Here is a 49,320-nt window from a genome sequence, read left to right on the forward strand (position 1 = left end):
TAAAAAAGCCAAAGCAAAGAAAGGCTTTGAAGAAACATTATGGGATACCGCAAACCAACTTCGCGGTAGCGTTGAGTCCTCCGAATACAAGCACGTGGTGTTAAGCCTCGTGTTCCTGAAATTCATCAGCGATAAGTTTGAAGCACGCCGCAAAAAAATGATTGCCGATGGGCAAGCTGACTTCCTTGAGATGGAAGTGTTCTACCAGCAGGACAACATTTTCTACCTGCCGGAAGAGGCGCGCTGGTCGTTTATCAAACAAAATGCCAAACAGGACGATATTGCGGTCCGTATTGACACCGCCCTCTCGACCATAGAGAAACGTAACCCAACCCTGAAAGGCGCGCTGCCAGATAACTACTTCAGCCGTCAGAATCTGGAAACCAAAAAACTGGCGTCACTCATTGATACCATCGACAACATCGAAACGCTGGCACACGAAACTGACGTTGAAACATTATCGAAAGAAGACCTGGTCGGACGCGTTTACGAATACTTCCTCGGTAAGTTTGCCGCTACCGAAGGCAAAGGCGGTGGTGAGTTCTACACGCCCAAATGTGTGGTTACGCTGTTAACTGAAATGCTCGAACCCTTCCAGGGCAAAATTTATGACCCGTGCTGCGGCTCGGCAGGGATGTTCGTGCAGTCGGTGAAGTTTGTCGAGAGCCATCAGGGTAAAAGCCGTGATATCGCGCTGTATGGTCAGGAACTGACAGCCACGACGTATAAACTGGCAAAAATGAACCTCGCCATTCGCGGTCTTTCAGCTAACCTCGGCGAACGCCCGGCAGACACTTTCTTTAGCGACCAGCACCCGGATCTGAAAGCCGACTACATTCTGGCAAACCCGCCGTTCAACCTGAAAGACTGGCGTAATGAAGCCGAATTAACCAAAGACCCACGTTTTGCCGGTTATCGTATGCCGCCAACCGGTAACGCCAACTACGGCTGGATTTTGCATATGCTCTCCAAGCTGTCGGCTAACGGCACAGCAGGTTTTGTGCTGGCAAACGGTTCGATGAGTTCTAACACCAGCGGTGAAGGCGAGATCCGTGCACAGATGATCGAAAATGATCTGATTGACTGCATGATCGCCCTACCTGGACAGTTGTTTTACACCACGCAGATCCCGGTGTGTTTATGGTTTATGACCAAATCGAAGGCTGCCGATCCGGCCAAAGGTTATCGTGATCGTCAGGGCGAGACGCTGTTTATTGATGCGCGTAACCTCGGCACCATGATTAGCCGCACAACTAAAGAGTTAACGACGGAAGATATTGCCACCATCGCCGATACCTATCATGCCTGGCGCAGCACGCCGGAAGAACTGGCTGCACGGATTGCGCGTGGTGACAGCAAGCTGGAAAAATATGAAGACCAGGCAGGCTTTTGCAAAGTTGCGACCCTGCAAGATATTAAAGATAACGACTACGTACTGACACCGGGCCGCTATGTGGGTGCAGCCGAGCAGGAAGAGGACGGCGTGGCATTTGAGACGAAAATGCGTGAATTGTCGAAGACGTTGTTTGAGCAGATGAAGCAGGCGGAAGAACTGGATCGTGCGATTCGCAAGAATTTGGAGGCGCTGGGTTATGGGGAATAAGTGGCCAGAATTCCGTTTGGATGAAATTACGACTTTAATTGTTGATTGTCCTCATTCAACGCCAGAATGGACAGACTCAGGAGTTATTGTTCTCAGAAGTAATAATATCCGCAATGGTGCTTTAGATTTAGCAACCCCTAGTTTTACAACAGAAGAAGGTTATCTAGAACGTATCAAGAGAGCCATTCCCTCTGAAGAAGATATAGTTCTAACCAGAGAAGCGCCAATGGGTGAAGTATGTATAATTCCAAAAGGGATAAAATGCTGCCTGGGACAAAGAATGGTATTAATACGTGCGGATAAATCTCAAGTCATCCCAGAATATCTACTATATGTAATGCAGAGTTCATATATTCAACATCAAATTAGCTGGAATGAAGGTACTGGAACAACCGTAAGCAATATCAGAATACCTAATATTAAAGCATTAAAAATACCTTTACCAAAAATCACTATTCAACGGACAATTGTTTCTAATTTATTAGTGATTGACAAAAAAATAGCAATAAATACTGGGATCAACCAAACCTTGGAACAAATGTCCCAAACCCTTTTCAAATCCTGGTTTGTGGATTTTGATCCAGTGATTGATAACGCTCTGGATGCGGGAAACCCCATCCCGGAAGCCCTGCAAACTCGCGTCGAATTGCGTAAAAAAGTACGTAATAGTGTAGATTTCAAACCACTTTCGGCGGATATCCGCTCGCTTTTCCCAAGTGAATTTGAAGAAACGGAGTTGGGTTGGGTGCCAAAGGGCTGGCATTATAAAAATGCAGAAGAAATAGCAACGATCTCCATAGGAAAAAACGCCGCCTCGTACTCAAAAAGAATGTTTTTGCGACAAAAAAGACAGTAACTATGCATGGGTCTCGATTAAGGATCTAGGAAATTGTAGTGTATTCATTAAAGATAGTAGTGAGTATTTAACTTCTGACGCAGTTAATAGTTATAATGTAAAAATTGTCCCTAAAGATGCTGTATTATTAAGTTTCAAGTTGACAATCGGTAGAATAGCGATAGCCGAAAACATATTAACTACCAATGAAGCAATTGCTCATTTTTATAATATGAAGCATGACGTTAACAAAGAATATTTATATTCATATCTAAAAAAGTTTTGATTATAATTCTTTAGGAAGTACATCTTCTATTGCTACAGCAATAAACTCTAAAATAATAAGAAAAATTCCAGTTCTTGTTCCTGATGGAGACATATTAGAAAAATATAAAAAATCAACAGATATAATATTTCAAAAGATAAAATTTAATAATGGAAACATATGTAACTTAACAGCCCTCCGCGACACCCTGCTCCCGAAACTCATCTCCGGCGAGCTATCCCTGGAAGATCTTCCCGATCTCAGCACCGATACAGAAGCTGCATAACGCATTTTGCCCCTGTAAAATCAGGGGCTTTCTGGTAAGGTTTTCTACTGATACGGGAATGCTTACCAGAAAAGCCAGGGTTGGAGCGCGATATGAGTCTCTCTTTCAGTGAAGCAAAATTAGAACAAGCGATCATTGAACTGTTACAAGATCAGGGGTATCAACACCTGATCGGCGATAATGTCCCACGTTCGAGTCTCGATCAAGTCATCATCGAAGACGATCTCCGTCATTATTTAGCAGCACGCTACCAGCCTGATGGCATTACTGAAGAAGAGATTCAGCGACTGATCAAACAGTTCACCACGCTTCCGGCCTCCGATCTTTATGAAAGCAACAAAACATTTTGTCGCTGGCTGGCAAATGGTTTTCTGTTCAAACGCGACGATCGGCAACAAAAAGATCTCTATATTGAATTGCTCGACACCCGGCATCTACCTGCCGCACTGCGCCAGATATTTGACGCCGAAGATGTCCCGTTGCAACAGGCGGCGGAACTCCCGCCCTCCTATATTAATCCGCCGCTTAACCGGATTAAGATTGTTAACCAGCTTAAAATCTCCGGCAAAGATAATCAGACTCGTATTCCTGACGGCATTCTCTATATCAACGGTCTGCCACTGGTCGTCTTTGAATTTAAAAGTGCGGTGCGCGAGCAGGAAGCCAGTATTGGCGATGCCTGGAAACAGCTCTGTAAACGCTATCGCCGGGATATTCCGCAACTGTTTATCTACAACGCGCTCTGCATTATTAGCGATGGCGTAAATAACCGGATGGGCAACCTGTTTGCGCCCTATGAATATTTTTACTCATGGCGCAAAGTCACCGGTAATGAAAACCGTGAACAGGACGGAATTCCATCATTGCACTCAATGATTCAGGGGCTGTTTCATCCGGTACGTCTGCTGGACGTGATTAAAAACTTTATCTGCTTCCCGGATAAAGCCAAGCACGAAGTAAAAATTTGCTGCCGATATCCGCAGTACTATGCCGCTCGCAAACTCTATTACAGCATCAAGCAAGCGCGTAAACCTTTCGGTAGCGGTAAAGGCGGCACCTACTTTGGCGCAACGGGCTGTGGCAAAAGTTACACCATGCAATTTTTAACGCGTCTTTTGATGAAGAGCGTGGAGTTTGCCAGCCCGACCATTGTTTTGATCACCGACCGCACCGATCTGGACGATCAGCTTTCTGCGCAAATGTGCAACGCCAAAAATTACATTGGCGACGACACCATCGTTCCTGTTACCAGCCGTGAAGATTTGCGTAATCAACTGGCGGGACGCAATAGTGGCGGTGTATTCCTGACAACGATCCATAAATTCACCGAAGACACCGAACTCCTTTCTGAACGCAGCAATATCATTTGCATCTCGGACGAAGCACATCGCAGCCAGGTTAACCTCGACCAGAAAGTCATCGTCGATAAAGAAAGCGGAAAAGTGCGCAAAACTTATGGCTTTGCGAAATACCTGCACGATTCACTGCCAAATGCCACCTATGTTGGCTTTACCGGCACACCGATTGACGCGACGCTCGATGTCTTCGGTGAGGTGATCGACAGTTACACCATGACCGAATCCGTTCAGGATGAAATCACTGTACGCATCGTGTACGAAGGCCGTGCAGCTAAAGTGATCCTGGACTCCAGCAAACTGGAAGAAGTCGAAAAGTATTACGAAGAGTGCGCAAACGCAGGCACCAATGAGTGGCAAATCGACGAAAGCAAAAAAGCCACCGCAACCATGAATGCGGTTCTGGGTGATGAAGATCGATTAAAAGCCCTCGCGGAAGATTTTGCCAAACATTATGAAAAACGCGTAGCCGAAGGCTCCACCGTAAAAGGCAAAGCCATGTTTGTTTGTGCCAGCCGTGAAATTGCCTGGGATTTCTACCGTCAGCTTAAAGCTATTCGCCCTGCCTGGTTTGAAGTGAAGCAAGCACCCGATGGCGTCGTCCTGACGGAACAGGAGCAGAAAGAGTTACCGCCTTCTGAAATGGTGAAGATGGTCATGACGCGCGGTAAAGATGACGACGAGGCGCTTTATGATTTACTGGGCACAAAAGAATATCGTAAAGAGCTGGATAAGCAGTTCAAAAACGCTAAATCGAATTTCAAAATTGCCATTGTTGTTGATATGTGGCTGACCGGTTTCGACGTCCCGGAACTGGATACCATTTATATTGATAAACCCTTACAAAAACATAATCTTATCCAGACCATTTCTCGCGTTAACCGTAAACTGGAAGGTAAAAGTAAAGGGTTAGTGGTGGACTACATCGGCATTAAGAGTCAGATGAACCAGGCACTGGCAATGTATTCCCGCATTGATGCCACCAACTTTGAAGATATTCAGCAATCGGTAATAGAAGTTAAAAACCATCTCGATTTGTTGGGGCAAGTCTTTTACGAATTTGACAGTCGGGATTATTTTAGTGGTGAGCCACAAGCGCAATTATCCTGCCTCAACCGCGCGGCGGAATTCGTTCTGCGTACCCAGAAAGTTGAACGTCGGTTTATGGGACTGGTTAAACGCATGAAAGCCGCCTACGACGTCTGCTGCGGCAGCGAAGCATTATCACAGACAGAACGTGACTATATTCACTATTATCTTGCTGTTCGTTCAATTGTTTTCAAACTGACGAAAGGTGACGCACCGGATGTCACTCAGATGAATGCACGCGTTCGTGAAATGATTGCAGAAGCGTTAAAAGCTGATGGCGTAGAAGAAATTTATTTTCTTGGCGATAAAAAAGCAGAATCCATCGATATTTTTGACGAAGATTATCTGGCGCGAATTAACAAGATCAAACTTCCGGCAACGAAGATCCAGTTATTACAAAAATTACTGGAAAAAGCGATCAGCGACTTCAAGAAAGTGAACCAGTTGCAAGGGATTAACTTCACCCGCCGCTTCCAGGCGATTATAGATCGTTATAATGAGCGGCGAGAAGATGATGTACTCAACGGTGAAGAATTCGATACATTCAGTCAGGAAATGACCGATATTATCTATGATATTAAAACCGAAATGGGCACCTGGGCCGATTTAGGTATTGATATTGAAGAAAAAGCGTTTTACGACATTCTTGCTCATATGCGCGATAAATATCAGTTTACTTATGATGATGAAAAAATGCTGTCACTGGCAAAAGAGATGAAAAGCGTGGTTGACAACACATCGAAATATCCTGACTGGAGTAAACGCGATGATATTAAAGCGAAACTGAAAGTTGAACTTATTCTGCTTCTACACAAGCATAAGTTCCCGCCAGTAGCGAATGATGATGTTTATATGGGTGTGCTGGCACAGGCAGAGAATTTTAAAGAACATCATATGAGTGCTTTAAATTAATTATGAAGGCCGGATAATTCAATAATTATTCGGCTTACTCATTTATAAATATGGTAAAAACATCGTAACAATATCTATAATATCATAGTCTAAAAAAATCACGCTTACTCATTAAAAATATAAGTATTTTCACATTATGGGTAAAAATACCATTCTCTTTTTGAGCTTAACAAATACAGACTCTATCCATTCATAAAAGATCCGTGCATAAATTTCATTTATCGCAGCACAACCAGAGCACAACATAACAACCACAGAAATTTAACTTAAGTTAATAAATTTAAAACATATAATACACAAAATTGGTCATCTGATCTTTAGCGGAAAAAAAATCATGACTGTAGAGTCATCATGTATTAACTATTTTTCCAGATATCACACCATTAAAAAATAACAAAAAAAATCAATAAGTTATAGAATTTTCAAAAATAACACATAACATTAATCTGATGCTCTCCAAAAAAATTAAGCAGTGCAGGGTGACAACCCCATAGCAGTACGCTACCTTACTGAAAAATTGCTTAGTACGATACTGAAAGTTAGAAGGAGCCACACCATGAGGAAAAAGAAAGGGTTAAACCGAGTTATTTGCTTGTTTTTGATAACAATTTTATCACATTTAGTGTCTGATGATGATATCCTATTATTTCAGTTAGAGGATCTGTCAAAAGCAAATACCTCTATGGGTATTCATCTTTCCGTTGATTTCAAACATGAGACCAAATGATGATGAAAAATCTATCAGAGATAGCATATGTTTTTGGTGGACACTCATTTCGTACCAAAGCTGAAACTGCAACAGGTTGCATCAAACTTATTCAGATAAAAGATATACAGGCAGGCATATTTGGTGATTTCTCGTCACTTCCCTTTGCAGATCTTTCAGAAAAAAAACTAAAATTCAACCTAAAAACAAATGATATTCTTTTACCTTTAAGGGGCGAAAGGATAGCTGCAATGATGATAGATAATGAAAATAATGTTGCAGTTACTACAACGAATCAAATTGCCATTATAAGAATTAATAGCAATTTGATCTATCCAGAGTATTTGTTATATTTTTTAAATGCACCGAAAGGTATTAATCTGATAAATGAACTACAAGGTAACGGATTGGTTACAAACCTTAGCATAAAAAAAACTTGCAACATTAACATTACCGATTCCATCATTGGATATTCAATATGAAGTTATTAACCTTTATAACATGTGGACAGAACAAAAAGAGACCTTGTGTAGTTTAATAGAAAATGGTTCTGCATTGTGTCATGCAACAATTAATAAGTTAATCTACAAAGGAGAGTAAATGTGAAAATACAAGATTTTATAAGCATATTACAATCAATCCCCTGCAATTCCCTGGATAAATACCAGAAAATGCTTATTTGTTTTGAAGCTACTGTACTAACTTATTTACATGAGGAATCTACCAAGAAAATTACATCAGTAAGCGAAATGGATATTGAACACATTTATAGACACTCGCCGTCACTAAATAAAAACAAAGTAACATGGGATGAGTTTTCTTATATATTTTTCAGATATAATCTTTCATATAAAATCCTCTAACATGGATGTCAATCAATATATATCAAATATATTTCACCACCTTTGTTATGATTATTACCACAAAGAATTCTCTAAAATAGACATTATTAATATAATCACCTCGAATATTGAGCAACTAAGACCTCTATCTCAAAGGCATCATACCCCTAATGAGTTGGTTGAATTAATGAGTAAAATAGTCAACATCCAAGATGGCGATATTTTTTATGATCCTGCATGTGGTTCAGGTGAGTTCATTTCTGCAATGTTTAATAAAAAATGTCATGATTTATGGTACTGAAAGTATCATAGAAAGATCTAAAATATCAAAATTGAAAATGCTCGTAACCGAAAACAATCCTTTAAATATTACAACACCATATTTTAACGATAACAATCTACCTGAAAAATTTGATATTATTTTATCCAATCCACCTTTCTCTCTAAAAATACCTAAAAATACGCAAAAACATTTTTGTATTTATGGAGAACCAGTTGTTTCAAATGCTGACTTTATATTTTTACAATTCTGCATTTACAAGTTAAAAAATAATGGGCGCGCTGCTATCATCATGCCGGATAGCGTTTTATTTAGAAGTGGGAAAGAACAAGAAATACGTAAGTCATTTATTGAAAAAGGTCATATTTCCACCATTATTTTTTTACCGAAAGGTATTTTTAGAAACACTTCTGTACCAACAAGCATTTTGCTGCTACGCAAGCAAAATGACTATGATGACATCCTATTCATTGATGCAAGAGATAAAACAACCTTCAACAACGACCTTATAATTAATTTGTTTACTGAACGTAAAAATAATAAGTTATCGAAGATTGTAAAAAAATCAGAAATTGCTGATAATGATTATAACTTGTCAGCAGCATTATATTTTAAAGAAGAAACAGAAACACCAGAAATAGAACAATTAATAGGCAATCAAAAATACCTCAGCAGTAAATTACAGGATTTGCATTATGATTTCATTCACACTATATCCAGATTATCACAAAAAATTTAATAATTTGCTGCAAAACGCCACGCTAAGTCTCTCTCCCCTTCCCCACACAGGAAGGGGAATTTTCCCCCCTCACTCCACATCCTCCCTGCGTAACCCAATATCCCTCAACCGCTCATCACTCATCTGCTGTAACACGCGCCGGGTCTGCTTTTTCAGCCACCAGGTCCTCACCGCCTGCCAGAGTTGTGCGATGCCAGTAAACGGCGCTTTAGCTTTGTTTTCGTGAAATTCCATCTGCTGCCTCCTCATCTTTCAGAGGCTTCATCATCCGCCTTCTGGCAGTTCACAATACAGATGCAAATATTACTTTTATTTAACATACAGACAGGTTAAAACAGCATCTGCATCCGGTTTTTTAGCCTCATCTGTACCGGTTTTTCTCTCTGTATGGTCCAAATAAGGAATACAGCATGACGCGTTATCAACATCTGGCGACTCTACTTGCCGAGCGGATTGAGCAAGGGCTGTATCGTCACGGGGAGAAATTACCGTCGGTGCGCAGCTTAAGTCAGGAGCACGGCGTCAGCATCAGCACCGTGCAGCAGGCGTATCAGACGCTGGAGACGATGAAGCTCATCACTCCGCAGCCGCGTTCGGGTTATTTTGTCGCACAACGTAAAGCCCAGCCGCCAGTACCGCCGATGACGCGTCCGGTGCAGCGCCCGGTGGAGATTACCCAGTGGGACCAGGTACTGGATATGCTGGTAGCGCACAGCGACAGTTCCATTGTTCCGTTAAGCAAAAGCACGCCGGATGTCGAAACGCCCAGCCTGAAACCGCTGTGGCGGGAGCTAAGCCGGGTGGTGCAGCATAATCTGCAAACCGTTCTCGGTTATGACTTGTTAGCCGGTCAGCGAGTGTTGCGAGAGCAGGTTGCCCGCCTGATGCTCGACAGCGGCTCGGTGGTCACCGCCGATGACATCATTATCACCAGCGGCTGCCATAACTCGATGTCGCTGGCGTTAATGGCGGTATGTAAACAGGGCGATATTGTCGCAGTCGAATCCCCCTGTTATTACGGTTCAATGCAGATGCTGCGCGGTATGGGCGTGAAAGTGATTGAAATCCCAACCGATCCAGAAACAGGCATCAGCGTTGAAGCGCTGGAACTGGCGCTGGAACAGTGGCCGATTAAAGGCATCATTCTGGTGCCAAACTGTAATAATCCGCTGGGATTTATTATGCCGGACGCGCGCAAACGGGCCGTTCTCTCTCTCGCTCAGCGTCATGATATTGTAATTTTTGAAGATGATGTCTACGGCGAACTGGCAACGGAGTATCCGCGCCCGCGGACCATTCATTCCTGGGATATCGACGGCCGGGTGCTGCTGTGCAGCTCGTTCAGTAAAAGCATTGCGCCTGGCCTGCGCGTGGGTTGGGTCGCGCCGGGACGTTATCACGATAAACTGATGCATATGAAATATGCCACCAGCAGCTTTAATGTGCCGTCCACGCAAATAGCGGCGGCAACGTTTGTGCTGGAAGGTCACTATCATCGCCATATCCGGCGGATGCGGCAGAACTATCAGCGCAATATGGCGCTTTATACCTGCTGGATACGGGAATATTTTCCCTGCGAAATCTGTATTACGCGCCCGAAAGGCGGATTTTTACTGTGGATAGAATTGCCTGAACAGGTCGATATGGTCTGCGTCGCGCGGCAACTGTACCGCATGAAAATCCAGGTGGCGGCAGGCTCGATTTTCTCGGCTTCCGGTAAATACCGTAATTGTCTGCGTATCAACTGCGCTTTGCCGCTCAGCGAAACCTATCGCGAAGCACTGAAGCAAATTGGCGAGGCCGTGTATCGGGCAATAGAATAATTTCGAATAAGTGGCGAGGCCCCTGATTTACTCTCACGAATAGCGTGTGACTCGTTTTATCTTTGCAGGGTCATCGCCACGTTCCAGCATGACTTAGGCAAAGTGCGCTTTGTTCATGCCGGATGCCATGTGAACGCCTTATCCGGCCTACAAACCGCGCAAATTCAATAGATTGCAGAGATAATGTAGACCTGATAAGCGTAGCGCATCAGGCTGCTTTGCGTTTGTCATCAGTCTCTGATTAGTACTCGATCCATGGATCGCGCTTGCTTTCAGGCAAGGGCTGATCTAATGCCTGCATTTGCTCTGCCGAAAGTCCGGTATATCGTTGTATCCATTCAGGATCCGCCCCATTCTGCAACAACAATCGGAGGAGGCTCTGTTCCCCTTCTTCTTTCCCTTCTTTCCTCCCCCTCTCCCTTCCCAACAGCCATCCATCATTATGAATTCGCTCTGCAATCGTCATTATTCGCTCCCTGTGTTGAGGCATTCGACGGGTTAGTTCGCTGATAAACTCTTTAAAACTCGCTTCATCGCCAGCCAGTAAAATGTAATTTAACAGCGCGGTTATCTGGCTGTCATTAGCGCACCCTGTAACCAGTAATACTGCCAGTTGATCAATAAGCCCCATTAGATCGCGCTGGCGAATATGCTTTTGGATCAACTCCAACAGGGCGACTCTGCGGTGCTGCACAATCTCGTCGTCTGGCACGACAGTGATATCCACCAGCGGGAACGCGGCGGTATAAAGCTTCCGTGCGGTAGTCGGGTCGGCAAATTCGTCCAGCCAGCACAAAGACCAGGGGTAAGGACTACGGCTACCGTGATAAAACAGCATCGGGATGACCAGCGGTAGCGGCTGGCGTTTATCATGCTCGATATGGCGCTGCATCACCGCCATGGAATAGCGCATCAGGCGAAAGGCCATATGAATATCCTCACGGCTCTGATGTTCAATCACTACATAGATATAGCCATCGCCTTCGCGGGTCTTTACCGACCACAGAATATCGGAATGTAGCGCCCGCAATTTTTCATCGACAAAGCTGGCGGATTCCAGTTTTAAGGTGTCGAGATCGCACAGTTCACGTAAATCTTTAGGTAAGTGGATCTCCATAAAATCCCGCGCGGTGTCAGGGTGCGTGAGAAAGGATTTAAATAATGCGTCATGCGGCGTGCTGGTCGTGAAGTTTGTCATGGCGATCCGTCACCTGTTGATAAGATAGCCCGACTTTAGCGACTAACAAAACCATTCTCACCTGGCAATTTCCCATTCCCCGAGGCACTTTCCAGGCTATTTTTGTTCTCCTGCAAGCGATACATTTTTATGGAAGATATCTCGCTTTTTGCGTTTTCTTACCGTCAGGCTCTATTCTTACGATATGAATAAAATCATTGAACTCCGACGCGCCAAAATGCTGGCGCTCTCTTTGCTGCTCGTTGCTGCCGCGACTTTTATCGTTACGCTGTTTTTGCCGCCCAATTTTTGGGTGAGCGGCGTGAAGGCGATTGCCGAAGCGGCGATGGTCGGCGCGCTGGCGGACTGGTTTGCGGTGGTGGCGCTGTTTCGCCGCGTGCCGATTCCGATCATTTCTCGTCATACGGCGATTATCCCGCGTAATAAAGACCGAATTGGCGAAAATCTCGGTCAGTTCGTGCAGGAAAAATTTCTCGATACCCAATCGCTGGTAGCGCTAATCCGGCGTCATGAACCGGCGTTGTTAATTGGCAACTGGTTTAGTCAGCCGGAAAACGCCCGTCGCGTTGGGCAGCATCTGTTGCAGATCATGAGTGGTTTTCTCGAACTGACCGATGATGCGCGTATTCAGCGTCTGCTTAAGCGCGCGGTGCATAAGGCGATCGATAAAGTGGATCTTTCCGGCACCAGTGCATTGATGCTGGAGAGCATGACCAAAAACGATCGTCATCAGGTACTGCTCGATACGTTGATCGCACAACTGATCGCCCTTCTCCAGCGCGATAAATCGCGCAAGTTTATTGCCCAGCAAATTGTTCGCTGGCTGGAGAGCGAGCATCCGCTGAAAGCCAAAATTTTGCCTACCGAATGGCTGGGCGAACACAGTGCGGAGTTGGTTTCTGACGCCGTGAATTCTTTGCTTGATGATATCAGCCGCGATCGCGCACATCAGATCCGCCATGCGTTTGATCGCGCTACCTTCGCGCTGATCGAGAAACTGAAAAACGATCCGGAAATGGCGGCGCGGGCCGATGCCGTGAAAAGTTATCTGAAAGAAGATGAAGCATTTAACCGCTATCTTGGTGAATTGTGGGGAGATTTGCGGGAGTGGTTGAAAGCGGATATCAACAGCGAAGATTCTCGCGTGAAAGAACGTATTGCTCGTGCAGGACAGTGGTTTGGCGAGACGTTAATTGCCGATGATGCCCTGCGCGCCTCGTTAAATGGTCATCTGGAACAGGCCGCGCACCGCGTCGCGCCAGAGTTTTCAGCATTCCTGACTCGCCACATCAGCGATACGGTAAAAAGCTGGGATGCGCGCGATATGTCGCGGCAGATCGAGTTAAATATTGGCAAGGACCTCCAGTTTATCCGTGTTAACGGCACGCTAGTCGGCGGTTGTATTGGGCTGATATTGTATCTTTTATCGCAAATTCCGACCTTGTTACCCCTCGGCAACTTTTAGAAATCGATGATAAAAGCTAAATGGCTAACCGCGAGAGAGATCAAATAAACCACACTTAAAACATGGTAATAATGTGGCCTCTTTTCATTATCTCCCGTGTTACGGGGAAGGAAAATCATGTCACTTGTCACCGATCTACCCGCCATTTTCGATCAGTTCTCCGAAGCTCGCCAGAAAGGCTTTCTCACCGTCATGGATCTCAAAGAGCGCGGCATTCCGCTGGTTGGCACCTATTGTACGTTTATGCCACAAGAGATCCCGATGGCAGCCGGCGCTGTTGTGGTTTCGCTCTGTTCCACCTCTGATGAAACCATTGAAGAAGCCGAGAAAGATCTGCCGCGTAACCTCTGCCCGCTAATCAAAAGCAGCTACGGCTTCGGCAAAACCGACAAATGCCCCTACTTCTACTTTTCTGATCTGGTGGTCGGTGAAACCACCTGCGACGGCAAAAAGAAAATGTACGAATACATGGCGGAGTTTAAGCCCGTTCATGTCATGCAATTACCAAACAGCGTGCAAGACGATGCCTCGCGTGCATTATGGAAAGCCGAGATGCTTCGCTTACAAAAAGCGGTGGAAGAACGTTTTGGGCACGAGATCACCGAAGACGCGTTGCGCGATGCCATTGCACTGAAAAACCGTGAACGTCGCGCACTGGCCAACTTTTATCATCTGGGGCAGTTAAATCCTCCGGCACTCAATGGCGGCGACATTCTGAAAGTGGTCTACGGCGCAACCTTCCGGTTCGATAAAGAGGCGTTGATCAATGAACTGGATGCGATGACTGCCCGCGTTCGTCAGCAATGGGAAGAGGGCCAGAGACTGGACCCGCGGCCACGAATTTTAATTACCGGTTGCCCGATTGGCGGCGCGGCAGAAAAAGTCGTGCGCGCGATTGAAGAAAACGGTGGCTGGGTGGTTGGTTATGAAAACTGTACCGGCGCGAAAGCGACCGAGCAATGCGTGGCGGAAACGGGCGATGTGTATGACGCGCTGGCGGATAAATATCTGGCAATTGGCTGTTCCTGTGTTTCGCCAAACGATCAACGCCTGAAAATGCTCAGCCAGATGGTGAAGGAGTATCAGGTCGATGGCGTGGTCGATGTAATTTTACAGGCGTGCCATACCTACGCGGTGGAATCGCTGGCGATTAAACGCCACGTTCGTCAGCAGCATAACGTTCCTTACATCGCCATAGAAACAGACTACTCCACATCGGATATCGGACAACTCAGTACCCGCGTCGCAGCCTTTATTGAGATGTTGTAAGGAGCGGTGGTGACATATTCGATTGGCATTGATTCTGGTTCTACCGCCACCAAAGGGATCTTACTGGCAGACGGCGTGATTACGCGCCGTTTCCTTGCTCCTACGCCATTTCGTCCGGCAACGGCAATTACTGAAGCCTGGGAAACTCTGCGTGAAGGGTTAGAGACAGTGCCGTTTCTGACGCTGACCGGTTACGGGCGGCAACTGGTGGATTTTGCCGATAAACAGGTGACGGAAATCTCCTGCCACGGGCTGGGCGCACGCTTTCTTGCGCCAGCAACGCGCGCGGTAATCGACATCGGTGGTCAGGACAGCAAAGTCATTCAGCTTGATGCCGACGGTAACCTGTGCGACTTCCTGATGAATGACAAATGCGCGGCAGGCACCGGGCGTTTTCTGGAAGTCATTTCCCGCACATTGGGCGCCAGCGTCGAGGAACTCGACAGCATCACCGAAAATGTACCACCGCACGCCATCAGCAGCATGTGTACTGTGTTTGCCGAATCGGAAGTGATCAGTCTGCGTTCTGCGGGCGTACCAGCGGAATCGATTCTCGCCGGAGTGATTAACGCTATGGCGCGGCGCAGCGCCAATTTCATTGGTCGCCTCTCTTGTGAAGCGCCGATTCTGTTCACTGGCGGCGTGAGTCACTGTCAGAAGTTTACCCACATGCTGGAAAACCATCTGGGAATGCCGGTACAAACTCACCCTGATGCGCAATTCGCTGGCGCAATTGGCGCGGCGGTGATTGGTCAGCGGCAGAGAAAACGCACATGAAAGAGTATCTGTTTTTATTTCACTCAACCGTCGGCGTTGTACAAACGCGTAAGGCGTTACAGGCAGCAGGGATGACTTTTCGCGTCGCCGATATTCCCCGAGAGTTACGCGGCGGCTGTGGGTTATGCATCTGGCTGACCTGTCTTCCTGGCGAAGAAACACAATGGGTAATCCCCGGTCATACGGAATCAGTTTATTGCCAGCAGGATGGTGGCTGGCGCTGCATTGCACATTACGGGGTTTCTCCGCGTTAAGGATTCATTAAGATCGCTACGTATACTTCTCGATATCTTATTGATTTGCCTTAAAGGGATTACCGTGACAAAAAGTATTTCGTTAAGTAAACGCATCTCCGTTATTGTGATTCTTTTTGCCATTGTGGCAGTGTGTACTTTCTTCGTGCAATCTTGCGCCCGTAAAAGCAATCATGCAGCGTCATTTCAGAATTACCACGCCACCATTGACGGCAAAGAAATTGCAGGCGTAACGAATAATATCTCCTCGCTGACCTGGTCGGCACAGAGCAATACCCTGTTTAGCACTATCAACAAACCTGCCGCCATTGTTGAAATGACCACCAATGGCGATTTGATCCGCACTATTCCTCTGGATTTTGTTAAAGATCTCGAGACGATCGAATACATTGGCGATAATCAGTTTGTCATTAGCGATGAGCGCGATTATGCCATTTATGTGATTTCACTAACCCCAAACTCGGAAGTAAAAAATCCTCAAAAAAATAAAAATCCCGCTGCAGGAATCCCCAACTAATTGCGGTTTTGAAGGGTTGGCCTACTCTCGCCAGGATCACACTTTCTGGTTTTTTAAAGAGAAAAACCCGATTGAGGTCTACAAAGTTAACGGGCTGTTAAGTAGCAATGAATTGCACATCAGCAAAGACAAGGCACTACAACGGCAATTTACTTTAGATGATGTGTCCGGCGCAGAATTTAACCAACAAAAAAATACGCTTCTGGTGCTGTCTCATGAATCACGCGCACTCCAGGAAGTAACGCTGGCTGGCGAGGTTATCGGTGAAATGTCACTAACCAAAGGCAGTCGAGGTTTGTCGCATAACATCAAACAGGCCGAAGGGGTTGCGATGGATGCCTCTGGTAATATTTATATCGTTAGCGAACCAAATCATTTTTATCGCTTTACCCCTAAATCATCACATTAACAGGCTGGCATGTTTCGCCTTTTTGTTATTAACTTGTTAACTACAAAAAATACAAACAAGGTTAAACATGCCCCCGTCCTCGCATCCCGTAGAACGCTTTTCTTTCAGCACCGCGCTTTTCGGGATGCTGGTTCTGACCTTAGGTATGGGATTAGGTCGCTTCCTTTATACACCTATGTTGCCCGTCATGATGGCGGAAGGGGCGTTTTCATTTAGCCAGCTCTCGTGGATTGCCAGCGGCAACTATGCGGGGTATCTGGCTGGCAGTCTGCTATTTTCGTTTGGCGCATTTCACCAGCCGTCGCGCCTGCGCCCATTTCTGTTGGCTTCTGCCCTGGCGAGCGGATTGTTGATCCTCGCAATGGCATGGTTACCGCCATTTATTCTGGTGTTATTGATTCGCTTCCTGGCGGGTGTCGCCAGCGCCGGAATGCTGATTTTTGGTTCGACACTGATTATGCAGCACACGCGCCATCCTTTTGTGCTGGCAGCTTTGTTTTCTGGCGTTGGCATTGGCATCGCGCTGGGCAATGAATATGTTCTGGCAGGCCTGCATTTTGCCCTCTCCTCGCAAACGTTATGGCAAGGCGCCGGGGCGCTTTCTGGCATGATGCTGATTGCACTTACGCTTTTAATGCCCTCGAAAAAACACGCCATCGCACCAACGCCATTGGCAAAAACGGAGCAACAAATAATGAGCTGGTGGTTACTGGCTATTCTGTACGGCCTGGCGGGATTTGGTTATATCATCGTCGCGACTTACCTGCCGCTCATGGCGAAAGATGCAGGCTCACCATTGTTAACCGCCCATCTCTGGACGTTAGTCGGCTTATCAATTGTGCCTGGTTGCTTTGGCTGGCTATGGGCAGCCAAACGTTGGGGGGCTTTGCCCTGCCTGACGGCGAATTTACTGGTGCAGGCTATCTGTGTGCTGCTTACTCTCGCCAGCAACTCGCCTCTCTTGCTTATCATCAGTAGTATCGGTTTTGGCGGTACCTTTATGGGCACGACATCTCTGGTGATGACTATCGCCCGCCAACTGAGCGTACCGGGAAATCTCAATCTTTTAGGCTTTGTGACGCTCATTTACGGCATTGGGCAAATCCTCGGCCCGGCGCTGACCAGTATGCTCGGCAATGGAACATCGGCGCTTGCCAGCGCCACTCTCTGCGGCGCGGCGGCGTTGTTTATTGCTGCGCTTATCAGCACAGTGCAATTATTTAAGCGATAAGTGGTCGCTTCATAAGGGCTGTTTCCCTTACCACTCAAGAAACTCAACCGCAATCGTTGATGTCAGCCAGACCCCGTTTTCCGCTTGCCAGAAAGGGATCCCTCGTTTCGCCATTTCCTGTGCTTTGACGGTTAAGATAACCGGCGAACCGTGTCTTGCCCCGACTTTGCGGGCCGTTGCTTCATCAGCAGAGAGATGCACATGATGACGCTCCCCTGCAATCAGCCCCTGTTTTTTTATCGCCTCAAGAAAACGGCTTGCCGTACCGTGGTAGAGAAATTGTGGCGGTGTTTTTTCGATGAAGGCAATGGCGACCTGCGAAGTCGAATGCCCCTGAACGGCGCGAATACACGTACCATCACTGGAATAACTAAAGCGCTTCTTATCGCTGGTGGCGACCACAGTATCCAGTAATGCGCGGGTTAACCGCTTGCCCGCTTTTTGTGCACAGAGTATGAGCTTATCGATATCCGCCCATCCTTCACGGTCCAGCACGATGCCAATCGCCTCCGGTTTATGTCGGAGGACAAAACTTAAAAACTTGCTCGTCTCTGCCAGCTCTTTGTCGTTGTATTTTGCCATTTTGCATTCGTCCTTGTATTCACCGCCTTTACTCACCAGCCATTATTGTCACTGTGTTTATGAATTTTCTGCAACTCAATCCTTACTGGAAGGTTCTCCTCGCAGCGTAATTTTTCCACTATGCAAAAAACGCATAGCCAGAAACATACTTGCATTTTCCCCATACCCACATGGCTGATAAGGTTTTTCAGCTCCAGGAATTTTCCTGGTAGTCGCAACACACATACACAAAAAAATAATGGGGATTGTTATGACACAACAAGGGGATGCTGTAGCTGGGGAGCTGGCGACAGAAAAAGTGGGTGTTAAAGGGTATCTGGCCTTTTTTCTCACGATTATCTTTTTTTCCGGAGTTTTTTCCGGGACAGACAGTTGGTGGCGCGTTTTTGACTTTTCCGTTCTGAACGGATCGTTTGGGCAACTGCCTGGTGCGAATGGAGCTACCACCTCGTTTCGCGGCGCAGGTGGCACAGGAGCTAAAGATGGCTTTCTCTTCGCGCTGGAACTGGCACCGTCAGTGATTCTCTCTCTGGGGATTATCTCGATTACCGATGGTCTTGGCGGATTGCGCGCCGCGCAGCAGTTAATGACGCCCGTGCTAAAACCGTTGTTGGGCATTCCAGGCATCTGTTCACTGGCGCTCATCGCCAACCTGCAAAACACCGATGCCGCCGCTGGCATGACTAAAGAACTGGCGCAGGAAGGGGAAATTACCGAGCGCGATAAAGTGATTTTCGCCGCTTATCAAACCAGCGGTAGCGCCATCATCACCAACTATTTCTCTTCTGGCGTCGCCGTATTTGCCTTTCTGGGGACGTCCGTAATCGTACCTTTAGCTGTCATCCTGGTGTTTAAATTTGTCGGTGCCAACATTTTGCGCATCTGGCTTAACTTCGAAGAACGTCGCAACCCAACGCAAGGAGCGCAAGCATGACAACTCAGGTCCGCAAAAATGTCATGGATATGTTTATCGATGGCGCACGTCGTGGCTTTACTATCGCCACCACCAACCTGCTGCCGAACGTGGTGATGGCATTTGTCATTATTCAGGCGCTGAAAATTACTGGTCTGCTCGACTGGGTGGGACATATCTGTGAACCGGTGATGGCGTTGTGGGGATTGCCCGGCGAAGCGGCAACTGTCCTTTTAGCCGCATTGATGAGTATGGGCGGCGCGGTCGGCGTTGCCGCCAGCCTGGCGACCGCTGGCGCATTAACCGGCCACGATGTCACGGTATTACTTCCCGCGATGTATTTAATGGGCAACCCGGTGCAAAATGTTGGTCGCTGCCTGGGAACAGCCGAAGTGAATGCCAAATATTACCCGCATATCATTACGGTCTGCGTGATTAACGCATTGCTGTCGATCTGGGTTATGCAGCTTATTGTTTAACAAGGAGTTACCATGATTGATTATTCCGCAGCCGGTTTACCCTGCTGCAGGGAGCGCATTTGTATGCGCCCGAAGATCGGGGAATTTGCGATGTCCTCGTCGCTAACGGCAAGATTATTGCCGTTGCCAGTAACATCCCTTCTGACATCGTACCGGACTGCACGGTTGTCGATCTCAGCGGGCAGATCCTCTGCCCAGGTTTTATTGATCAACACGTCCATTTAATTGGCGGCGGTGGCGAAGCTGGCCCTACCACACGTACGCCGGAAGTGGCATTAAGTCGTCTGACAGAAGCGGGCGTCACGTCAGTGGTTGGTCTGCTCGGCACCGACTCTATCTCTCGCCACCCGGAATCCTTACTCGCCAAGACTCGTGCGCTCAATGAAGAAGGCATCAGCGCCTGGATGCTGACCGGTGCTTATCATGTGCCTTCCCGTACCATTACAGGCTCGGTGGAAAAAGATGTGGCGATTATCGATCGCGTGATTGGCGTGAAATGCGCCATCTCAGATCACCGTTCTGCCGCACCGGACGTTTATCACCTGGCCAATATGGCGGCGGAATCCCGCGTTGGAGGTTTGCTCGGCGGTAAACCTGGCGTCACCGTGTTCCACATGGGCGACAGCAAAAAGGCGTTACAGCCTATCTATGACCTGCTGGAAAACTGCGATGTGCCGATCAGCAAGTTGCTGCCGACCCACGTTAACCGCAACGTTCCGTTGTTTGAGCAGGCGCTGGAGTTCGCGCGCAAAGGCGGCACCATCGATATCACCAGCAGCATTGACGAACCGGTCGCCCCTGCCGAAGGTATTGCCCGCGCCGTTCAGGCGGGTATTCCGCTGGCCCGCGTTACCCTTAGCTCCGACGGCAACGGCAGTCAGCCGTTCTTTGACGATGAAGGGAATTTAACGCATATCGGTGTTGCAGGTTTTGAGACGTTGCTGGAAACCGTGCAAGTGTTGGTCAAAGACTATAGCTTCAGCCTTAGCGATGCCCTGCGTCCACTCACCAGCAGCGTCGCTGGTTTCCTCAACCTGACCGGTAAAGGCGAAATTCTGCCGGGCAATGACGCAGATCTGTTAGTGATGACACCGCAGTTGCGTATTGAGCAGGTATACGCTCGCGGCAAACTGATGGTCAAAGACGGCAAAGCGTGTGTGAAAGGAACGTTTGAAACTGCATAAGCAGTTGTCAGCCGCCCGAATGGACGTAGAATGCCCGCAAGGGCGGCTGACAGAGTAAAACGCAATGGATGACAATGGTTCGGTCTTGCATAATATTGAAACCAAATGGCTTTACGATTTTTTAACGCTGGAAAAATGCCGTAACTTTTCCCAGGCGGCAGTCAGTCGCAACGTATCACAACCGGCATTCAGCCGCCGGATACGCGCGCTGGAACAGGCGATTGGCGTTGAGTTATTTAATCGCCAGGTAACGCCGCTACAACTCTCGGAACAAGGGAAAATATTCCATTCGCAGATCCGTCATCTGTTGCAACAGTTAGAGAGCAACCTTGCAGAACTCCGTGGTGGCAGCGATTACGCGCAACGCAAAATTAAAATAGCCGCTGCACACTCTCTTTCCCTCGGACTGTTACCGTCCATTATCAGCCAGATGCCGCCGCTCTTTACCTGGGCGATTGAAGCTATTGATGTCGATGAAGCAGTCGATAAACTGCGCGAAGGGCAAAGTGACTGTATTTTTTCGTTTCACGACGAGGACTTACTGGAAGCGCCGTTCGACCACATTCGGTTGTTTGAATCACGTCTGTTCCCCGTCTGCGCCGTTAACGAACTGGGGGAAGCGCTTTTTAGCCTCGCGCAGCCGCACTTTCCTCTACTCAACTACAGTCGTAATTCCTACATGGGGCGATTGATTAATCGCACCCTGACGCGCCACAGTGAGTTAAGTTTCAGCACCTTTTTCGTGTCTTCGATGAGCGAGTTATTAAAGCAGGTTGCCCTCGACGGCTGTGGGATTGCCTGGCTACCGGAGTACGCCATACAACAAGAAATTCGCAGCGGGCAGCTCATTGTCCTGAATCGAGACGAATTAGTTATCCCGATTCAGGCCTACGCATACCGGATGAACACACGGATGAATCCCGTTGCAGAGCGTTTCTGGCGTGAACTGCGCGAGCTGGAGATTGAACCAGGCTGAAAGTTTTCTGCAGAAAATCTTCCAGCGCTGGGAATTATGATTGAGGTTCCTGCCGCAGTCATGATTGCAGACAAATTAGCCAGTGAAGTCGATTTCTTTTCCATCGGCACCAACGATCTGACGCAATATATTATGGCGGCAGACAGAGGAAATAGTACCGTCGCGGAACTGGTCGATTATCGTAATGACGCGGTGATTAACGCTATTGCTATGGTGTGTCAGGCCGGACGTAATAATGAAATTCCGGTCAGTATGTGCGGCGAAATGGCTGGAGATACCCAGCAAACAGCACGACTGCTCACTATGGGGATTGATAAGCTCAGTGCCAGTCCATCCCGGCTTCCGGCCTTGAAAGCAGCAATCAGAACCTCCCACTAATTGTGACCTAACGCGATACGTCTTGCGCGTATCGCGTTTCCCGTCATTTACTGCGGCATCGTGCGATGCCAGCTCCCCTTCTGCCAGACCAGGTCAAACGTTAGCGGCTCATCATCGTGGTACAGCATCATCTCCAGACTAATGACCAACTCGTGGCAATAGACTGCTTTCAGATTGACCTGCAATGCCGCAATACGTGGCTCATGAAATAAAAGCGCGGAACGTAACTGGCGGCAATACCAACTCTGGAGAAGCTTGTCGCTCTGATTATGCCCTTGCCACTCAGGCATGCCTGAAACAAGTAATATTGGTAGCGGTGAATGGGGAGAACTAAAAAGTTGAAAGAGATCCCGGCATACGGAATCACGCAGCGATAACGTATTGTTCCCTGTACTTTCAGGTAATACCGTCTGAACTGATTGGCGCATCATTTTGCGCACTCCTGACGTTTAGTGGCATCTGTATCCTGCCCTGGCTGCTGGACACCACTGGGTTGATGCTCATATTCCATAATCATTCCTTTATGCTCATTGCGTCCCTGGCACTTTCATAAGGGATTTATAAGATCCGCCAAAGATAAAACACTGTACAGAAAAGAATATCCACTGACTTTTTATTTAAAAAGGTATCATTTGACAAAAGTCATTAAACATAACGGAAATACGTTAACATATTCTGATTATTCCGAATAATTTCTCAGCGTTAAACTGATATATAATTATTCCAAAACAATATATCGTACGTAATGATTAAATTACGCATAATATATTCTGCAGAACATAATTAATTATTCAGGGAACATACATAGTGCAAAGCGGTTCAACTTTGCACCAGAAATGAGGGATCAGGCGTCCACTTTATCCAACGGCCACGAATCAAACAGATAACCATCGAAATAGATGTCATCGACGTTAGAGAACTCCAGCAAGCGCTGCTTCACATTCTCCAGATGCTGCCACATCGCCAGTTTTGCCGCGCGGGCATCTTTCTTGATTAACGCAGCCAGGATTTGTTTGTGATCGTCCAACCACTCTTTGCGGTATAAGCTGTCATCGAGATGGCTATGTAACTGGATCCACATTGGATTATTTTCCCGCCACTCCCAGGACTGACGGAACAACTCTACCAGCATGCTGTTATGCGTCGCTTCGGCAATGGCGAGATGGAACTGCATGTCGCCGCTTTCGCTGCTGCCCGGCGCACTGGAGGCCAGTTCACGCTCTTCCAGTTGCAATGCCTGACGCATTTTAACGATGTCTTCGCGGGTAGCCTGCAAAGCGGCAAACTCGGCGATGTTACTTTCCAGCAACTGGCGCGCCTGTAACAGTTCAAAAGGACCGGCGTCATTGCAGACGTTGGCCTCAGCGCTCTCTGCATTATGGCTGGGTAAACTGTCGAGAACATAAATACCGGCACCACGTCGTACTTCTACCAGCCCTTTGATCTCCAGCATGATCAGCGCCTCACGCACCACCGTGCGGGTGACATCCAGCATTTCTGCGATTTCACGTTCCGGCGGTAGCCGTTCGCCAGGATTGTACGGCGTCTTAAGGATCAGATCGCGGATCATCGCCCCAACTTCCTGGTAAGGTCTTTGCGCAGAGGTGGCAGATTTCATGATGTTGTGTCCGTTAGATGCGATTAATCAAATTATTGCCGGATGCGGCGTGAACGCCTTATTCGGCCTACAAAGAGTGCGTATTCAATAAATTGCGATTGATCCGTAGGCCCGCCAGGCTTGCTTACCGGGCAATTTTACGTTGACCGTTAATTTCAAACTATACCATTAGCACTGGAAGTTGGCACGTACAGGTGGGCAAAAAACGAAAACTGGTCAACCAAATATGATTTTGATTGACCAGTAAGTCTGTAGGGTAATCAGTCAGTTACAGTGCAGCCACACACTCACGCGCGCCGCGCTCGCACAGCTGCTGATATGCCGCAGTCACCGCGCCAATAAAGTCTGCATTTTGCGGCAGATCATCGGCAAAGATACCGCTCAGGCCCAGCAACGCTTTCACGCGGTCTGCGCCCTGATACTGCGCATTGATCTTCTGGAACTCGGCCAGCATCGGGTCTACCACGTCGATAGCATTACCCTGCTCATCCACGCCCTGGGTGTAACGCATCCAGCCCGCTACGCCAAGCGCCAGGTGACGCCAGCTACCGCCGTTTTGCAGGTGTAAACGCACCGGATCCAGCAAACGCTGCGGTAACTTCTGGCTGCCGTCCATCGCAATCTGCCAGGTACGGTGACGCAGAGACGGGTTGCTGAAACGCTCGATCAGCAGCGTCGCATAGGCGTTCAGATCAGTCCCTTCCGGCATCGACAGCGTTGGTGCTTGTTCCTGCATCATCAGGGCAAAGGCCGCTTTGCGATAATCCGGGTTAGTCATGGTGTCGGCAATGGTTTCATAGCCACCGAGGTAACCGAGGTATGCCAGGAAAGAGTGGCTGCCGTTAAGCATACGCAGTTTCATCATTTCGAACGGCACAACATCGGCAACAAACTGCGCGCCGACTTTATCCCAGTCCGGGCGACCATTAACGAAGTTATCTTCAATTACCCACTGACGGAATGGTTCGCAGGCAATGGCGCACGGGTCATAAACGCCCAGCTGGTCAGCAATTTCCTGTAAGGTTTCTGGCGTCGCCGCCGGAACGATGCGGTCAACCATGGTGCACGGGAAGGTGACGTTCTCTTCAATCCATGCCGCCAGCTGCGGATCACGTGCCTGAGCCAGCCCCAGAACAGCAACCTTCGCCACATGACCGTTTTCACGTACGTTGTCGCAGGACATCACCGTAAACGCTTTCAGCCCTTTTTCACGACGCAGACGCAGGGCTTCTACGATGTAACCAATCGCGGACTTCGGCGCAGTCGGGTTTTCCAGATCGTGCTTGATCAGCGGGTTATTGAGATCCAGCTGACCGCTTGCCGCATCGGCACAGTAGCCTTTTTCCGTGACCGTCAGGGAGACAATCGCCGTTTGCGGACGCGCCATCGCGTTGAGAATACCTTCGCAACCGTCGATTTCCGGATGCAGGGCTTCTTTCATCGAACCGATAATTTTCAGTTCGGTGCTTTCCGCGCCTTTTTCCGCCACGGTGTACAGCAGTTGCTGTTTTTTCAGGTTTTCGATCAGCACGCGGTCGTTGCCTGGCATCAGGTTAACTTCGCAGATACCCCAGTCGCTATCGGTGCTTTCCAGCAGGTGATGGGTATACAGCGCCTGGTGCGCGCGGTGAAACGCCCCGCAACCGAGATGCACAATGCGTGATTCCAGACGAGAATGATCCCATGACGGGCGGGCAACCGGCAGATTGCTGTCAACAATAGTAGTCATCGTAAACTCCAGAATCCGTCTTCAGAGAGTGACGGCAAGGAAGAAGGAACCGGCACGGCGCGCAGCCATGCCGGTGGATATTAACGGCTAAAGAAAGCGCGCTGGATCGCCAGTTCGACACCGCGAACTTCGGCCAGGCCTTTCAGACGACCAATTGCGGAGTAACCTGGGTTGGTTTTCTTCTTCAGGTCGTCCAGCATCTGATGACCGTGGTCCGGACGCATCGGGATCAGGTCTTCTTTGCCTTCCGCTTTACGACGGTGCTCTTCTTCAACAATCGCTTTCACCACTTCGTACATATCAACGTCGCCGTGCAGGTGCGCCGCTTCGTGGAAGGTTTTCGGGTTATCTTCACGCATGGTGGAGCGCAGATGGGTGAAGTAAATACGCGGACCGAACTGCTTGATCATATCAACCAGATCGTTGTCAGCACGCACGCCGTAGGAACCGGTGCACATGGTGAAACCGTTCGCCATGCTGTTTACGGTATCAACCATCCACTGCATATCTTCAATGGTGGAAACGATACGCGGCAGGCCGAGGATCGGGCGCGGCGGATCGTCCGGGTGAACAGCCATACGCACGCCAACTTCTTCGGCAACTGGAATGATCGCTTTCAGGAAGACGGCAAAGTTTTCGCGCAGCTTCGCTTTGTCGATATCTTTGTACAGCTCCAGGTGCTTACGGAACTGGTCGAGGGTATAACCTTCTTCCGCGCCCGGCAGACCTGCGATGATATTACGGGTCAGACGCGCTTTGTCTTCGTCGCTCATAGTGGCGAAGCGTTCTGCTGCCTGAGCAATTTCTTCTTCGGTGTAGTCCGCTTCTGCGCCTGGACGCTTCAGGATGTGCATTTCGAATGCAGCGAATTCGATCTGGTCGAAGCGCAGAGCTTTGGAGCCGTCTGGCAGCACGTATTCGAGGTCAGTACGGGTCCAGTCGAGCACCGGCATGAAGTTATAGCACACGGTGCGGATACCGCACTGCGCCAGGTTGCGCAGGGTCTGCTGATAGTTAGCGATCCACTGCTCATAGTTGCCAGTGTGGGTTTTGATATCTTCGTGAATTGGCACGCTTTCCACGACAGACCACACCAGACCTGCGTCTTCAACGATAGCCTTGCGTTTGAGGATCTCTTCAACGGACCATACTTCGCCGTTCGGGATATGGTGCAGCGCGGTAACCACGCCAGTTGCGCCCGCCTGACGGACATCAGCTAAAGAAACCGGATCGTTAGGGCCGTACCAGCGCCAGGTCTGTTCCATGTTTATTCCTCTTTCACGTAGTGGGTTCAACAGCGAAGAGACGCGGAACCCCGGAGTGTTTAGGTATCCGAATGAACGACCAGACCGCAGCCGTGGCGTTGCATCGGATGAGATGGCGTATAAGTTCTACCTTTTGGTAATACATGTCAACCTGAAATCTAAAATTGGTTAACCACATCACAAGAAATCTACTCTCATGTCGGTTACTGCAAATGACAACACAGGGAGATCAGCGGTTAGTGATCGGGGGATGTGACATTCATCGCAATAATGGTTGACCAATTTACATAACGTGTCGTCCAACATAACAATGGATTAACCTGCTTCCCCATTGCATAAGTTGTGACCAACACAACAAAACTGATGCTGTTGCAAAGATTGCTATTTAGTTTTGGTATAAAAGGTATACAGGCACATGGTGCAACATTTGAATTCCAGCGAGCAGGAGTAATTCACAATGAAGAGAACAATAACGGCGCTTGCTATCATGATGCATCATTTGCCGCAAACGCGTCTGTATTGCCGGAAATTCCAGTGCCATTTAAAAGTGGTACTGGTGCAATTGATAACGACACTGTCTACATTGGTTTAGGTAGTGCAGGAACGGCATGGTACAAGCTGGACACACAGGCCAAAGATAAAAAATGGACAGCTCTGGCTGAATTCCCCGGTGGCGCAAGAGATCAAGCAACGTCCGCATTTATTGATGGTGATTTGTATGTATTTGGCGGTGTTGGCAAAAACCAACAAGGTTTAACCAGGGTGTTCAACGATGTGTACAAATATAGCCCAGCAACTAATACCTGGATTAAATTGATGTCACACGCACCGATGGGCATGGCGGGTCATGTGACATTTGTACACAACGGCAAGGCTTATGTTACTGGCGGTGTTAACCAAAATATCTTCAATGGCTATTTTGAAGATCTCAACGAGGCTGGAAAAGATTCAGCAACTATAGATAAAATCAACGCCCACTATTTTGACAAAAAAGCAGAAGATTATTTCTTCAATAAGTTTTTGTTGTCTTTTGATCCCTCTACACAGCAATGGAGTTACGCTGGTGAATCGCCCTGGTACGGGACGGCTGGTGCGGCGGTTGTGAATAAAGGTGATAAAACCTGGCTTATTAATGGTGAAGCCAAACCAGGATTGCGAACGGATGCCGTATTTGAACTTGATCTTACCGGCAATAACGTAAAATGGAATAAGCTTCCTCCCGTCTCATCACCAGATGGCGTCGCTGGCGGTTTTGCGGGTATAAGCAATGACTCTCTTATATTTGCCGGAGGTGCCGGATTTAAAGGCTCGCGGGCAAATTACCAGAACGGTAAGAACTATGCGCATGAAGGCCTGAAAAAATCATATAGCGCTGATATTTATCTGTGGCATAACGGGAAATGGGAGAAATCTGGCGAACTGTCGCAAGGTCGAGCCTACGGGGTATCATTGCCCTGGAATAATAGTCTATTGATTATTGGCGGTGAAACTGCGGGGGGTAAAGCTGTGGCAGATTCAGTGTTGCTCTCAGTGAGAGATAATAAAGTTACTGTGCGAAACTAACTTTTCAGGGTTTCCATTGCCTGAAAATAAAGATGTTGTTCATCCCGAAATAAAATAACTGGCGCGGTTTGCGCAGATACATCCTGCGCCCGCCATATCACTTTAAAAGAGAACTGACAAACGCGCCTGATGAAAATCCAAATAATTTGAGCAAGGGATATTACGGTTCAGCGTACCGAACGCTGGAGAACTGGACGACGGCGCTACGAAGCCGTCATTTCAGTCGGGGGATGATTGTAGACAAATTTGTTGACGCTATTTTGCAGTTTTGGCGCGAAAGATGAGCGTTCATTAATTTGATTTATTTGCATTCATCAACGCTTTTAACTCCTCCGGCGTAAACGGTGGTTTGCGTCGGTGCAGCATCGCATGGCAATTAGGGCAAACAGGCAGCAAAAAAACAAATGAGATCAAGGTAATATATCTTCACTTGCAGGCTTGAACAGCAGAAAATTTGCGAGCATGATCGCAATTATTTCACTGCCAGGTATATCAATGGCTTCCAGTAAATCGCTACAGCAGGCAATTGCCAATATAAAAATCTGGCACAAGGGTGAACAGCGCGCGCCGCATAAGCCATTGTTATTGCTATATATATTAGCGGGATACCTGAATGGACATCCGCGCCTTTTCGATTATGGCTCGGAAATCTACGAACCTCTGCACAGTTTACTGGAACGTTTTGGGCCACAGCGTTCACAGTACCGACCTGATATGCCGTTCTGGCGATTACAAGGCGACGGATTCTGGCAATTACACAATGCCGAGCTTTGCTCAACAGCAGGGAGCAGCCGACAACCACCAGTGAAGGAACTGACTGAATACCACGTTGCAGGCGGTTTCGATGAACAGCACTACGCCCTGGTAACCGGCAATAAAAAACATCATCAACACTCTGGCACAACAGATACTCGAAGCGCACTTCACCGAGAGTATTCAGGAAGAAATTGCTGACGAGCTGGGTTTTGATCTCCAGCAAATCCGTAAACAGCGCGACCCGTTATTTCGCAAAAATGTATTACGTGCTTATAACTACCAGTGCGCGATATGTGGCTTTAATATGCGCCACGACGACACCACCGTCGCGTTGGAAGCGGCGCATATAAAATGGAAACAGCACGGCGGCCCTTGTGAAATCCCTAATGGCCTGGCGCTTTGCGCAATTCACCATAAAGCCTTTGATAAAGGATCGATTGGCCTGGATGAAAATATGCGGGTACTGGTCTCGGATGCGGTAAACGGCGGAGGGATCGTTGAGAGATTATTCTGGGATTTTGACGGGAAAACTATTGCGTTGCCACAGGTGCGTAAAAATTACCCTTATGAGGGGTTTGTGGAGTGGCATCGGAAAGAGGTTTTTAGGGGGTGAGGTAATACTTATTTTGCTGATTTAACGTCTCTATCTGATTCAATTCGGCATCATAAACAGCTATGATATGCTTAATACGGGGCGAAGAAATTAGACCGTTATGATTGGTTTAGATTTCCGTTATTACTTGCATTCGCTTTAATTCCTAAAAGCCCCTGCCGTTAATGCCAGACGCATTACGCAAAGGAGAATGATTAGTAAACAATAAGATTGAAAATCAGGAAGGCGACTCGCAATAAATCTGAAAGTCGCTTTCACATTGTTAAAATATATCCCTTACCACTCCTGTGTTGTGAACTGTTCATCACACTTATAGCTGACGTTGATCCAGACTGCTATATATCGCCTTTATTTCATTTTTTACGCCTTCGCCACGGTACACCAGAGACGTATCATAACGTTGATATTTATCTTCTCGCGCAGCACTGAACCAGTTAAAAGATCCAACGCACAGCAACTCCTCATCTCTAATCACAATTTTGCTGTGAACGCGATTCACCAATTTTGTAGCAATGCCCATATTATTGAGCTTTTCGACTGCATCATTTAGAAGATGCAGTTTCTCCTGGCGCTTATCATCATCGATATGCGCAATATTGCAGTTTTTATCCGTTACCACGGTAATATCAATACCTCGGGAGCGGGCCAGAGCCATTGACGTCAGAAACCCCGTTTGCTCCACTTTTTGCCAGGATAACCAGGGGGAAATAATCGTGATCTTCTGTTGAGCTGCGGCCAGAGCATTATTCAAGAATTCATCATGCTGCTCCACACCATGCAACGTTGAAATTTTTGTCTGTGCGGAAATTAAATCCTGTCGTTTCTGAAACTCAAATTGCAACGCATTATTATCTGAAGCAAACAGAAATTTTGCCAATAACCCTCGCGGCGAAGATGCGGGCTGCATCTCAATAAGGTCCATATCGCCAAAGACCAGAAAACTATCCTTAGCGCGTGAGACAGCAACATTGAGGATACTGCTGTTGCTATCAAGAAACCTGCCATCTTCATGTTTTGAGTAGACTGGGGAAAAGAGAACAATCGCCCTTTCCGCACCCTGCAAGGAGTGCACAGTCCCCACTGTCAGTGAGCCCTCTTCGTCTTTGTCATTAATCTCCAGCTTACGCAATGACGTTTTGATGGCATTAACCTGCGCCGAAAATGGCGTCACAACACCAACAACTTTGTACAGAGGTTCCCCGTAATGGCGCTCTATATCATCCTTATGTGTCGCCAGCCATGCTGCTATTGTTTCAGCTTCAAGAGGGTTATAACGGCTCCCCCCATTTGGCTTCATGCCTCGGCCATCAATATGCAGATATCCCATTGCGGGAAAAATCGTCCCTTTTTCCATCCCTCTTTTAGGCTGCAACTTACCGTGATAGCAAAGTGAGTTACAGTAGCCGATGATGTTATTGAAACAGCGACGATGCTCATACAGATACATTCCGCGCTCGAACTTGGGATCATACTGGTAGCGGGAGTTGAACTGGGCAACCTGCATTACGCTGCCAGATGCTGCACTTTTTCCAGACCCACACACATGGGAATATGTATTTATTAACTCTTCCTGAGTGCCACCAGAAAGAATATTCTCCTCAAGCATATTGCCCATATCAGTAACGGGTAGACAATTCCAGATTGGAGCTATTTGCTCCGTATCGCCAATCACCAGTGCTTTCTTCGCCAATGCAAAAGAGGCCGCAGCAACCTCCGGGAGTACCTGCCCTGCTTCATCGACAATCAGTAAATCGGCAAAGTTATATAAATAATTATTATCCGATGTTCTGTCCCCACCAAAAGATTTTCTCCTGTTCATATGGTAAGGCAACATGTAGCAGGTCATTACCACACAAGGAGTAAGTTTCATTCTTCTTAGCCAACGAGCCTCGGCGATAGTTGTCCCGGTAATTCCTTTTTCTTTTTGCAGGTTATCAATTGCCGCCATATCCATCAGCCAGCGACCTTCCCAATAATGAGTCGCTAACAAGAACGCTGGAAAACGAATCTGAGTATCGGCAAGCTCGTCCGCTCCGGCGAGGTTCAACTCATCGTCTCCCCTGTAGCCCAGAGCATAAGTCAACCCGCGCCATTGTTTTGCTGCTTCCATTTCGCTTCGGGCTATGTCCTGCGCAAAGTTGATATTCTGTTGGCACACCGCCTGCTCTTGTTGCGCTTTAGCGATCAAACTATCGATAAATTTATCAATATCTTCGGGACAATTTCCCTGGAACGCTGTCATTCTTGCGCCGAACGTAGAGTCCAGGAAGAGGTTAATCTGGTAATGGCGTTTAGCACGAACAGCAGGGAGCCATGACAAAAATGCATACATAAGCGACTCATCGGCACGGTATTGCTGCCACTGCTTTTTACCTCTGGCTAAAAGTGAAATTTCATTGCCAATATTGAGAAGAAGTGTGTTTTTGTCCTGAAGATACTGGTCGAGATTCTCACTGATGACTCGCTGTTCATGGCGGATATCATTGAGTCTGCGCCATGCGGGTTCGATTTGCTGAAGTTGCATAAACTGTGAAGTTAAACGTTCATGCAAAAGCGTCACTACATGCTCTGGCGAATTGCACTCTCCAGCTCCAAACGCCGCCTCCGCTTTTTCAAGGTAAAAAGGCCCGGGCTTTTTCCAGATATTCCTGGGATTCAACGCGGTTAAAAAAATCTTCAGTCTGGTATTTCTTCGCTGCCTCAACCTGACGGCTTTTAGACGGAAAATAAGCGCCATAGCTTATTACCTCCGGCAACCAACGCCCAGACATTACGCCAAAACCAGTAGAGAAATCTTTTCCAAAGGCTTCAATAATATTGGTGACGGCCTGATTGTTAGTCGATGTGGCAATAATTACAGGAGGTTCAGTTTGATTAAGTGCGGCTCTTGTCCATTCGGTGGCAATAATAGAAAGCACCAGCGTAGTTTTACCCGTTCCCGGAGGACCGTTGACAGCGAGCATATCACCCTGCTGTTGAGTCAGATAATGGCTCAGGGCATCGCGCTGCGCCACTGCCAGCGGAAACTTATCGCCGGAATGCCCCAGACGTTCGCAGAACATCGCATTCTTAGCAAGAAGTGGCTCCACTGGAGCCATTTCGTTTGAGGCAAAACGCGTTAATAGCGGAACCTTAACCTGGCTCATCAGAAGATGGTCATACATAGGCAGGATATGAACGCTGGCCCCTACATGCTGGCTAGCTTTAACAATATAACCATATCCAGCCCGTTCGTATGGCTCAGATGTAGCGACCCAATTTCCCGCGACGTTTCTTAAAAGGTTATCTGACTGTTGAAGATAATTTTGCCAATGCTGACGATACCTGGCATGGCGTTCCGCTTTCTCTTCGTCAGTTTCTTCGTAATGTTCTGGTTCATCTTCATTAATGGTGGCTGTGTTATGCGTGGCTTTGTATTTGTCATATTGCGCCAACTCCCCAATAGAAAAATGACCGGAAGGGAGAGGTTCAAGCAGATCGCGGGGAATAGTGGCTGAAGCGGCAGGAAACAAAAAACCTTCCCTATTCAGAAGAGCGGAGGTAACCAGTGGCGTGATAATTGCGGGTGCACCTGCCATTTGCTCTTTGCCATGCTTTACTATGCGGTTCCACACTTGGGGCCGTAACACGACTTCAACGGTTTTTACCGACTCCCCTTCACCGTCAAAAAATGCCCGAATAGTCTCGTCATCCAACTGCCCTGCGGTGATATTTATCCATCGAATGAATGAATCTGTATCTTTACGTGAAAACGTTCCTTTACCAGATTCGGCGTCAGCTAAGGAGTTGCGCCAGTATGAAGTGAATCCCAATGTATTGCTGTCCATTTTCCATTCCGTGACATAATAGAAATCATTGATTTCATTGATGTAAATATTACTTATGATTAAACATTGTCCACGATGCGAGCACGATCGCAATAAATATTGTGCCTGGAGGATGGATTAGATTTTCTGAAAGAGCCGAATCCTTAATAGATAAGCGCAAACATACTTGGTTCGGTATTCTTAAGGGAATTAATATGGATTGAACCAAGTTGACGTTAGTTGAAAAAAACAGCGGAAAAGATTTGCGTGGCGCGGATTTCAGGCATAAAAAAAAGACCTCAGTTGAGGTCTATTTACATACTTTTGGTGTTAAGGCCGCACCGCGATTCCAGACTCAACAATATGAAATCAATGGATTTTTAAAAATGCGAAGTTACTTTGTATACTCACATGTATACTCAGTACCATTTCTTAAGAAATCAATTCATTCAATACTACTCATCATCGTCTTCCACTGGTTCCTGCACATCAAGCGCAACTCGCACCATAGCGATAGAACCAATACGAATGAAAGCATCTTCTCCATCTTCGTCGGTTATCATAAAACGATCCGTGGTTTCAGGCTCGCAATCCAGCGCGTCAAAAAAAGCATACAACTGGCCGATATCATCCGTCTCTTCGTTTTGCGGCGCATCTGGCTCAACACTCAGTGGAATCACTGGTCCGCCGTTTACCAGCGTGATATGGACATTAAAATAATCGTCTTCGTAGGCATCATCCTCTTCGTCAACGATTGGCCGCAGACCATCAGAAAGGAACTGATGAAATACCACTTCACGCATATTTAACGCATAACGATACTCGGAAGAATCAAAAACGAAGAAGCGTTCTATGTTTGGAGTGTTTTTTTCCTGAAAATAATAATAAAACCTCCGCTTATCCGCTGCTGAAATGGGCAACAGCAAATAGTCCCGCTGCCCCTGTAGCCAAAGTTTTACGGTCCAGAGACCGCTATCCATTTCAATGCCGCTTGTGGCTATAGCCTCAAGATCTTCATCAGTTTTACGACGCTTTTTGCGGAAGTTGTTTATCAACCGATCGCTTTCCGGGAACACTACGTTTAGAGGCTTATCCAGAGCATTGCATATTGCCTGTGCGAGACCCAGCTTTGCAGCAACCTTCCCGGTTTCGATACGCTGAATTTGCTGCTGGCTGGTGCCGACCATAAACGCCAGCTCGCGTTGGGTGATAGATAGCTGGGTACGGAGCTGTTTGATGTTGTTCTGTGACATGGCATCCTCCTTCAGAAGGAGTGGAAAGTGCCATTAAAACACAAAATTGAGTATAAACACATAATCGTGTTTACACTCACTAATTAACACCCTTGAACGAAAAGAAAATCTCTTCAGCGCTCTTCTTTGGTATGCCAGAGATCGACTATATAAATGTCATTGTCACGAAGTTCGTAGTGAACCTCATAGTCATCAAATAACACTTTTCGGACTTCCCGAGGTTCATACCGAGTCTGCTGTACGCCAATTGCCGGATGTGCTGTAAGACCAGCACAACCAGTAATCAGGCGATCCAAAACGTCATCGGCGTGCTGGCGGCTATACTGAAGGGCGAAACGGTAGATACGCTCAAGGTCATCCTGAGCTTTAAGCGTCCAGTAAATTTCCATTTATCAGGATTTCTTTAAGCGATTAGCAAAATCCACCATGTCCGAGTGGCTCATCACACGACCGGCATCCACATCCGCAATACCGGCCTGGATGCTCTGGTGACGCCGTTCTCTTTCGGCCAGCATACTGGTCAACGCTTCCTTAATAATCCAGCTTTTAGAACGGTCCAACTCAATTGCCAGATTCTCAACAGCAGCGGCCAATTCAATAGGTATCTGTGCGCTGATGGTTTGTTTAGTAAGCGAACCCATAGGGATTACCTCGTTTAATAACATTTAATAACTCCTATTAATATTAGCATAGAGGTGCCTATAAAACATCACATCTCATTTCGCAGGTAACATCCCCGGAAAGTGCTTCGCCACGATATCATTCATCTTATCCACCAGATCCAGTCGCTTGAATGTGATATGCCCACTGCCTTTCTGGTAATAGCGGATGACAAATAAATCGTCATTAAATACCTGCTCATGCGGGTGAGCACTAACGAAGTCCATAAACCGGATGGAGACATCATGCCGGTTATCGGGAATGGCCTTCCCATCCAGCAGATAGAACATCCGTTCCAGATCGGCAAGCTGATCTCGCCGCCAGCCCCAGTTCAGGCTGTAGCCCCATCTGTCATGCTTCACCAGATTGTTAACGATAATCTTCTTACCGAAGTAACAGGGATTATTGGTTTTGTAATCCCAGCTCAATCCCTTAAATACATTGATAATCCCACGTTCGAAAACGTCCTGCTTGTTATGGTGCAACTGCTCAAAAGTACTCAGGATGTTGGCTTCGCTAATCGCCGGGAGCTCGCCCTCCTCCAGGTTCTTCGCCCACTGACTGCGAGATTCGGCATCCATCAGAGTCAACATCCCGGACTTCAGCATGAGATCGCGCCATATACTGCGGTCGATATTGCGGGTGATCACCGGCATCGCTTTGTCGGTTGGCTGCATCAGCCAGCAATCAAAGGCATATCCATTACGCATTGCCCAGGTTCCAGCCACATCACCGCCAATACTGGATGTCAGGCTGGAGATATCATCCAGTTTTTGGATTAACGCCGCTATCTGGTTCAGTGCACTATCACGTCCTGTGACGATACGCTCGATACTGGTCGAGCAAATTAGTTCGTTATGATCGGTTAAGACTTCAGCTTCTGTCTGCATAATCTTTCATCCGTAAAAAATACACTCGCCGTTAGTAGCAGACGAATTATCCACTGGTGAAAGATTGGGTAAATAATGAGATTGAAAATCGGGAAGGTGACTCGCAATAAATTATCTGATCACCTACGGATGGACGATGGGCATATAAAGTAGCCTCCTGACTCAAGCGGTGAATGCTGAGTAAGATGCACTAACAATCTGGTGCTGAATCCCCTCCTCACCGTCATACAAATCTGAAAAACCAAAAAACTTCCGGTAAAATCCCGGCAAAAGCCGACGTTAAAAACACATTCAAAGGATAAAAAATGACCAGTCTTCAGCAGCGCGCGGAGCTTCATCGCCAAATCTGGCAAATTGCTAACGATGTCAGAGGTTCGGTCGATGGATGGGACTTTAAGCAATACGTTCTGGGCGCGCTTTTCTACCGTTTTATCAGCGAAAATTTTTCCAGCTATATTGAAGCCGGTGATGACAGTATCTGTTATGCGAAACTGGATGACAGCGTAATAACTGATGACATTAAAGACGATGCCATCAAAACCAAAGGCTACTTCATCTACCCAAGTCAGCTTTTCTGCAACGTAGCTGCGAAAGCAAATACCAACGACAGACTGAATGCAGATTTAAACAGCATCTTCGTTGCTATCGAAAGTTCTGCTTACGGTTACCCTTCAGAAGCTGACATCAAAGGTTTGTTTGCTGATTTCGATACCACCAGTAACCGCCTGGGTAACACCGTTAAGGATAAAAATGCCCGCCTGGCTGCGGTTCTGAAAGGGGTTGAAGGATTAAAGCTTGGCGACTTTAACGAACATCAGATTGACCTGTTCGGTGACGCCTATGAGTTCCTGATTTCTAACTATGCGGCGAATGCTGGTAAGTCAGGCGGCGAGTTCTTTACACCGCAGCACGTCTCTAAGCTGATTGCACAACTGGCAATGCACGGCCAGACCCACGTTAACAAAATCTACGATCCGGCAGCAGGTTCCGGTTCGCTGTTGTTGCAGGCTAAAAAACAGTTCGATGACCACATCATCGAAGAAGGCTTTTTCGGTCAGGAAATCAACCATACGACCTATAACCTGGCGCGTATGAACATGTTTTTGCACAACATCAACTACGACAAGTTTGATATCAAGCTGGGCAATACGCTGACTGAGCCGCACTTCAGAGATGAAAAACCGTTTGATGCCATCGTTTCTAACCCGCCGTATTCGGTGAAATGGATTGGCAGCGATGACCCGACGCTGATTAACGATGAACGTTTTGCCCCGGCTGGCGTTCTGGCCCCCAAATCCAAAGCTGACTTTGCGTTTGTACTACATGCGCTGAACTATCTTTCTGCCAAAGGTCGCGCTGCGATTGTTTGCTTCCCAGGTATTTTTTACCGTGGCGGCGCAGAGCAGAAAATCCGTCAGTATCTGGTCGACAATAACTATGTAGAAACCGTGATTTCACTGGCACCGAACCTGTTCTTTGGAACCACCATTGCCGTAAACATTCTGGTGCTGTCTAAACATAAAACGGATACCAAAGTTCAGTTTATTGATGCCAGCGAACTGTTCAAAAAAGAGACTAACAACAACATTCTGACCGATGCCCATATAGAAAAAATTATGCAGGTATTTGCCAGCAAGGAAGATGTTGCTCATCTGGCGAAATCTGTTGCGTTTGAGACTGTTGTCGCGAATGACTATAACCTGTCGGTGAGCAGCTATGTGGAAGCGAAAGATAACCGCGAAATTATCGATATCGCTGAGCTGAATGCTGAGCTGAAAACCACGGTCAGCAAAATCGACCAGTTGCGCAAAGATATTGATGCGATTGTGGCTGAAATTGAAGGCTGCGAGGGGCAGAAATGAGCGAGTTGAGTTATCTGGAAAAATTGCTGGATGGGGTTGAAGTTGAGTGGTTGCCATTGGGTCATATTGCAGCTATAAAAACTGGACAATCTGTAAATAAAAATATGATTTCAAAAAATCCTGGTGTCTATCCTGTTATTAATAGTGGACGGGAACCATTAGGTTTTATTAATACATGGAATACTGACAATGACCCAATTGGTATTACTACTAGGGGCGCTGGTGTTGGCTCTGTAATTTGGCAGGAGGGGAAATATTTTAGGGGAAACTTAAACTATTCAATAACTATAGATAAAAAAAGTCACATAAATATAAGATATATATATCATGCCTTGCTTCACATGAAGAATGATATCCATGAGTTATGTACATTTGATGGTATTCCTGCTCTAAATGCCGGTAGTTTAAAAAAACTACTCATCCCAATCCCCTGTCCGGATAATCCGGAAAAATCCCTTTCCATCCAATCTGAAATTGTTCGGATTCTGGATAAATTTACTGCACTTACCGCTGAGCTTACCGCTGAGCTTACCGCTGAGCTTAACATGCGTAAAAAACAGTACAACTACTATCGCGACCAGTTGTTGAGTTTTAAAGAGGGTGAGGTTGAGTGGAAGACTTTGGGGGAAGTGGCTCAGTTTAAGCGAGGAACGGCAATTACCCAAAAACAGACAAAACCAGGTGAAATACCAGTAGTTGCCAATGGACCAATTCCTACTTATTTTCATAGCGAGAGCAACAGACAAGGTGAAACAATCGTTATAGCCAGATCTGGTGCCTATGCAGGATATGTCAGTTTCTGGAATCAGCCAATATTTTTAACCGATGCCTTTAGTGTTCATTCCGACTTAAAAATTGTAAAACCAAAGTTTATTTACCACGTGCTACAAAATAAACAAGAGCACATCCATGCAATGAAAAAAGGTGCGGGTGTGCCTCATGTCCGAGTTAAAGAGTTTGAAACCTATGATATACCTATACCTCCTATCACCGAACAAGACCGTATTGTTTCTATACTCGATAAATTCGACACCCTGACCAACTCCATCACCGAAGGTCTTCCGCGTGAAATCGAGTTGCGCCAGAAACAATACGAATACTATCGTGATTTACTGTTCAGTTTCCCAAAACCTGAAACTGTCAGTAATTAATTGACCATTACTACCGACCGGACCACCTTAACATCCGGTCTGTATATAGACTATTTTTTACACGCCGGAAGTCACTCTTAACGCCCTTCCGGCCCTTGCCAGACGGCACAAAGGATGCGCTATGACTCATCAGATACACACCATTGCTGAATCCAATAACTTTATCGTCCTTGATAAGTACATCAAAGCTGAGCCAACAGGCGACAGCTACCAGAGCGAATCGGACCTGGAACGGGAACTGATTCAGGACCTGCGAAATCAGGGCTATGAATTTATATCCGTAAAATCTCAGTCGGCGATGCTGTCCAATGTTCGGGAACAGCTTCAGAGCCTCAATGGTGTGGTGTTTAATGACAGCGAGTGGCGGCGTTTCACGGAGCAGTATCTGGACAACCCCAGCGATGGCATTCTGGATAAAACCCGTAAAATTCATATCGACTATATCTGCGATTTTATTTTTGATGACGGACGTCTTGAGAATATCTATCTGATAGATAAAAAGAATCTCATGCGCAACAAGGTGCAGATTATCCAGCAGTTTGAACAGGCGGGTTCCCACGCTAATCGTTATGACGTCACGATCCTGGTCAATGGTTTACCGCTGGTACAAATCGAACTGAAAAAGCGCGGCGTGGCGATTCGTGAGGCCTTTAACCAGATACATCGTTACAGCAAAGAGAGTTTTAACAGCGAAAATTCTCTGTTTAAGTATCTGCAACTGTTTGTCATTTCCAACGGCACCGATACCCGTTACTTTGCCAACACCACAAAGCGCGATAAAAACAGTTTTGACTTCACTATGAACTGGGCGAAATCAGACAACACGCTGATTAAAGACCTCAAAGACTTTACCGCTACCTTTTTCCAGAAACATACTCTGCTTAATGTCTTAGTGAACTACAGCGTGTTCGATATTAGCCAAACGCTACTAGTGATGCGACCGTACCAGATTGCCGCCACTGAGCGTATCTTATGGAAAATCAACAGCTCCTATAAAGCGAAAAACTGGTCTACCCCCGAAAGTGGTGGCTTTATCTGGCACACTACCGGTTCTGGTAAAACCCTGACCAGCTTTAAAGCCGCGCGTCTGGCAACAGAACTGGACTTTATTGATAAAGTCTTCTTCGTGGTCGACAGGAAAGACCTCGATTACCAGACCATGAAGGAATATCAGCGTTTTTCGCCAGATAGTGTTAACGGCTCGGAAAATACCGCAGGTCTTAAACGAAATCTGGATAAGGACGATAACAAAATTATCGTCACCACTATTCAGAAACTTAATAACCTGATGAAAGCCGAAAGCGACATGCCTGTATACAATCAGCAAGTGGTGTTTATATTTGATGAATGCCACCGCAGCCAGTTTGGAGAAGCGCAGAAAAACCTGAAGAAGAAATTCAAACGCTATTATCAGTTTGGTTTTACCGGCACACCTATTTTCCCGGAAAACGCTTTAGGCTCAGAAACGACCGCCAGCGTATTTGGTCGTGAATTGCATTCGTATGTGATTACCGATGCGATTCGTGATGAAAAAGTGCTCAAATTCAAGGTGGACTATAACGATGTGCGGCCACAGTTTAAGTCTTTAGAGACAGAAACTGACGAGAAAAAACTGAGTGCAGCTGAAAATCAACTGGCGTTTCTTCATCCCATGCGTATACAGGAAATTACGCAATATATTCTGAATAACTTCCGCCAGAAAACCCACCGTACTTTCCCTGGTTCCAAAGGTTTTAATGCCATGCTGGCAGTAAGCAGCGTGGATGCTGCAAAAGCCTATTATGCGACGTTTAAACGGTTACAAGAGGAAGCCGCTAATAAATCTGCAACTTATAAACCACTGCGTGTTGCGACAATCTTCTCCTTTGCCGCTAATGAAGAACAAAATGCCATTGGTGAAATTTCCGATGAAACTTTTGATACCAGCGCAATGGACAGCAGTGCTAAAGAGTTTCTCGACGCTGCAATTCGTGAATATAACAGCTATTTTAAAACTAACTTCAGCACCGACAGTAACGGTTTTCAGAACTACTATCGTGATTTAGCCCAACGGGTTAAAAATCAAGATATCGATCTGTTAATTGTCGTGGGGATGTTTTTAACCGGCTTCGATGCTCCAACATTGAACACGCTATTCGTCGATAAAAACTTGCGTTTTCACGGCCTGATGCAGGCATTTTCCCGCACCAACCGCATTTATAACGCTACTAAAACCTTCGGTAACATCGTCACTTTCCGGGATCTGGAACGCTCAACCATTGATGCCATAACGCTGTTTGGTGATAAAAATACTAAAAATGTGGTGTTAGAAAAGAGTTATGCTGAGTATATGGAAGGCTTTACAGATGCTGCCACTGGTGAAGCTAAACGCGGCTTTATGGCAGTAGTTTCAGAACTGGAACAACGGTTCCCTGACCCTGCCAGTATTGAAAGTGAAAAAGAGAAGAAAGACTTCGTTAAACTGTTTGGTGAATACCTGCGTGCCGAGAACATCCTGCAAAACTATGATGAATTTGCCACGCTGAAAGCCCTGCAACAAATCGATCTTAGCGATCCTGTTGCGGTAGAAAAATTCAAAGCAGAACATTATGTGGATGATGAAAAGTTCGCTGAATTACAAACGATTCGTCTCCCTGCTGAACGAAAGATTCAGGATTATCGTTCTGCCTATAACGATATTCGTGACTGGCAGCGCCGTGAGAAAGAAGCTGACAAAAAAGAAAAATCAACCACTGACTGGGATGACGTAGTTTTTGAGGTCGATTTGCTGAAGTCTCAGGAAATAAACCTGGATTATATCCTTGGACTGATTTTCGAACACAACAGACAAAACAAAGGTAAGGGCGAAATGACCGAAGAGGTCAAACGCTTAATTCGTTCAAGCCTTGGGAACCGTGCCAAAGAAGGTCTGGTGGTCGATTTTATTCAGCAAACGAACCTGGATGATTTGCCGGATAAAGCCAGCATCATTGACGCATTTTTTACCTTTGCTCAACGCGAACAGCAACGTGAAGCAGAAGCATTGATCAAAGAAGAAAATCTCAATGAAGAGGCGGCGAAACGCTATATTCGCACGTCTTTAAAACGCGAATACGCCACCGAAAATGGCACGGAATTAAACGAGACATTGCCAAAACTCAGTCCGTTAAATCCGCAATATAAGACGAAAAAACAGACGGTTTTCCAGAAGATCGTCGCGTTTATTGAGAAGTTTAAAGGTGTAGGCGGGCAGATATAATGTATTAATCCGAACCTGATCTGGCAGATAGCTGTCAGATCAGGACTGAGCTAATCCAACTAATTAATGTCGAACCGAAAATACCAACGTCTGTACCAACATTTTTCGTTTGCGATGGGTTGGAATTGGTTAGCCCTGAGAGAGTTAAAATCGCGAGAAAGACAGGTAACTAACGGATCCCAGACACAAAAAAAGCCGCCCTTGAGCGACTCGATTTGCATACGATGTGGTGCCGAAGGCGGACTCGAACCGGCACGTATTTCTACGGTTGATTTTGAATCAACTGCGTCTACCGATTTCGCCACTTCGGCACTGAAGAGGTATGCGGAAAACGTTGTGAATTATACCTGTCACGCGCCACCATGCAAGCGCCAGCTTGTGCCATCCTCGCTAAGTGCTGAAAATTTCAGCGTTGTCTTCAGCGATATGTAACCTTTGTCACACTCCAGGCCCCGCCCTACCATGCTCTACACTTCCCGGGCAACACCAGTGAACGACAAAAGCATGTCGATAATCAATAACGAATAGGGATTCTCGCAATATCCGCTACTTACCGAACATAAGGTGATTCGCCGCGTGGTTGCCCAGGGTAGCGCCGCGCAGTCGTGGTCACTGCGGTGCCTGTATTCGCGATAATCAGATCAACTTCTGGCAAGGTGCGGTGCCTACAATTATGAATTACGGAGGCTTTGTTGGGTCGCTTCTGCCAGGCCTTTAAGATATCTCGCAATCGGCTGAATTTAGTGGTGAAAACTTTTTAACCGTGCCTATACTCCAGACAGGGAACTGGAGGAAATCTCATGAGCGAACCACGTTTAATTGCCCGCACGCCGGACACAGAACTGTTTTTACTACCCGCTATGGCTAACCGTCACGGACTGATTACTGGCGCAACGGGGACAGGTAAAACTGTCACGCTGCAAAAACTGGCGGAATCTCTGTCAGAAATCGGCGTTCCGGTGTTTATGGCCGATGTAAAAGGTGATTTGACCGGAGTTGCGGCAGAAGGTACTACCTCGGAAAAACTGCTCGCTCGGTTGAAAAATATCGGCGTCAACGACTGGCAACCACATGCGAATCCAGTGGTGGTATGGGATATTTTTGGTGAGAAAGGTCATCCAGTGCGGGCAACGGTATCGGATCTCGGGCCGTTGTTGCTGGCGCGTTTGTTGAATCTCAACGATGTGCAATCTGGCGTCCTGAATATCATTTTCCGTATTGCTGACGATCAGGGATTGTTGCTTCTCGACTTTAAAGATTTGCGGGCGATTACCCAATACATCGGTGATAACGCCAAATCATTCCAGAATCAGTACGGTAATATCAGTAGCGCATCGGTTGGTGCCATCCAGCGCGGATTACTGACGCTGGAACAGCAAGGGGCAACGCATTTCTTTGGTGAGCCGATGCTGGATATCAAAGACTGGATGCGTACCGATGCCAACGGTAAGGGTGTTATCAATATCCTTAGCGCCGAAAAACTCTACCAGATGCCAAAACTGTACGCCGCCAGCCTGTTGTGGATGCTTTCAGAGTTGTATGAACAATTACCGGAAGCGGGCGATTTGGAAAAACCGAAACTGGTGTTTTTCTTCGACGAAGCGCATCTGTTGTTTAACGATGCGCCGCAGGTGCTGCTGGATAAGATTGAACAGGTAATAAGGCTTATCCGTTCAAAAGGCGTGGGCGTCTGGTTTGTTTCGCAAAACCCTTCTGATATTCCTGACAACGTGCTTGGGCAGTTGGGTAATCGCGTTCAGCACGCTCTGCGCGCCTTTACACCGAAAGACCAGAAAGCGGTGAAGACGGCAGCGCAAACCATGCGACCTAATCCTGCATTTGATACGGAAAAGGCGATTCAGGAACTAGGAACCGGCGAAGCGTTGATCTCTTTTCTGGATGCGAAAGGAAGCCCTTCTGTGGTAGAGCGTGCGATGGTGATCGCGCCTTGTTCACGGATGGGGCCAGTGACAGAAGATGAGCGTAATGGCTTGATTAATCACTCCCCGGTGTACGGCAAGTATGAAGATGACGTGGACCGGGAATCTGCCTATGAGATGTTGCAAAAAGGCGTACAGGCAAGTACCGAGCAGCAAAATACCCCTCCGGCCAAAGGGAAAGAGATAAGTGAAGATGACGGTATTCTGGGTGGGTTGAAGGATATTTTGTTTGGCACTACCGGACCACGCGGCGGAAAGAAAGATGGCGTGGTGCAAACAATGGCGAAAAGCGCCGCCCGCCAGGTGACGAATCAGATTGTACGCGGTGTGCTGGGGAGTTTGCTTGGGGGGAGAAAAAGGTAAGTCAGGCGCTGTTTGTGTTCTCTCACACCAACTTGCCTTTGCCTGATGCACTACGCTTATCAGGCCTACGCCACTTTGCTAACAATAATAAAGGGAGCTTTAGCTCCCTTTATTCGTTCATCAGGTTACGATTTTCTCATTAACAGCCACAGGCTGATCAAGAAGAAGCTGGCGCTTGGCAACAATGCGCCGATAATCGGCGGGATGCCGTAAACCAACGTCAGCGGGCCGAAGATCTGGTCCAGTACGTAGAACACAAAACCGAAGCTAATACCAGTGACCACGCGCACGCCCATCGGCACGCTGCGCAGCGGGCCGAAAATAAATGACAGCGCCATCAGCATCATTACCGCCACGGATAGCGGCTGGAATATTTTGCTCCACATATTAAGCTGGTAGCGCCCGGCGTCCTGACCGCTCGACTTCAGATACTTCACGTAGTTGTGCAAACCACTGATGGAGAGCGCATCCGGATCCAGCGCCACCACGCCCAGTTTGTCCGGAGTGAGGTTGGTTTTCCAGGTGCCGCTCACCGTCTGCGAACCGGTTATCTGTTTGGGATTGGTCAGGTCAGATTCATCAACCTGCGACAGACGCCAGACTTTATGTTCAGGGTCAAACTTCGCGGAAGCGGCATAGCGAACGGATTGCAGACGACGATTCTCGTTAAAGGCATAAATACTGATACCACCTAACTCTTCGTCACCTTTTACTCGCTCAATATAGACAAAGTTGTCACCATCTTTGGCCCATAAACCTTGTTGAGTAGAGAGCAACGAACCACCGTACATCGCCTGCGCGCGGTAGTTACGCGCCATCTGTTCGCCCTGCGGCGCGACCCATTCGCCAATCGCCATCGTCAGCAAAACCAGTGGAATGGCGGTTTTCATTACTGATAACGCGACTTGCATGCGGGTAAAACCAGAAGCCTGCATCACCACCAGTTCGCTGCGCTGTGCCAGCATCCCCAGTCCGAGCAACGCGCCCAGCAGGGCCGCCATCGGGAAGAAGATTTGCACATCTTTCGGCACGCTCAACAGGGTATACATTCCCGCGCCTACCGCGTCGTAACTCCCCTGCCCGGCTTTTTTCAGCTGATCGACAAACTTGATAATGCCGGAAAGCGACACCAGCATGAACAGCGTCATCATGATGGTGGTGAAAATGGTTTTACCGATATAGCGGTCAAGAACACCAAAAGGTTGCATCACACCGCTCCTTTACGCGAAAAACTGGCGCGCAGGCGGCGGACCGGCACGGTGTCCCAAAGGTTGAGAACAATCGCCAAAGCCAGATAAATCAGGTTAACGGTCCACATCCACAGCGTCGGGTCCAGCTTACCTTTACCGCCGTTCGATTTAAGGGAGGTCTGGATCAGGAAGAAAAGCAGATATAGCAGCATGGCTGGCAGCATCGACAGGACACGTCCCTGACGCGGGTTAACCACGCTCAGAGGCACAACCATGAGCGCCATCATAAACACGGTGAATACCAGCGTGATACGCCAGTTCAGTTCTGCGCGGGCACGATCGGTGTCGGTGTTCCACAATGTGCGCATGTCCATCTGGTCGGTATCGTTCGGGTCGAGCGCCACCGCCTGGTGACCAATGATCGCCTGATAATCCTGGAAGTCCGTAATGCGGAAATCACGTAACAGTGCAGTGCCTTCGAAGCGCGTTCCCTGGTTGAGGCTGACGACCTGGGAGCCGTCGCGCAGTTGCGTTAAATGTCCGGAATCGGCCACCACCACAGAAGGACGCGCGTTACCTTTTGGTCGAATTTGCGCGAGGAACACATCTTTGAAATCGCTGCCATCAACACTTTCAATGAACAGCACTGAGCTGCCATTAGTCGCTTGCTGGAATTGCCCTTGCGCCAGCGCCGCCATGCCTGGGTTAGCTTTCGCTTCTGCCAGCACTTCATCCTGATGGCGCGATGACCACGGCCCCGCCCACATCACGTTAACCGCCGCGACAATCGCCGTGAACACCGCGAGAACCATCGCCGCTTTCACCAGAACCGCTTTGCTCAGGCCGCAGGCATGCATTACCGTAATTTCACTTTCGGTATACAGTTTGCCCAGCGTCATCAGCAGCCCGAGGAACAGGCTTAATGGCAGGATAAGCTGCGCCATTTCCGGCACGCCCAACCCGAGAAGGGAGAGCACCAGATTCGCCGGAATATCGCCGTCAACCGCTGCGCCGAGGATCCTCACTAACTTTTGACAGAAGAAGATCAAAAGCAAGATGAAGAGTATCGCCAGCTGGCTTTTGAGCGTCTCCCGCACCAGATATCTTATGATTATCACTTTAAATACGCCCGTAAAAACTCGTCTTTTGCAGGATTTTAGCTTGTTTCATGGCTTAAACGTCATTTATTCTCTTGAGTCGTCGAAATCGTCGCTAAGATAATTATACTCAACGGATTCACCTCTCAGATTTTGTTCTGACGTGCCAATGCCGTAATAACGTTAAGATTAACACGAAGTCATCGCAACAGCGGACATGAGTTACGAAAGCTTGCAATTCTATCTGTAGCCACCGCTGTTGTCTTTAAGATTCAGGAGCGTAGTGCATGGAGTTTAGTGTAAAAAGCGGTAGCCCGGAGAAACAGCGGAGTGCCTGCATCGTCGTGGGCGTCTTCGAACCACGTCGCCTTTCTCCGATTGCAGAACAGCTCGATAAAATCAGCGATGGGTACATCAGCGCCCTGCTACGTCGGGGCGAACTGGAAGGAAAACCGGGGCAGACATTGTTGCTGCACCATGTGCCGAATGTACTTTCCGAGCGAATTCTCCTTATTGGTTGCGGCAAAGAACGTGAGCTGGATGAGCGTCAGTACAAGCAGGTTATTCAGAAAACCATTAACACACTGAATGATACTGGCTCGATGGAAGCGGTCTGTTTCCTGACTGAACTGCACGTTAAAGGCCGTAACAACTACTGGAAAGTGCGCCAGGCTGTCGAGACGGCAAAAGAGACACTCTACAGTTTTGATCAGCTGAAAACGAACAAGAGCGAACCGCGTCGTCCGCTGCGTAAAATGGTGTTCAACGTGCCGACCCGCCGTGAACTGACCAGCGGTGAGCGCGCGATCCAGCACGGTCTGGCGATTGCCGCCGGGATTAAAGCAGCAAAAGATCTCGGCAATATGCCGCCGAATATCTGTAACGCCGCTTACCTCGCTTCACAAGCGCGCCAGCTGGCAGACAGCTACAGCAAGAATGTTATCACCCGCGTTATCGGCGAACAGCAGATGAAAGAGCTGGGGATGCACTCTTATCTGGCGGTCGGTCAGGGTTCGCAAAACGAATCGCTGATGTCGGTGATTGAGTACAAAGGCAACGCGTCGGAAGATGCACGCCCAATCGTGCTGGTGGGTAAAGGTTTAACCTTCGACTCCGGCGGTATCTCCATCAAGCCTTCCGAAGGCATGGATGAGATGAAGTACGATATGTGCGGCGCGGCAGCGGTTTACGGCGTGATGCGGATGGTCGCAGAGCTACAACTGCCGATTAACGTTATCGGCGTGCTGGCAGGCTGCGAAAACATGCCTGGCGGACGTGCCTATCGTCCGGGCGATGTGTTAACCACCATGTCCGGTCAAACCGTAGAAGTGCTGAATACCGACGCCGAAGGCCGCCTGGTATTGTGCGATGTGTTAACTTACGTTGAGCGTTTTGAACCGGAAGCGGTGATTGACGTGGCGACGCTGACCGGTGCCTGCGTGATCGCGCTGGGTCATCACATTACCGGTCTGATGGCGAACCATAACCCGCTGGCCCATGAGCTGATTGCTGCATCTGAACAATCCGGTGACCGCGCATGGCGTTTACCACTGGGTGACGAATACCAGGAACAACTGGAGTCCAATTTTGCCGATATGGCGAACATTGGCGGTCGTCCTGGCGGGGCAATTACCGCAGGTTGCTTCCTGTCGCGCTTTACCCGCAAGTACAACTGGGCGCACCTGGATATTGCAGGAACAGCCTGGCGTTCTGGTAAAGCAAAAGGCGCAACCGGTCGTCCGGTGGCGTTGCTGGCACAGTTCCTGTTGAATCGCGCCGGGTTTAACGGCGAAGAGTAATTGCATCAGGCAAAGTTGTTATTGTCGGATGCGGCATGAACGCCTTATCCGACCTACACAGCATCGAACTCGTAGGCCTGATAAGACGCGGCAGCGTCGCATCAGGCAATGCTGTTATTGTAGGATGCGGCATGAACGCCTTATCCGACCTACACAGCAC

Annotated in this window: 33 protein-coding genes, 1 tRNA gene and 10 pseudogenes (1 of these 44 cut by a window edge); 27 read left to right on the plus strand and 17 right to left on the minus strand. The window is 47.6% G+C overall.

The annotated features are described in order from the left end of the window. The 6 genes and pseudogenes from CRI63_RS06940 to CRI63_RS06960 all read left to right on the plus strand — a co-directional run. Positions 1 to 1,603 carry the 3' portion of a class I SAM-dependent DNA methyltransferase gene (locus CRI63_RS06940; protein WP_135518958.1) on the plus strand. Its footprint begins 17 nt before the window's first position, so the window shows 1,603 of its 1,620 coding nt (coding positions 18-1,620); the start codon falls outside the window, past its left edge; the stop codon is at positions 1,601 to 1,603. Further along, positions 1,593 to 2,989: pseudogene (locus CRI63_RS06945) on the plus strand (restriction endonuclease subunit S). Before CRI63_RS06940 ends, CRI63_RS06945 begins: the two are co-directional and overlap by 11 nt. Before the next feature lie 92 nt (positions 2,990 to 3,081). Beyond that, entirely contained in the window at positions 3,082 to 6,345 is a 3,264-nt protein-coding gene (locus CRI63_RS06950) for an HsdR family type I site-specific deoxyribonuclease (protein WP_135518960.1), read from the plus strand. Between the two features lie 723 nt (positions 6,346 to 7,068). Beyond that, on the plus strand, positions 7,069 to 7,533 hold the full coding sequence (locus CRI63_RS06955) for a restriction endonuclease subunit S (protein ID WP_240782728.1): 465 nt from the start codon (positions 7,069 to 7,071) through the stop codon (positions 7,531 to 7,533). A gap of 382 nt (positions 7,534 to 7,915) precedes the next feature. Then, positions 7,916 to 8,194: an N-6 DNA methylase gene (locus CRI63_RS24820; protein WP_346763492.1), complete on the plus strand. Its 279-nt coding sequence runs from the start codon at positions 7,916 to 7,918 to the stop codon at positions 8,192 to 8,194. Then, positions 8,121 to 8,912 carry an N-6 DNA methylase gene (locus tag CRI63_RS06960; protein ID WP_276606365.1) on the plus strand — a complete coding sequence of 264 codons (792 nt, stop codon included), beginning with the start codon at positions 8,121 to 8,123 and terminating at the stop codon, positions 8,910 to 8,912. The genes CRI63_RS24820 and CRI63_RS06960 overlap by 74 nt, the downstream gene beginning before the upstream one ends. A 115-nt stretch (positions 8,913 to 9,027) precedes the next feature. Here CRI63_RS06960 and CRI63_RS24280 read toward each other — a convergent pair whose 3' ends face one another. Further along, entirely contained in the window at positions 9,028 to 9,072 is a 45-nt protein-coding gene (locus tag CRI63_RS24280) for a hypothetical protein (RefSeq protein WP_230138863.1), read from the minus strand. A 250-nt stretch (positions 9,073 to 9,322) separates the two neighbouring features. Between CRI63_RS24280 and CRI63_RS06970 the strand changes: the two genes are divergently transcribed. After that, entirely contained in the window at positions 9,323 to 10,735 is a 1,413-nt protein-coding gene (locus CRI63_RS06970; RefSeq protein WP_135518963.1) for a PLP-dependent aminotransferase family protein, read from the plus strand. Between the two features lie 241 nt (positions 10,736 to 10,976). Here CRI63_RS06970 and CRI63_RS06975 read toward each other — a convergent pair whose 3' ends face one another. Next, complete coding sequence (locus tag CRI63_RS06975) at positions 10,977 to 11,933, minus strand: Rpn family recombination-promoting nuclease/putative transposase (RefSeq protein WP_135518966.1); 957 nt, start codon at positions 11,931 to 11,933, stop codon at positions 10,977 to 10,979. 184 nt (positions 11,934 to 12,117) lie between these two features. Here CRI63_RS06975 and CRI63_RS06980 point away from each other — a divergent pair, with 184 nt between their 5' ends. The 6 genes and pseudogenes from CRI63_RS06980 to CRI63_RS07005 all read left to right on the plus strand — a co-directional run bounded on the left by CRI63_RS06980 (position 12,118) and on the right by CRI63_RS07005 (position 17,855). Further along, entirely contained in the window at positions 12,118 to 13,398 is a 1,281-nt protein-coding gene (locus CRI63_RS06980) for a DUF445 domain-containing protein (RefSeq protein ID WP_135518969.1), read from the plus strand. Between the two features lie 117 nt (positions 13,399 to 13,515). After that, complete coding sequence (locus tag CRI63_RS06985) at positions 13,516 to 14,667, plus strand: double-cubane-cluster-containing anaerobic reductase (protein ID WP_135518972.1); 1,152 nt, start codon at positions 13,516 to 13,518, stop codon at positions 14,665 to 14,667. Positions 14,668 to 14,676: 9 nt separating this feature from the next. Then, positions 14,677 to 15,444, plus strand: a complete 768-nt coding sequence (gene yjiL / locus CRI63_RS06990) for a putative 2-hydroxyacyl-CoA dehydratase activator YjiL (protein ID WP_135518975.1) — start codon at positions 14,677 to 14,679, stop codon at positions 15,442 to 15,444. After that, positions 15,441 to 15,698 (plus strand): DUF3343 domain-containing protein, encoded by a 258-nt coding sequence (locus tag CRI63_RS06995; protein ID WP_130221721.1) that lies wholly within the window; start codon positions 15,441 to 15,443, stop codon positions 15,696 to 15,698. Before yjiL ends, CRI63_RS06995 begins: the two co-directional genes overlap by 4 nt. A gap of 64 nt (positions 15,699 to 15,762) precedes the next feature. Continuing rightward, positions 15,763 to 16,624, plus strand: a pseudogene (locus CRI63_RS07000) (YjiK family protein). Between the two features lie 67 nt (positions 16,625 to 16,691). Further along, positions 16,692 to 17,855 (plus strand): MFS transporter, encoded by a 1,164-nt coding sequence (locus tag CRI63_RS07005; protein WP_135518978.1) that lies wholly within the window; start codon positions 16,692 to 16,694, stop codon positions 17,853 to 17,855. Positions 17,856 to 17,882: 27 nt separating this feature from the next. On the opposite strand, the gene kptA is transcribed toward CRI63_RS07005, so the two are convergent. Continuing rightward, positions 17,883 to 18,437, minus strand: a complete 555-nt coding sequence (gene kptA / locus CRI63_RS07010) for an RNA 2'-phosphotransferase (RefSeq protein ID WP_135404020.1) — start codon at positions 18,435 to 18,437, stop codon at positions 17,883 to 17,885. 250 nt (positions 18,438 to 18,687) lie between these two features. Here kptA and CRI63_RS07015 point away from each other — a divergent pair, with 250 nt between their 5' ends. The 5 genes and pseudogenes from CRI63_RS07015 to CRI63_RS07035 form a co-directional block, all read left to right on the plus strand. Beyond that, on the plus strand, positions 18,688 to 19,371 hold the full coding sequence (locus CRI63_RS07015; protein ID WP_135518981.1) for a nucleoside recognition domain-containing protein: 684 nt from the start codon (positions 18,688 to 18,690) through the stop codon (positions 19,369 to 19,371). Next, positions 19,368 to 19,829: a YjiG family protein gene (locus CRI63_RS07020; RefSeq protein WP_000211971.1), complete on the plus strand. Its 462-nt coding sequence runs from the start codon at positions 19,368 to 19,370 to the stop codon at positions 19,827 to 19,829. Before CRI63_RS07015 ends, CRI63_RS07020 begins: the two co-directional genes overlap by 4 nt. Positions 19,830 to 19,841: 12 nt before the next feature. Further along, positions 19,842 to 21,013, plus strand: a pseudogene (gene iadA, locus CRI63_RS07025) (beta-aspartyl-peptidase). Between the two features lie 64 nt (positions 21,014 to 21,077). Further along, entirely contained in the window at positions 21,078 to 21,989 is a 912-nt protein-coding gene (hypT, locus tag CRI63_RS07030; RefSeq protein WP_135518987.1) for a hypochlorite stress DNA-binding transcriptional regulator HypT, read from the plus strand. 6 nt (positions 21,990 to 21,995) lie between these two features. Beyond that, positions 21,996 to 22,367, plus strand: a pseudogene (locus tag CRI63_RS07035) (putative PEP-binding protein); the annotation flags it as partial. A gap of 47 nt (positions 22,368 to 22,414) precedes the next feature. On the opposite strand, the gene iraD reads toward CRI63_RS07035, so the two are convergent. From iraD to uxuA, 4 genes are all read right to left on the minus strand, one after another. Further along, positions 22,415 to 22,798, minus strand: a complete 384-nt coding sequence (iraD, locus tag CRI63_RS07040; protein WP_033555723.1) for an anti-adapter protein IraD — start codon at positions 22,796 to 22,798, stop codon at positions 22,415 to 22,417. 413 nt (positions 22,799 to 23,211) lie between these two features. Then, positions 23,212 to 23,985 carry a Uxu operon transcriptional regulator gene (gene uxuR, locus CRI63_RS07045; protein WP_130216613.1) on the minus strand — a complete coding sequence of 258 codons (774 nt, stop codon included), beginning with the start codon at positions 23,983 to 23,985 and terminating at the stop codon, positions 23,212 to 23,214. Positions 23,986 to 24,253: 268 nt separating this feature from the next. Next, on the minus strand, positions 24,254 to 25,714 hold the full coding sequence (locus tag CRI63_RS07050; RefSeq protein ID WP_135518989.1) for a fructuronate reductase: 1,461 nt from the start codon (positions 25,712 to 25,714) through the stop codon (positions 24,254 to 24,256). Between the two features lie 80 nt (positions 25,715 to 25,794). Continuing rightward, a complete protein-coding gene (gene uxuA, locus CRI63_RS07055) occupies positions 25,795 to 26,979 on the minus strand; it encodes a mannonate dehydratase (protein ID WP_021564825.1) in 1,185 nt (394 codons plus the stop codon). A 457-nt stretch (positions 26,980 to 27,436) separates the two neighbouring features. On the opposite strand from uxuA, the pseudogene CRI63_RS07060 reads away from it, so the two are divergent. Together CRI63_RS07060 and CRI63_RS07065 are read left to right on the plus strand one after the other, a co-directional pair. Beyond that, positions 27,437 to 28,542 (plus strand): annotated as a pseudogene (locus CRI63_RS07060) (N-acetylneuraminate epimerase). Between the two features lie 104 nt (positions 28,543 to 28,646). Beyond that, positions 28,647 to 28,826: pseudogene (locus CRI63_RS07065) on the plus strand (sialate O-acetylesterase); the annotation flags it as partial. A gap of 7 nt (positions 28,827 to 28,833) precedes the next feature. Here the strand turns inward: CRI63_RS07065 and CRI63_RS07070 are convergent. Beyond that, positions 28,834 to 28,938: pseudogene (locus CRI63_RS07070) on the minus strand (HNH endonuclease); the annotation flags it as partial. Between the two features lie 99 nt (positions 28,939 to 29,037). Here CRI63_RS07070 and CRI63_RS07075 point away from each other — a divergent pair. Then, positions 29,038 to 29,911, plus strand: a pseudogene (locus tag CRI63_RS07075) (phosphorothioated DNA-binding restriction endonuclease). A gap of 310 nt (positions 29,912 to 30,221) precedes the next feature. Here the strand turns inward: CRI63_RS07075 and yjhR are convergent. From yjhR to CRI63_RS07100, 5 genes and pseudogenes are all read right to left on the minus strand, one after another. Then, positions 30,222 to 33,738 (minus strand): annotated as a pseudogene (gene yjhR / locus CRI63_RS07080) (helicase YjhR). Positions 33,739 to 34,172: 434 nt separating this feature from the next. Continuing rightward, positions 34,173 to 34,970 carry a helix-turn-helix transcriptional regulator gene (locus tag CRI63_RS07085; protein ID WP_135518994.1) on the minus strand — a complete coding sequence of 266 codons (798 nt, stop codon included), beginning with the start codon at positions 34,968 to 34,970 and terminating at the stop codon, positions 34,173 to 34,175. 113 nt (positions 34,971 to 35,083) lie between these two features. After that, a complete protein-coding gene (locus tag CRI63_RS07090; RefSeq protein ID WP_000409332.1) occupies positions 35,084 to 35,359 on the minus strand; it encodes a type II toxin-antitoxin system RelE/ParE family toxin in 276 nt (91 codons plus the stop codon). A 3-nt stretch (positions 35,360 to 35,362) separates the two neighbouring features. Continuing rightward, on the minus strand, positions 35,363 to 35,611 hold the full coding sequence (locus CRI63_RS07095) for a ribbon-helix-helix domain-containing protein (RefSeq protein ID WP_135518997.1): 249 nt from the start codon (positions 35,609 to 35,611) through the stop codon (positions 35,363 to 35,365). A 75-nt stretch (positions 35,612 to 35,686) separates the two neighbouring features. Further along, positions 35,687 to 36,520: a DUF4942 domain-containing protein gene (locus tag CRI63_RS07100; RefSeq protein ID WP_135519000.1), complete on the minus strand. Its 834-nt coding sequence runs from the start codon at positions 36,518 to 36,520 to the stop codon at positions 35,687 to 35,689. Positions 36,521 to 36,825: 305 nt separating this feature from the next. On the opposite strand from CRI63_RS07100, the gene CRI63_RS07105 reads away from it, so the two are divergent. From CRI63_RS07105 to CRI63_RS07115, 3 genes are all read left to right on the plus strand, one after another. After that, positions 36,826 to 38,382 (plus strand): type I restriction-modification system subunit M, encoded by a 1,557-nt coding sequence (locus CRI63_RS07105; RefSeq protein WP_135519003.1) that lies wholly within the window; start codon positions 36,826 to 36,828, stop codon positions 38,380 to 38,382. Further along, positions 38,379 to 39,533, plus strand: coding sequence for a restriction endonuclease subunit S (locus CRI63_RS07110; RefSeq protein WP_135519006.1), 1,155 nt, complete (start codon positions 38,379 to 38,381; stop codon positions 39,531 to 39,533). The genes CRI63_RS07105 and CRI63_RS07110 overlap by 4 nt, the downstream gene beginning before the upstream one ends. A gap of 121 nt (positions 39,534 to 39,654) precedes the next feature. Beyond that, positions 39,655 to 42,771: an HsdR family type I site-specific deoxyribonuclease gene (locus CRI63_RS07115; protein WP_135519009.1), complete on the plus strand. Its 3,117-nt coding sequence runs from the start codon at positions 39,655 to 39,657 to the stop codon at positions 42,769 to 42,771. 227 nt (positions 42,772 to 42,998) lie between these two features. Here the strand turns inward: CRI63_RS07115 and CRI63_RS07120 are convergent. Beyond that, positions 42,999 to 43,082, minus strand: a tRNA-Leu gene (locus tag CRI63_RS07120). A gap of 193 nt (positions 43,083 to 43,275) precedes the next feature. Here CRI63_RS07120 and CRI63_RS07125 point away from each other — a divergent pair. Together CRI63_RS07125 and CRI63_RS07130 are read left to right on the plus strand one after the other, a co-directional pair. After that, a pseudogene (locus CRI63_RS07125) lies at positions 43,276 to 43,462 on the plus strand (alcohol dehydrogenase); the annotation flags it as partial. Positions 43,463 to 43,571: 109 nt separating this feature from the next. Beyond that, positions 43,572 to 45,074, plus strand: a complete 1,503-nt coding sequence (locus tag CRI63_RS07130; RefSeq protein WP_130237501.1) for a helicase HerA-like C-terminal domain-containing protein — start codon at positions 43,572 to 43,574, stop codon at positions 45,072 to 45,074. 125 nt (positions 45,075 to 45,199) lie between these two features. Here CRI63_RS07130 and lptG read toward each other — a convergent pair whose 3' ends face one another. The 3 genes from lptG to ytgA all read right to left on the minus strand — a co-directional run bounded on the left by lptG (position 45,200) and on the right by ytgA (position 47,495). Further along, positions 45,200 to 46,282: an LPS export ABC transporter permease LptG gene (gene lptG, locus CRI63_RS07135; protein ID WP_105290080.1), complete on the minus strand. Its 1,083-nt coding sequence runs from the start codon at positions 46,280 to 46,282 to the stop codon at positions 45,200 to 45,202. Further along, entirely contained in the window at positions 46,282 to 47,382 is a 1,101-nt protein-coding gene (lptF, locus tag CRI63_RS07140) for an LPS export ABC transporter permease LptF (protein ID WP_105290081.1), read from the minus strand. The genes lptG and lptF overlap by 1 nt, the downstream gene beginning before the upstream one ends. 62 nt (positions 47,383 to 47,444) lie before the next feature. After that, the gene (gene ytgA, locus CRI63_RS24285) at positions 47,445 to 47,495 is read right to left on the minus strand and encodes a protein YtgA (RefSeq protein WP_211180521.1); all 51 of its coding nucleotides are present in this window, start codon (positions 47,493 to 47,495) and stop codon (positions 47,445 to 47,447) included. 153 nt (positions 47,496 to 47,648) lie between these two features. On the opposite strand from ytgA, the gene pepA reads away from it, so the two are divergent. Beyond that, complete coding sequence (gene pepA, locus CRI63_RS07145; RefSeq protein ID WP_000397144.1) at positions 47,649 to 49,160, plus strand: leucyl aminopeptidase; 1,512 nt, start codon at positions 47,649 to 47,651, stop codon at positions 49,158 to 49,160. The last annotated feature ends 160 nt before the right edge of the window (positions 49,161 to 49,320 follow it).

This window comes from Escherichia sp. E2661 (genome assembly GCF_004745185.1).
Taxonomy (GTDB): domain Bacteria; phylum Pseudomonadota; class Gammaproteobacteria; order Enterobacterales; family Enterobacteriaceae; genus Escherichia.

What these genes read in the sequence shown, in the direction of transcription:
- CRI63_RS06950 (WP_135518960.1), top strand. Translation starts at nt 3,082, where the DNA reads ATGAGTCTCTCTTTCAGTGAAGCAAAATTAGAACAAGCGATCATTGAA.
- CRI63_RS06955 (WP_240782728.1), top strand. Translation starts at nt 7,069, where the DNA reads ATGATGATGAAAAATCTATCAGAGATAGCATATGTTTTTGGTGGACAC.
- CRI63_RS24820 (WP_346763492.1), top strand. Translation starts at nt 7,916, where the DNA reads ATGGATGTCAATCAATATATATCAAATATATTTCACCACCTTTGTTAT.
- CRI63_RS06960 (WP_276606365.1), top strand. Translation starts at nt 8,121, where the DNA reads ATGATCCTGCATGTGGTTCAGGTGAGTTCATTTCTGCAATGTTTAATA.
- CRI63_RS06970 (WP_135518963.1), top strand. Translation starts at nt 9,323, where the DNA reads ATGACGCGTTATCAACATCTGGCGACTCTACTTGCCGAGCGGATTGAG.
- CRI63_RS06975 (WP_135518966.1), bottom strand. Translation starts at nt 11,933, where the DNA reads ATGACAAACTTCACGACCAGCACGCCGCATGACGCATTATTTAAATCC.
- CRI63_RS06980 (WP_135518969.1), top strand. Translation starts at nt 12,118, where the DNA reads ATGAATAAAATCATTGAACTCCGACGCGCCAAAATGCTGGCGCTCTCT.
- CRI63_RS06985 (WP_135518972.1), top strand. Translation starts at nt 13,516, where the DNA reads ATGTCACTTGTCACCGATCTACCCGCCATTTTCGATCAGTTCTCCGAA.
- CRI63_RS06995 (WP_130221721.1), top strand. Translation starts at nt 15,441, where the DNA reads ATGAAAGAGTATCTGTTTTTATTTCACTCAACCGTCGGCGTTGTACAA.
- CRI63_RS07005 (WP_135518978.1), top strand. Translation starts at nt 16,692, where the DNA reads ATGCCCCCGTCCTCGCATCCCGTAGAACGCTTTTCTTTCAGCACCGCG.
- kptA (WP_135404020.1), bottom strand. Translation starts at nt 18,437, where the DNA reads ATGGCAAAATACAACGACAAAGAGCTGGCAGAGACGAGCAAGTTTTTA.
- CRI63_RS07015 (WP_135518981.1), top strand. Translation starts at nt 18,688, where the DNA reads ATGACACAACAAGGGGATGCTGTAGCTGGGGAGCTGGCGACAGAAAAA.
- CRI63_RS07020 (WP_000211971.1), top strand. Translation starts at nt 19,368, where the DNA reads ATGACAACTCAGGTCCGCAAAAATGTCATGGATATGTTTATCGATGGC.
- hypT (WP_135518987.1), top strand. Translation starts at nt 21,078, where the DNA reads ATGGATGACAATGGTTCGGTCTTGCATAATATTGAAACCAAATGGCTT.
- iraD (WP_033555723.1), bottom strand. Translation starts at nt 22,798, where the DNA reads ATGATGCGCCAATCAGTTCAGACGGTATTACCTGAAAGTACAGGGAAC.
- uxuR (WP_130216613.1), bottom strand. Translation starts at nt 23,985, where the DNA reads ATGAAATCTGCCACCTCTGCGCAAAGACCTTACCAGGAAGTTGGGGCG.
- CRI63_RS07050 (WP_135518989.1), bottom strand. Translation starts at nt 25,714, where the DNA reads ATGACTACTATTGTTGACAGCAATCTGCCGGTTGCCCGCCCGTCATGG.
- uxuA (WP_021564825.1), bottom strand. Translation starts at nt 26,979, where the DNA reads ATGGAACAGACCTGGCGCTGGTACGGCCCTAACGATCCGGTTTCTTTA.
- CRI63_RS07085 (WP_135518994.1), bottom strand. Translation starts at nt 34,970, where the DNA reads ATGTCACAGAACAACATCAAACAGCTCCGTACCCAGCTATCTATCACC.
- CRI63_RS07090 (WP_000409332.1), bottom strand. Translation starts at nt 35,359, where the DNA reads ATGGAAATTTACTGGACGCTTAAAGCTCAGGATGACCTTGAGCGTATC.
- CRI63_RS07095 (WP_135518997.1), bottom strand. Translation starts at nt 35,611, where the DNA reads ATGGGTTCGCTTACTAAACAAACCATCAGCGCACAGATACCTATTGAA.
- CRI63_RS07100 (WP_135519000.1), bottom strand. Translation starts at nt 36,520, where the DNA reads ATGCAGACAGAAGCTGAAGTCTTAACCGATCATAACGAACTAATTTGC.
- CRI63_RS07105 (WP_135519003.1), top strand. Translation starts at nt 36,826, where the DNA reads ATGACCAGTCTTCAGCAGCGCGCGGAGCTTCATCGCCAAATCTGGCAA.
- CRI63_RS07110 (WP_135519006.1), top strand. Translation starts at nt 38,379, where the DNA reads ATGAGCGAGTTGAGTTATCTGGAAAAATTGCTGGATGGGGTTGAAGTT.
- CRI63_RS07115 (WP_135519009.1), top strand. Translation starts at nt 39,655, where the DNA reads ATGACTCATCAGATACACACCATTGCTGAATCCAATAACTTTATCGTC.
- CRI63_RS07130 (WP_130237501.1), top strand. Translation starts at nt 43,572, where the DNA reads ATGAGCGAACCACGTTTAATTGCCCGCACGCCGGACACAGAACTGTTT.
- lptG (WP_105290080.1), bottom strand. Translation starts at nt 46,282, where the DNA reads ATGCAACCTTTTGGTGTTCTTGACCGCTATATCGGTAAAACCATTTTC.
- pepA (WP_000397144.1), top strand. Translation starts at nt 47,649, where the DNA reads ATGGAGTTTAGTGTAAAAAGCGGTAGCCCGGAGAAACAGCGGAGTGCC.